Origin of the sequence: Pseudomonas syringae pv. coryli str. NCPPB 4273 (assembly GCF_000972175.1) — a bacterium.
GTDB lineage: Bacteria > Pseudomonadota > Gammaproteobacteria > Pseudomonadales > Pseudomonadaceae > Aquipseudomonas > Aquipseudomonas syringae.
Map to the genome: position 1 here is coordinate 1 of NZ_AWQP01000026.1, position 57,671 is coordinate 57,671.

42 protein-coding genes and 3 pseudogenes (1 of these 45 running past the window's edge) are annotated in these 57,671 nt (G+C 59.0%); 29 read left to right on the forward strand and 16 right to left on the reverse strand.

What is annotated here, in order from left to right:
* Window positions 1-306: 306 nt before the first annotated feature.
* From P406_RS13330 to P406_RS13345, 4 genes are all read right to left on the reverse strand, one after another.
* The gene (locus P406_RS13330) at window positions 307-1,056 is read right to left on the reverse strand and encodes a FadR/GntR family transcriptional regulator (protein WP_003313750.1); all 750 of its coding nucleotides are present in this window, start codon (window positions 1,054-1,056) and stop codon (window positions 307-309) included.
* A gap of 113 nt (window positions 1,057-1,169) precedes the next feature.
* Complete coding sequence (locus tag P406_RS13335; protein ID WP_046236436.1) at window positions 1,170-2,888, reverse strand: ABC transporter ATP-binding protein/permease; 1,719 nt, start codon at window positions 2,886-2,888, stop codon at window positions 1,170-1,172.
* A gap of 89 nt (window positions 2,889-2,977) precedes the next feature.
* Window positions 2,978-3,541 (reverse strand): response regulator transcription factor, encoded by a 564-nt coding sequence (locus P406_RS13340; protein ID WP_003395104.1) that lies wholly within the window; start codon window positions 3,539-3,541, stop codon window positions 2,978-2,980.
* Entirely contained in the window at window positions 3,538-4,797 is a 1,260-nt protein-coding gene (locus P406_RS13345; RefSeq protein WP_003419018.1) for an ATP-binding protein, read from the reverse strand. The genes P406_RS13340 and P406_RS13345 overlap by 4 nt, the downstream gene beginning before the upstream one ends.
* Before the next feature lie 192 nt (window positions 4,798-4,989).
* Here P406_RS13345 and P406_RS13350 point away from each other — a divergent pair, with 192 nt between their 5' ends.
* The 11 genes and pseudogenes from P406_RS13350 (at window position 4,990) to P406_RS13400 (ending at window position 20,143) form a co-directional block, all read left to right on the forward strand.
* A complete protein-coding gene (locus P406_RS13350; RefSeq protein WP_003419020.1) occupies window positions 4,990-5,703 on the forward strand; it encodes an SIMPL domain-containing protein in 714 nt (237 codons plus the stop codon).
* Window positions 5,704-5,911: 208 nt separating this feature from the next.
* Window positions 5,912-7,467: pseudogene (locus tag P406_RS13355) on the forward strand (HET-C-related protein).
* A gap of 96 nt (window positions 7,468-7,563) precedes the next feature.
* The gene (locus tag P406_RS13360; protein ID WP_003419024.1) at window positions 7,564-9,171 is read left to right on the forward strand and encodes an ABC transporter substrate-binding protein; all 1,608 of its coding nucleotides are present in this window, start codon (window positions 7,564-7,566) and stop codon (window positions 9,169-9,171) included.
* A gap of 257 nt (window positions 9,172-9,428) precedes the next feature.
* Window positions 9,429-11,057 (forward strand): ABC transporter substrate-binding protein, encoded by a 1,629-nt coding sequence (locus P406_RS13365; RefSeq protein ID WP_046236437.1) that lies wholly within the window; start codon window positions 9,429-9,431, stop codon window positions 11,055-11,057.
* Between the two features lie 319 nt (window positions 11,058-11,376).
* On the forward strand, window positions 11,377-12,969 hold the full coding sequence (locus tag P406_RS13370; protein WP_046236438.1) for an ABC transporter substrate-binding protein: 1,593 nt from the start codon (window positions 11,377-11,379) through the stop codon (window positions 12,967-12,969).
* Window positions 12,970-13,125: 156 nt separating this feature from the next.
* Complete coding sequence (locus tag P406_RS13375) at window positions 13,126-14,505, forward strand: OprD family porin (RefSeq protein WP_003419028.1); 1,380 nt, start codon at window positions 13,126-13,128, stop codon at window positions 14,503-14,505.
* 82 nt (window positions 14,506-14,587) lie between these two features.
* A complete protein-coding gene (locus tag P406_RS13380) occupies window positions 14,588-16,183 on the forward strand; it encodes an ABC transporter substrate-binding protein (RefSeq protein ID WP_046236439.1) in 1,596 nt (531 codons plus the stop codon).
* A gap of 74 nt (window positions 16,184-16,257) precedes the next feature.
* Window positions 16,258-17,268, forward strand: coding sequence for an ABC transporter permease subunit (locus P406_RS13385; protein WP_003400038.1), 1,011 nt, complete (start codon window positions 16,258-16,260; stop codon window positions 17,266-17,268).
* 10 nt (window positions 17,269-17,278) lie between these two features.
* Window positions 17,279-18,190 (forward strand): ABC transporter permease subunit, encoded by a 912-nt coding sequence (locus P406_RS13390; RefSeq protein ID WP_003419030.1) that lies wholly within the window; start codon window positions 17,279-17,281, stop codon window positions 18,188-18,190.
* A 10-nt stretch (window positions 18,191-18,200) separates the two neighbouring features.
* The gene (locus P406_RS13395) at window positions 18,201-19,169 is read left to right on the forward strand and encodes an ABC transporter ATP-binding protein (RefSeq protein ID WP_046236440.1); all 969 of its coding nucleotides are present in this window, start codon (window positions 18,201-18,203) and stop codon (window positions 19,167-19,169) included.
* A complete protein-coding gene (locus tag P406_RS13400; protein ID WP_003313770.1) occupies window positions 19,169-20,143 on the forward strand; it encodes a peptide ABC transporter ATP-binding protein in 975 nt (324 codons plus the stop codon). Before P406_RS13395 ends, P406_RS13400 begins: the two co-directional genes overlap by 1 nt.
* 85 nt (window positions 20,144-20,228) lie before the next feature.
* On the opposite strand, the gene P406_RS13405 is transcribed toward P406_RS13400, so the two are convergent.
* A complete protein-coding gene (locus P406_RS13405; protein ID WP_046236441.1) occupies window positions 20,229-22,751 on the reverse strand; it encodes a PepSY domain-containing protein in 2,523 nt (840 codons plus the stop codon).
* A gap of 343 nt (window positions 22,752-23,094) precedes the next feature.
* Between P406_RS13405 and P406_RS13410 the strand changes: the two genes are divergently transcribed.
* The 3 genes from P406_RS13410 to P406_RS13420 all read left to right on the forward strand — a co-directional run bounded on the left by P406_RS13410 (window position 23,095) and on the right by P406_RS13420 (window position 26,262).
* Window positions 23,095-24,339, forward strand: coding sequence for an alpha-xenorhabdolysin family binary toxin subunit A (locus P406_RS13410; RefSeq protein ID WP_046236442.1), 1,245 nt, complete (start codon window positions 23,095-23,097; stop codon window positions 24,337-24,339).
* A gap of 7 nt (window positions 24,340-24,346) precedes the next feature.
* Window positions 24,347-25,339 carry an alpha-xenorhabdolysin family binary toxin subunit B gene (locus P406_RS13415; RefSeq protein WP_046236443.1) on the forward strand — a complete coding sequence of 331 codons (993 nt, stop codon included), beginning with the start codon at window positions 24,347-24,349 and terminating at the stop codon, window positions 25,337-25,339.
* 113 nt (window positions 25,340-25,452) lie between these two features.
* Window positions 25,453-26,262 carry a hypothetical protein gene (locus tag P406_RS13420; RefSeq protein WP_032699838.1) on the forward strand — a complete coding sequence of 270 codons (810 nt, stop codon included), beginning with the start codon at window positions 25,453-25,455 and terminating at the stop codon, window positions 26,260-26,262.
* A 61-nt stretch (window positions 26,263-26,323) separates the two neighbouring features.
* On the opposite strand, the gene P406_RS13425 is transcribed toward P406_RS13420, so the two are convergent.
* The gene (locus P406_RS13425; RefSeq protein ID WP_046236444.1) at window positions 26,324-27,487 is read right to left on the reverse strand and encodes a type III PLP-dependent enzyme; all 1,164 of its coding nucleotides are present in this window, start codon (window positions 27,485-27,487) and stop codon (window positions 26,324-26,326) included.
* 468 nt (window positions 27,488-27,955) lie between these two features.
* On the opposite strand from P406_RS13425, the gene P406_RS13430 reads away from it, so the two are divergent.
* Window positions 27,956-30,436, forward strand: coding sequence for a M60 family metallopeptidase (locus tag P406_RS13430; RefSeq protein WP_046236458.1), 2,481 nt, complete (start codon window positions 27,956-27,958; stop codon window positions 30,434-30,436).
* Window positions 30,437-30,476: 40 nt separating this feature from the next.
* Here the strand turns inward: P406_RS13430 and P406_RS13435 are convergent, their stop codons facing one another.
* From P406_RS13435 to P406_RS13450, 4 genes are read right to left on the reverse strand one after another with little or no spacing between them, the layout of a single operon-like run.
* Window positions 30,477-31,634 carry an osmoprotectant ABC transporter ATP-binding protein OsmV gene (locus P406_RS13435; RefSeq protein ID WP_003400013.1) on the reverse strand — a complete coding sequence of 386 codons (1,158 nt, stop codon included), beginning with the start codon at window positions 31,632-31,634 and terminating at the stop codon, window positions 30,477-30,479.
* Window positions 31,631-32,284 (reverse strand): ABC transporter permease, encoded by a 654-nt coding sequence (locus P406_RS13440; RefSeq protein ID WP_003396269.1) that lies wholly within the window; start codon window positions 32,282-32,284, stop codon window positions 31,631-31,633. Before P406_RS13440 ends, P406_RS13435 begins: the two co-directional genes overlap by 4 nt.
* Window positions 32,285-32,297: 13 nt before the next feature.
* Window positions 32,298-33,191, reverse strand: coding sequence for a glycine betaine ABC transporter substrate-binding protein (locus P406_RS13445; RefSeq protein WP_004411828.1), 894 nt, complete (start codon window positions 33,189-33,191; stop codon window positions 32,298-32,300).
* A gap of 14 nt (window positions 33,192-33,205) precedes the next feature.
* A complete protein-coding gene (locus P406_RS13450; RefSeq protein WP_004411830.1) occupies window positions 33,206-33,919 on the reverse strand; it encodes an ABC transporter permease in 714 nt (237 codons plus the stop codon).
* A 343-nt stretch (window positions 33,920-34,262) separates the two neighbouring features.
* On the opposite strand from P406_RS13450, the gene P406_RS13460 reads away from it, so the two are divergent.
* Together P406_RS13460 and P406_RS13465 are read left to right on the forward strand one after the other, a co-directional pair.
* Window positions 34,263-35,846 carry a peptide chain release factor 3 gene (locus P406_RS13460; protein ID WP_003396266.1) on the forward strand — a complete coding sequence of 528 codons (1,584 nt, stop codon included), beginning with the start codon at window positions 34,263-34,265 and terminating at the stop codon, window positions 35,844-35,846.
* A gap of 514 nt (window positions 35,847-36,360) precedes the next feature.
* The gene (locus P406_RS13465) at window positions 36,361-36,603 is read left to right on the forward strand and encodes a PA4570 family protein (RefSeq protein ID WP_002555214.1); all 243 of its coding nucleotides are present in this window, start codon (window positions 36,361-36,363) and stop codon (window positions 36,601-36,603) included.
* A 79-nt stretch (window positions 36,604-36,682) separates the two neighbouring features.
* Here the strand turns inward: P406_RS13465 and bamJ are convergent, their stop codons facing one another.
* The 5 genes from bamJ to P406_RS13490 all read right to left on the reverse strand — a co-directional run bounded on the left by bamJ (window position 36,683) and on the right by P406_RS13490 (window position 41,413).
* Window positions 36,683-37,300, reverse strand: coding sequence for a BamJ family beta-barrel-assembly machinery protein (bamJ, locus tag P406_RS13470; protein WP_003419060.1), 618 nt, complete (start codon window positions 37,298-37,300; stop codon window positions 36,683-36,685).
* Window positions 37,301-37,452: 152 nt separating this feature from the next.
* Entirely contained in the window at window positions 37,453-37,761 is a 309-nt protein-coding gene (locus P406_RS13475) for a DUF6482 family protein (RefSeq protein WP_004411837.1), read from the reverse strand.
* 108 nt (window positions 37,762-37,869) lie between these two features.
* Window positions 37,870-38,358, reverse strand: coding sequence for a TIGR00645 family protein (locus P406_RS13480; protein WP_046236446.1), 489 nt, complete (start codon window positions 38,356-38,358; stop codon window positions 37,870-37,872).
* A gap of 122 nt (window positions 38,359-38,480) precedes the next feature.
* A complete protein-coding gene (locus P406_RS13485; RefSeq protein ID WP_046236459.1) occupies window positions 38,481-38,810 on the reverse strand; it encodes a PA4575 family protein in 330 nt (109 codons plus the stop codon).
* Window positions 38,811-38,977: 167 nt separating this feature from the next.
* Entirely contained in the window at window positions 38,978-41,413 is a 2,436-nt protein-coding gene (locus P406_RS13490) for a Lon protease family protein (protein ID WP_004411841.1), read from the reverse strand.
* 276 nt (window positions 41,414-41,689) lie between these two features.
* Here P406_RS13490 and P406_RS13495 point away from each other — a divergent pair, with 276 nt between their 5' ends.
* From P406_RS13495 to P406_RS13510, 4 genes are all read left to right on the forward strand, one after another.
* Complete coding sequence (locus P406_RS13495; protein ID WP_046236447.1) at window positions 41,690-42,178, forward strand: DUF3015 domain-containing protein; 489 nt, start codon at window positions 41,690-41,692, stop codon at window positions 42,176-42,178.
* Between the two features lie 62 nt (window positions 42,179-42,240).
* On the forward strand, window positions 42,241-44,097 hold the full coding sequence (locus P406_RS13500) for an Lnb N-terminal periplasmic domain-containing protein (protein WP_046236448.1): 1,857 nt from the start codon (window positions 42,241-42,243) through the stop codon (window positions 44,095-44,097).
* Between the two features lie 134 nt (window positions 44,098-44,231).
* On the forward strand, window positions 44,232-44,585 hold the full coding sequence (locus P406_RS13505; RefSeq protein ID WP_003368687.1) for a lipoprotein: 354 nt from the start codon (window positions 44,232-44,234) through the stop codon (window positions 44,583-44,585).
* A 74-nt stretch (window positions 44,586-44,659) separates the two neighbouring features.
* Window positions 44,660-45,157, forward strand: a complete 498-nt coding sequence (locus P406_RS13510) for a GreA/GreB family elongation factor (protein WP_046236449.1) — start codon at window positions 44,660-44,662, stop codon at window positions 45,155-45,157.
* A gap of 60 nt (window positions 45,158-45,217) precedes the next feature.
* Here the strand turns inward: P406_RS13510 and ettA are convergent, their stop codons facing one another.
* A complete protein-coding gene (gene ettA / locus P406_RS13515) occupies window positions 45,218-46,882 on the reverse strand; it encodes an energy-dependent translational throttle protein EttA (RefSeq protein WP_003399986.1) in 1,665 nt (554 codons plus the stop codon).
* A gap of 1,234 nt (window positions 46,883-48,116) precedes the next feature.
* Between ettA and P406_RS13520 the strand changes: the two are divergent.
* From P406_RS13520 to P406_RS13550, 8 genes and pseudogenes are all read left to right on the forward strand, one after another.
* Window positions 48,117-51,101: pseudogene (locus tag P406_RS13520) on the forward strand (sensor domain-containing protein); the annotation flags it as partial.
* A gap of 139 nt (window positions 51,102-51,240) precedes the next feature.
* Window positions 51,241-52,233, forward strand: coding sequence for a helix-turn-helix transcriptional regulator (locus P406_RS13525; RefSeq protein WP_046236450.1), 993 nt, complete (start codon window positions 51,241-51,243; stop codon window positions 52,231-52,233).
* A gap of 96 nt (window positions 52,234-52,329) precedes the next feature.
* On the forward strand, window positions 52,330-53,265 hold the full coding sequence (locus tag P406_RS13530; RefSeq protein WP_046236451.1) for a SphA family protein: 936 nt from the start codon (window positions 52,330-52,332) through the stop codon (window positions 53,263-53,265).
* A gap of 47 nt (window positions 53,266-53,312) precedes the next feature.
* Window positions 53,313-54,764 (forward strand): amidase, encoded by a 1,452-nt coding sequence (locus P406_RS13535; protein ID WP_046236452.1) that lies wholly within the window; start codon window positions 53,313-53,315, stop codon window positions 54,762-54,764.
* Window positions 54,765-54,966: 202 nt separating this feature from the next.
* On the forward strand, window positions 54,967-56,220 hold the full coding sequence (gene glyA, locus P406_RS13540) for a serine hydroxymethyltransferase (RefSeq protein ID WP_003340745.1): 1,254 nt from the start codon (window positions 54,967-54,969) through the stop codon (window positions 56,218-56,220).
* A 374-nt stretch (window positions 56,221-56,594) separates the two neighbouring features.
* Window positions 56,595-57,011, forward strand: a pseudogene (locus tag P406_RS27715) (hypothetical protein); the annotation flags it as partial.
* Window positions 57,012-57,073: 62 nt separating this feature from the next.
* Window positions 57,074-57,577 carry a peptidoglycan recognition protein family protein gene (locus P406_RS13545; protein WP_082100801.1) on the forward strand — a complete coding sequence of 168 codons (504 nt, stop codon included), beginning with the start codon at window positions 57,074-57,076 and terminating at the stop codon, window positions 57,575-57,577.
* On the forward strand, window positions 57,574-57,671 hold the 5' end (the start) of the coding sequence (locus P406_RS13550) for a hypothetical protein (protein WP_046236453.1). The gene runs 190 nt beyond the window's last position; only the first 98 of its 288 coding nucleotides appear in the window; its start codon is at window positions 57,574-57,576; the stop codon falls past the right edge of the window. The genes P406_RS13545 and P406_RS13550 overlap by 4 nt, the downstream gene beginning before the upstream one ends.

Genomic DNA, 57,671 nt, shown 5'->3' on the forward strand with positions numbered 1-57,671 from the left:
GGGCTAGCCGCACCGCGCCATGGATGGCGCGTTGCGGCGACCCCCGGATCAGTGACAGGGCGAAGGAACCCGACGAAGTCGGGCCGGAAACGGAGCTGCGGGTTTTGCCTACTTTGGCCCCATCAAAGTAGGTCGCCGAGGGGCGAAAAGGTGACCTGAGTCGAACCTCGATCCACCTGACAACGAAAAACCGCCGTGTGACGCAGAGCGTCACGAACTGCATTCCCACGCGGAGCATGGGAACGATAGTCAACCGTCCAACTTTTCGGGGTCAGTTCAGGACGCTCTGCGTCCTCTTTTTAAGCATCAAGCCCGCTGCGATTCAGCCTCTTCATGCGCATGGCGCAGGCGTTCGCGGCTATTGGTCAGGTGCAGGCGCATCGCGGCGCGGGCCGCATCGGAATCCTGGCGGGCGATGGCGTCGAAGATTTCTTCGTGCTCGCGGCTCAGCCGATCCATGTAGTGCTGCTGGTCATCATGCGCCAGACGCGCCGAATTCAGCCGGGTACGCGGGATGATGCTGGTGCCCAGGTGGGTCATGATGTCGGTGAAGTAGCGATTGCCGGTCGACAAGGCAATCTGCAGATGGAACTGGAAGTCCGACGCCACGGCATCGGTGGCGTGTGCCGCGCTTTCATTGAGCGCGTCCAGCGCCGAACGCATGGCTGCCAGTTGTTCATCACTGCGCCGCTGGGCCGCCAGGCCCGCCGACTCGACTTCAAGGCTGATGCGCAGTTCGAGAATCGCCAGCACATCACGCAGGGTGACGATGGTCGCCGGGTCAATCCGGAAGCCACTGGGGCTCGGCGTGTCGAGCACGAAGGTGCCGATGCCATGACGGGTCTCGACCAGACCGGAGGCCTGCAGACGCGAAATCGCCTCACGCACGACCGTCCTGCTGACGCCCTGCTCTTCCATGATTGCGGATTCGGTGGGCAGTTTGTCGCCGCGCTTGAGCTGACCGCTGCGAATACGCTCGGACAGCTCTGTCACCAGCTCCTGCGCGAGGCTGCGGTGTTTTCTGCGGGCGCGGGGCAGAGCGCTTTGATTTTCCATCCAACATCGATCTCTGGACTGCTAAACATGGGCTAATCATAGCTCAGCGGTTGTATGATCACACCCTCAAAAGCGCCGTGTCCCCTATAGCATCAACCTCAAAACGTTGCTGATCACGCTTGCTCGATCAATTTGCCGCCCTCGACACGCACATGCCGGCCATGGAAGCTTTTCAGGCTGCTGCGGTGCCCGACACTGATCAGCGTCAGGCCCGGCAGCCCATCGATGACTGCCTGATGCATGGCCGCTTCGTCATCTTCGTCCATGGCCGAGGTGGCCTCATCCACATACAGCCAGCTCGGCGCGACCAGTAACGCGCGCGCAAACGCCACCCGCTGCTGCTCGCCCGGCGAGAGGAAACGCTGCCAGTGATTGCTTTCGTCCAGACGCGGTATCAGATGCTCCAGACGGCACTGCTCCAGTACCTCGGCAAAGCGCAGGGCCGGGTAATGTTCGGCGGGTTGTGGATAACTCATCGCCTCACGCAATGTGCCGATGGGCAGGTAAGGCCGTTGCGGCAGGAACAGCGCCGTGCCGGTGGGCAAGCGAATCTGTCCCGAACCCTCGGGCCAGAGACCGCCCAGCGCCCTCAATAACGAGCTTTTGCCACTGCCAGAACGACCGCTGAGCATCACCCGCTCTCCCGCGCCGACCTGCAGACTGGCGTCGCTCAGCAATTGACGACCGCCAGCAAGGCTCAAGCCCAGATTGCGCAGGTCCAGCGTGTCGTTGGCGTGAATTCTTTCGATGGCCGGCTGCCGATCTTCGTTGTCAGTCATGGCCTGGCGGAAGCTGAGCAGACGGTCGCTGGTAGCGCGCCATGACGCCAGCGTGCCATAGGCGCTGATGAACCAGCTGAAGTTCTCCTGCACGTTGCCGAAGGCCGAGTTGATCTGCATCAGATCGCCCAGCTCGATCTTGCCGGCGAAATACCGTGGCGCGGCCACGATGAACGGAAAGATCAGCGCAATCTGCGAATAGCCCGAGGTGAAAAACGTCAGCCGCTTCTGAACCTTCATCGAGGCCCGGAAGTTATTCCAGATCATCATGAAGCGCGCGCTCAGGCGCTGGTTTTCATTGCGTTCACCCTCGGACAAGGCAATGCTTTCGGCGTTTTCGCGCACCCGCACCAGCGCGAAACGCAGGTCTGCCTCGAATCGCTCCTGCTGGTTGTTCAACGGGATCAGCCGCTTGCCGATCCAGTGCGTCAGCAGGCTGCCCACCAGCGCATAAAGCATGGCTGCCCAGAACATGTAGCCGGGAATGGTCACGCCGAACAGCTCGATACTGCCCGACACGCCCCAGAGAATCACCGAAAACGACACCAGACTGACCACCGAGCTCATCAGCCCCAGCCCCAGGCTGAGCGTGCTGGTGGTGAACTCGTTAAGGTCTTCGGACAGACGCTGGTCAGGGTTATCGGTGTAACCGCCCTGCTCCAGCTGGTAGTAATTCTTGTCGGCGAGCCAGCGCGCGAAGTGTTGCTCCGTCAGCCAGCGACGCCAGCGGATGGTCAGCAACTGGGTCAGGTACAAGCGATAGACCGCAGCCAGAATGGCGATCGCGGCGATGCCGCTGAAGTACAGGATCAGGTGGGTGAACGCAGCCAGATCCTTGTTCTGCAGAGCGTTGTAAAAGTCTCGGTACCAACTGTTGAAGAACACCGAGACCTGCACGCTGAACAGCGACAGCGCGATCACCGAGACCAGCAGCAGCCAGGCAGTGGTTTTTTCCTCACTGCGCCAGTACGGCGTTATCAGCTTCCAGACCCGGGGTAGAAAGGCTCCTTGCACAGTATCGTTGACGGCAGAATATTCAGCATTGCGATTCATGTGGTTCAGGCTCGCTCTCTTTGAACGTACGATGCCTGAGCACAATGAAGCAAAAAAACGCCTACGCGATCACTATGAAAAAACCTTCATCAACGCCGCACGGGGCGCTTCTGCAACTTGCGCTGCAAGGTCCGGCGGTGCATGCCCAGCGCCCGCGCAGTCGCTGAAATATTGCCCTCGTGCTCGGTCAGTACGCGCTGGATATGCTCCCACTGCAAGCGATCCACCGACATCGGATTCTCGGGGACCAGCGTGTCGAGGTTGGCGTGCTCGGACAGCAGGGCCGCGAGTACGTCATCCGCGTCAGCCGGTTTGCACAGGTAGTTGCACGCGCCGCGCTTGATCGCTTCGACCGCCGTGGCAATGCTCGAATAACCGGTGAGAATCACCACGCGCATGTCCGGGTCCATTTCCAGCAGCTTGGGCAGCAGCACCAGACCGGAATCGCCGTCCATCTTCAGGTCCAGCGCGGCGTATTCGGGGATGTCCTGTTGCGCCAGGGCCAACCCTTCTTCAGCCGAGCCGGCGGTGCTCACGCGAAAACCACGACGGCTCATGGCCCTCGCCATCACACGGGTGAACGTCGCGTCGTCATCGACCAGCAACAGATGCGGCAGCTCTTCGCCTTCGACCTGGATGTCATCGTCACTCATGCTTCTTCTCCTCGCGTATCTCGGGGCAGGCGCAGCTCGGTGAGCGTACCGCCTTCTTCATGACTGTAGAGCTTCACCGAGCCACCCGCACGGGTGACGCTGGCCTTGCTCAGGAACAGACCCAGGCCGAAACCTTTGCCCTTGGTAGTAAAGAACGGTTTGCCGATCTGTTCGGCAATCGCCAGCGGCACACCCGCGCCATGGTCGCGAATGCTGATGCAGATTTCCGCACTGTCCCAGTCCAGATTGACTTCAAGGCCATCGGGGCAGGCATCGGCAGCGTTGTTGAGCAGGTTGAGCAGCGCCTGGGTCAGGTCCGGCGGCGGCGCCAGCATCGGCGCTTCGCCCTTGCCCAATTGATAGAAACGGTAACTCACTTCCGGGCGCATCAGATGCCAGCGGTTGAGGGACTCGTCCAGCCAGCGGGTGGCAGCCTGATATTCGACGGCCATGCGCCGATTGGCTTCGGCGGCGCGCACCAGTTGCTGCAGGGTCTGCTTGCACTGCTTGACCTGCTCCTGCAGCACGGACAGGTCATCCTGCAAGGCCGGGTCGCTGTGGTCCTGGCGCATTTCCTTGAGCAGCACGCTCATGGTTGCCAGCGGCGTTCCCAATTCATGGGCCGCCCCTGCGGCCTGGGTCGCGACGGCGAGCAACTGCTGATCACGCAGGCCTTCTTCGCGACGCTCGGCACGCAGTTGCTCCTGGCGACGCAGCTCTTCGGCCATCTTCGCAGCAAAAAAGGTAATCACCGCAGCGGCCAGCGCAAAACTCAGCCACATGCCGTAGATCTGCATGTTTTCCCGGGCGATGGAGTCGGTTTCCAGCGGATAGGAACGCACCATCAGCAAGGTGTACATACTCAGCGCAAAGCCGGACAGAATCAGCGAATAACGCCATGGCAGCGTGGCGGCGGCAATGGTCAGCGGCACCAGATAATAGGAAACGAACGGGTTGGCCGAGCCGCCCGAGTAATACAGCAGCGCGCTGTGAATCAGCAGGTCCAGCGCCAGTTGCAGCGCATATTCAAGCTCGGTGAGCGGCAGCGAGGTGCGCAGACGAATGACCGTCAGCCCGCAGAGCACCAGCGAGCAGCCCAGAGTGATCGACAGTTGCAGCCAGGGCAACGGCAGAAAGTCGAACAGCCAGGCCATACCGACCGAGCCGGCCTGCGCGGCCAGCACCAGAATACGGATGAATGTCAGGCGCCACAGGTTTTGCCGTGTGGCTGAAAGCATTTGAACGGGGGCGAGCATGAGCTCTCCTGATGAGTGCTCCAGGCGGATCGCAGCGAGTATAACCAAGCGGGAGGCAAAACTGAAAAAGTGCGTCAACGCACCGCACGCCAGAGTACTCGGTCATCGCAGGAACCGGACCAAAGCGCTACAGTCAGAACACTTTGCGCCGCCCGACCACCGTCGGAGGCCGTTTGATAACAAGGAGCTCTCATGTTCAACCTTCGCCCTGCCGCCACCCTCGTCGCGCTGGCTGCTGCTTTGTCCAGCCTGCCCGCCATGGCTGAAGAAGCCCGTTACAACCAGATTTCATTGCGCGCCGAGGTCAATCAGGAGGTGCAGCGCGACCTGATGCTCGTCACGCTGTACACCGAAGCGCAGGACAGCGATCCGGCCAAACTGGCTGCGCAGATCACCGAGACGCTGAACAAGGCGCTGGGGCAGGCGCGCCAGGTCAAGGACGTGAAGATTCGCCAGGGCAGCCGCAACAGCTACCCGGTCTACGACGATAAAGGCCAGAAGATCACCGGCTGGCGTGAACGCGCCGAACTGCGCCTGGAAAGCGCAGACTTTGCCGTGCTGTCCAAGCTGACCGGCGAGCTGCTGACCGACCTGAAAATGGGCGGCATGGACTTCTCGATTTCGCCATCAACGCGCAAGACCAGCGAAGACGCCCTGCTCAAGGACGCCGTGACGGCGTTCAAGGCTCGTGCGCAACTGGTCACCGAGGCGCTGGGCGGTACAGGCTACAAGCTGGTCAACCTGAACCTGAACACCTCGGGCTACCCGCAGCCGTATCTGCGCGCGCCGGTCATGATGATGGCCAAGTCCTCGCGTGAAGACGCAGCCCCGACGCCCGACGTCGAGGCTGGCACGAGCCAGGTCAGCGTCGCGGCGGATGGCGTGATCGAAGTCGCGATTCCTTGAATGACAGGGCGGTAGTGTCGACTACCGCCCTTTTCCACGCTCCCCTCCTCCTTTCTCCCCTTCTTCCTCGGCAATCTCCTACGTTTGTTGACGCGCTGCCTGATTGTCGGTGACCTCGCGGCTGGCGAAACTTGCCGTCTCACTTTCGAACACTATCGCCCTGGCTAAGCGACCCGGCCAACGCGCGCTTACCATCAAGGAATCAAGGATGAATCCCCCGCATAACGCCTCCCGCAACCCTGCTGCTGTCATTGATCAGAACATGGCTACCCACAGCGAGCCGCTTCCAACCCCCTTAGGATTCGAAGCCGGTGAAGGCGACAAACACAAACATACCCACGGTGCTATCGAGAGCGTTCTCGAGTCTGCCGGCTTCAGACCCGAGGAAATCCGCGCGATCTATTTCGGCAACTGGCTGCGCGACTATTCGCAATTGCTCGATCCGAAAATCGTCAGGGCGACAAGCATGCCGAAAAGCTTCCCGACCTGCTTTCCCGTGACGCACTGACGCGCATCGTGGACGTGCTGGCAGTCAAGGAATTCACCGATCTGATGAAGATAGACCGCTCGCGCTTCGTCGTGACCGCAGCGCGACTCGGCGTCTATCGCCCTGCCGAACACATCGACAACCCCAGAACCCTTGACCCCAAGCCGGCCAATCCAAAAGAGCGCGACGCCGACTTCGACGCCTGGGTGCTGCCTGACGATCCGCTATTGAAGGTCGACCCTGACACCTCGATGAAGCGCTACATTCAGCGCTCGGTGGAAGTGATGGCTGCGGGGCTGGAATCGGCGGTCAATGGCGGCCCAGGGTCTACCGACGGTCTGCGTGACATGGGCGCGGCGTTGCACATTCTCGAAGACTTCTTCGCCCACTCCAACTTCGCCGAACTCAGCCTGATCAAGCTCGGCCATGAGCGCATTCTGCCCTGGACGTCCGCAGCAGACTGCAAACACCGGCTGCCGCTGGTAACCGGTACGTTCGGCGGCAGCGATATCATCGCCAGCCTCGCCGAGCCGCTTGGCAGGATTCTGTTCTCGACAGACGAAAAGCCGTTCGAAGCGATCAAGGCTGGAGAACGTTACGAGCGCGACCAGATTATTCAGATCGTTCTGGGCGAGCACCCTGACCCGCGACTGCTCGCGGGTTACGAGGCCTTTCTCGAAGCGCGGGACCAATGGGCCAGCCAGCCTTACTCCGAACAGGTCGAACAGTTCTACGCTTTCATCGGTACGCCAGGGCGATTGCTTGGCAATGCATTCGGCGTCGTCATGCAAAGTCTGGCCATCTGGCTCGGCAACAGCGTCGACGACCTGCAAACCCTGCTCGATGAAGACCCCAATAGCAGCGGTTCGACCGATCCGTCACATTCGCAACTGGCCAAGGATCATGCGCAGCACCCGCTGCATGTGCTTGCCGCAACCCTCGCGCGAAAAGCCGTGCTGCAAGTAGGTCAGGCCGTGCTGGGCCAATGGCATGGCAAGGAAGGTGCCGAACATCCGGTCCAGGTAGCTACGCGGTTCTTCACTCACCCCATGGACTGCGACTGGCAGGACTCGATTGTCCGGGAATGGGCCGAGGCCAATCCCGAACAGGTCGAGCGGGCGACGCTCAAGAGTGAGCTGGACCAGTCCAGAATTCAATTGCAGCGCAGCGCGCAAAAGGACTTGCAGCGTTTCAGCCAGGACGGCAGCGATTTTCTGGACGTGTTTTTCGAAAGTGTTTCGCTGGCAGACCTTTGGGCGAGGATTACCGGCAAGTAAGCGTATTGTCCGACCCCGACCAAGTACGGCACTATCCGTTGTCTATCTGATTGTCGACTTTCAAGCACGGTTACTGCCGTACCACGCGAGGGATCCATGGGACACACACTTTTCAAACCGCTGCTGTTGACCACCGCGCTGCTGGCCTGCGCACCTTTGGCCCAAGCGGCAAGCACGCTGGTGTACTGCTCTGAAGCCAGCCCGGCCGGTTTCGACCCCAGCCAGTACACCAGCGGTACCGACTTCGATGCCTCGGCCGAAACCGTTTTCAACCGCCTGACTCAGTTCAAGCGTGGCGGTACGGAAGTGGAGCCAGGCCTGGCCACGCGCTGGGACGTTTCGCCGGATGGCCTGACCTACACCTTTCACCTGCGCGACGGCGTGAAATTCCATACCACGGATTATTTCACCCCGACTCGCACGTTCAACGCCGATGACGTGCTGTTCACGTTCAACCGCCTGCTCGATGCCAACCATCCATTCCGCAAGGCGTATCCGTCCGAGTCGCCCTATTTCACCGACATGGGCCTGAATACGACGATCAAGAGTGTCGAGAAAGTTGACCCGCTGACCGTCAAGTTCACCCTGAACAACATCGATGCGGCCTTCGTGCAGAACCTGGCCATGAGCTTCGCCTCCATCCAGTCTGCCGAGTACGCAGACAAACTGCTCAAGGAAGGCAAGGCCGAGGACTTGAACCAGAAGCCCATCGGCACTGGCCCGTTCGTCTTCAAGCGCTACCAGAAGGATTCGCAGATCCGTTACGTCGGCAATACCGAGTACTGGAAACCGGAGGATGTGAAGATCGACAACCTGATCTTCTCGATCAGCAGCGATGCCGCCGTGCGCCTGCAGAAGCTCAAGGCCAACGAATGCCAGGTCAGCGGCTATCCGCGTCCGCAGGACATCGAGGAGATGAAAAAGGACCCGAAAATCAAGGTTCTCAGTCAGCCGGGCTTCAACCTCGGCTTCCTGGCCTACAACGTCACGCATCCGCCGCTGGACCAGCTCAAGGTGCGTCAGGCGCTGGACATGGCCATCGACAAGCCGGCGATCATCAAGGCGGTTTATCAGAGCGCAGGCCAGTTGGCTGAAAATGCCCTGCCGCCGGGTCAATGGAGCTTCGATCCGACCATCAAGGACGCCCCGCACGACCTGACCAAAGCCAGACAACTGCTCAAGGAAGCAGGTGTGGCGCCGGGCACCAAAATCGATCTGTGGGCCATGACCGTCCAGCGCGCGTCGAACCCCAATGCACGCATGTCGGCACAGATGATCCAGTCCGACTGGGAGAAGATCGGTATCAAGGCCAACATCGTCAGTTATGAGTGGGGCGAATACATCAAGCGCGCCAAGGCCGGCGAGCATGACGCAATGATCTACGGCTGGACCGGTGACAACGGCGACCCCGACAACTGGCTCGGCGTGCTTTACAGCTGCGCGGCCGTCAAAGGCAGCAACTACGCCAAATGGTGCGACCCGGCTTACGACAAGCTGGTGCAGCAGGCCAAGCTGACCAGCAACCGCGATGAGCGCATCAAGCTCTACAAGCAGGCTCAGCACATTCTCAAGCAGCAGGTGCCGATCACCCCGATTGCCAACTCCAAGGTGTTTCAGCCAATGCGTCAGGGAGTGCAGGACTTCAAGATCAGTCCCTTCGGCCTGACACCCTTTTATGGTGTCAGCCTGGGAACAGTGAAGTAACAACACAGCGCCAACCGGGTGCATTTTTCTCACCCGGTTGCACCTCAATGGTGCGCGAAACAATCGAAAAAGCGTCGCGCAAACGATCAACTCTCAAGAAAGTTACACTTTCGCGACATTCCTGTACGATCGTGCCACTCTTTGTCGCTTCTTTCGCCTCACTGTCTTGCTTTGGGTATGGCCCCTGCATAAGTATCGGACGGATCGGCTCACGAGGTCGTTCCCTCTAATCAAAAATGACAACAACTGAGGCAACCATGCTCAAACACGCGGTCATTCCGTTTCTGGTCGGCGCCAGCTTGCTCGCCAGCGCACCTTTCGCTCACGCTGCATCGAATCTGGTGTTCTGTTCCGAAGGCAGCCCTGCCGGCTTCGATCCAGGTCAATACACCACAGGTACTGACTTCGACGCCTCGGCAGAGACCATCTTCAACCGCCTGAGCCAGTTTGAGCGCGGCGGCACCGCCGTAGTGCCGGGCCTGGCAACCAAATGGGACATCTCCGACGACGGCCTGACGTACACCTTCCACCTTCGCGAAGGCGTCAAGTTCCACACCACGCCGTACTTCAAGCCGACCCGTGAATTCAATGCCGATGACGTGCTGTTCACGTTCAATCGCATGATCGACAAGGACATGCCTTACCGCAAAGCGTATCCGACCGAATTCCCGTACTTCACCGATATGGCGATGGACACCAACATCACCAAAATCGAGAAGATCGACGACCACACCGTCAAGTTCATTCTGGGCAAGGTCGACGCCGCGTTCATCCAGAACATGGCGATGAGCTTCGCGTCCATACAGTCTGCAGAGTACGCCGCCAAGCTGCTCAAGGAAGGCAAGCCGGAGCTGATCAACCAGCAGCCGATCGGCACTGGCCCGTTCGTGTTCAAGAGCTATCAGAAAGATTCCAACATTCGCTACACCGGCAACAAGGACTACTGGAAGCCTGAGGACGTCAAGGTCGACAACCTGATCTTCGCCATCACCACCGACCCCTCGGTACGCATACAGAAGCTCAAGAAAAACGAATGCCAGATCACCGCTTACCCGCGTCCTGCCGACCTCGAACCGCTCAAGGCCGACAAAAACCTGAAGATGCCTGATCAGGCGGGCTTCAACCTGGGTTACATCGCCTACAACGTGATGCCTGAGATCAAGGGCGAAGACCATCCAAACCCGTTGGCTCAATTGAAAGTGCGTCAGGCACTGGACATGGCGGTCAACAAGCAGCAGATCATCGACTCGGTTTATCAGGGTGCAGGTCAATTGGCGGTCAACGCCATGCCGCCGACCCAGTGGTCCTATGACACCACCATCAAGGACGCCAAGTACGATCCCGAGAAGGCTCGCCAGCTGCTCAAGGAAGTCGGCATCAAGGAAGGCACCGAAATCACCCTGTGGGCGATGCCGGTTCAGCGTCCTTACAACCCCAACGCCAAACTGCTGGCCGAGATGCTCCAGTCCGACTGGAAGAAGATCGGTATCAACGCCAAGATCGTCAGCTATGAATGGGGCGAGTACATCAAGCGCGCCAAGAATGGCGAAAACGGCGCCATGCTGATTGGCTGGAGCGGTGACAATGGTGACCCGGACAACTGGCTCGGCACCCTGTTCGGCTGCGACGCCCTGAATGGCAACAACTTTGCCAAATGGTGCGACAAGCCGTTCGACACGCTGATCCATCAGGCCAAGGAAACGTCCGATCAGGCCAAGCGCACCGAGCTGTACAAACAGGCGCAACACCTCCTGAAAGACGCCGTGCCAATGACGCCTATTGCGCACTCGACGGTCTATCAACCCATGAGCTCCAAAGTACAGGACTTCAAGATCAGCCCGTTTGGCTTGAACTCCTTTTACGGTGTGAGCGTGAGCGCCAAGTAAAAGTGACAGCTTGCTGCGCCGCTCACCCGGCGCAGCAAACCGCTCTACTTGAATATAAGCCCCGAGCGATGGGTTGAAAACGTGCCGATAACGGCACTCTTCTACTATCACTAAGATATTTCCTACGAGCTTTGCAGCCTTCGAGCCTATATACCGCGGACCTCTGACGACTTACCGTCGAAGGGCAGCGGCAATGGCAGGAAGCCAGTCGCTTCGTGTCCAGGTGCACCGGGCATGTCGTGCGAAGTTGCGTGGGGCGACGCCTTTGGGCCAGTTAGACATTCGAGCCTCGGCTCATCCTTCGAGGATAGGGATCATCATGCGTAAAACTCTTGCGATGACGTCGTGCCTGGGACTGTTGGCACTGGCCCCGTTTGCCCAGGCGGCAAGCAATCTGGTGTTTTGCTCCGAAGCGAGCCCGGCCGGCTTCGACGGTGCGCAATACACCTCCTCCACCGATAACGATGCATCCGAGCCGATCTACAATCGACTCACCGAATTCAAGCAAGGCGATACCACCGTGGTTCCAGCACTGGCGACTTCCTGGGACATCTCGGAAGACGGTCTGGTCTACACGTTTCATCTGCGCGAGGGTGTGAAGTTCCACAGCAACAAGAACTTCAAGCCCAGCCGTAACTTCAACGCCGACGACGTGCTGTTCACCTTCAATCGCATGCTCAAGCCCGATCATCCGTTCCGGGTCGCTTACCCGACCGAGTTCCCCTACTTCACCAGTATGGGCCTGAACAAGAAGATCAAGTCCGTCGAGAAGACCGACCCGCTGACCGTCGTATTCACCCTCAATACCGTCGATGCGGCATTCATCCAGAACATCGCGATGAACTTCGCCGGCATTCTCTCCGCCGAGTACGCCGAACAGCTGATGGCCAAGGGTGACGTTCGCGACATCAACCAGCAGCCTATCGGCACAGGGCCGTTCGTGTTTCAGCGCTATCAGAAGGATTCGCAGATTCGCTACAAGGGCAACAAGGAGTTCTGGGACCCGAGCCGGGTAAAAATCGACCAGTTGATCTTCGCCATCGTGACCGACGCCTCTGCGCGCATGCAAAAGCTCAAGGCCAACGAATGCCAGGTCTCGGTCAACCCGCGTCCGGCGGACCTCGCCAGCCTCAAGGCAGACAAAAGCCTGCAGATCATCGAGAAGCCTGGCTTCAACCTCGGCTACATTTCCTACAACGTGCGCCACGAACCGTTGGGCAAGCTGGAAGTCCGTCAGGCGCTGGACATGGCCGTCAACAAGAAGGCGATCATCAACGCGGTTTACCAGGGCGCGGGGCAACTGGCAGTCAACGCCATGCCACCGACCCAGTGGTCCTACGACGACAGCATCAAGGACGCGCCCTACGACCCGGAAAAAGCCAAGACCCTGTTGCGTGCCGCAGGCGTCAAGGAAGGCACCGAATTGACCCTGTGGGCCATGCCGGTTCAGCGTCCTTACAACCCCAACGCCAAGCTGATGGCCGAAATGCTTCAGGCTGACTGGGCCAAGGGCGGCATCAAGGTCAAGATCGTCAGTTACGAATGGGGCGAATACCTCAAACGCACCAAAAATGGCGAGCACGATATCTCGCTGATCGGCTGGACCGGTGACAACGGTGACCCGGACAACTGGCTGGGCACGCTTTACAGCTGCGCGGCGATTGGCGGCAACAACTACTCGATGTGGTGCGACGAAAAATACGACCAACTGGTCAAGGCCGCCGTTGCGACCACTGACCGCGCGAAGCGTACCGACCTGTACCAACAGGCGCAGCGCTACCTCAAGGAGCAGGTGCCGATCACACCGATTGCCCACTCGACCGTCAATCAGCCATTGCGCGCCGAGGTCAGGGACTTCCACGTCAGCCCGTTCGGTCGCAACAACTTCTCAGGCGTCAGCATCGTCGATTGATCGAAAACCCCGCACGCCCTCGCCGTCTTGTGTCGCGGCGAGAGCGGGCACTTGCGCGTCGATACCTATAACAACGCAGGACCCAAAGTCCTGCACCACCAAAAGCCAGGCTCAAAGAACTGGCATATAAAAAAGTGATAAAGGGAGCTGCACATCGTGAAAACAACTAGCACTGCGTTATTGGCATTGTCTCTCTCGTCGTTCGGCGCACTGGTTCAGGCTGAACCGGCAAGCCAGACGTTCGTACCGACCGAGCTGAGTTCAAAGAATGCACAGGCCGACGCCAACGGCTTTATCGAAGACCAACACCTGACCGGCACGACCCGTAACTGGTACGCCAATGAACTCAAGCGTCGCGGCGAAGTATTCCGCTACAACGACAATGGCGTTGCCGAGCAGACCTCGCGTCGCATCAACTGGCAGCAGGGCACGATCGTCAACTACACCTCCGGTTATACGCAGGGCGTTGTAGGTTTCTCCACCGAACTGGCGCTGTACAACGCCATTGCGCTGGACCGTGACACCGACGACTTTGCCGGCAACTCCAACCGCACCCTGGCACACAGCGACGGCGATGCAGTCGGTCAGTGGAGCAAAATGGGCCTGGGCAACGTCAAGGCGCGGGTTTCCAACACCGTCCTGACCATGGGTCGCCAATCGGTGAACACCCCGGTCATCGCCTTCATCGGCAACCGCGCACTGCCGTCCAGCTTCCAGGGTTTTGCAATCCAGAGCGACGAGTTCAACAACCTGTCCCTGCAGGGCGGCAGCTTCGACCGCGTATCGCCACGTATGGAACAGAGCCTGGACAAGTTCCGCTCCGAGTACGGTGATCGCAGCAAGACCGCCGACCGTCTGGACATGTTTGGTGGTGACTACAAGCCGACCGACAGCCTGACCGCCAGCTTCTACGCATCCAATCTCGAAGACTTCTGGCACCAGTACTACTTCGGCTTCACCCACGAACTGGGTGACAGCAAGGTGTTCGCCCTCAGCACCAACCTGAACTACTACAAGACCAAGGATGCAGGTCAGAGCAAGCTGGGCGCGATCGATAACGATACCTACAGCCTGTCCTTCACCGGTACACATAACGCGCACAGCATCAGCGTTGCGTACCAGGAAGTTAACGGTAACGAGTATTTCGACTACGCCCACGACACCAACGCGATCTTCCTGGCCAACTCCCTGCTCTCGGACTTCAACGGCCCGAACGAGAAATCCCTGCAGGTCGCCTACGTACTGAACATGGCCGAATACGGCGTGCCGGGCCTGAAATTCAACATCTACCAGGCACGTGGCTGGGACATCGACGGTACGCACTACAAAGGCACCGGCTACACCGACGTACTGGCAATGGACGGCGAGACTCACTACGAATACGGCATTGGTTCGTCGTACTCCGTGCAGTCCGGCCCGCTCAAGGCCACTGCTATCCGCGCCACCTACACCACCCACCGCGCCAGCGAGAATCAGGCTGATGGCAACATCAACGAATTCCGCCTGGTGACCACCGTTCCTTTCAACATTCTTTGATTCGCTGAAAACCGTTCGGACGCAAGGCAGCAGCCTTGCGTCCGAACATCACCATCGGCGTCAACTCTATGGAGGGTTCACAATGAAACTGTTATCGCTACGCAACTCGATTGCCCTGGCCCTGCTCAGCGTCGCCGTCAGTGTTTCGGCAAAACCCCTGGTGGTCTGCACCGAAGCCAGCCCCGAAGGCTTCGACATGGTGCAATACACGACAGCAGTGACGGCCGATGCCGTTGCTGAAACCGTGTTCAACCGCCTGGCGGATTTCAAACCCGGCACCACGGAAGTGATTCCTGCGCTGGCTGACTCCTGGGAGATCAGCGACGACGGCCTGACGTACACCTTCCACCTGCGTAAAGGCGTCAAGTTCCACACCACCGACTACTTCAAACCGACCCGCGACATGAACGCCGACGATGTGCTCTGGAGTTTTCAGCGTCAGCTGGACCCGAAGCACCCTTGGCATGACAAATCGAGCGTCGGCTTCCCCTACTTTGAAAGCATGGGCTTCAAAGAGCTGCTGAAAAGCGTCGAGAAAACTGACGACTATACCGTCAAGTTCACCCTGACCCGCCGCGAAGCGCCATTCCTGGCCGACCTCGCGATGGCCTTCGCCTCGATCTACCCGGCTGAATACGCCGACCAGCTGTTGAAAGCCAACAAGACCGGCGACCTCAACAGCAAGCCAATCGGCACCGGCCCGTTCATCTTTCAGCGTTATGCCAAGGATGCACAGGTACGCTTCAAGGCCAACCCGGACTATTTCCGCGGCAAGCCGCCTGCCGATGCCCTGATTCTGGCCATCGCCACCGACAACAACGTGCGCCTGCAGAAGCTCAAGGCCAACGAATGTCAGATCGCGCTGTATCCGAAGCCGGACGACGTACCGAGCATCAAGAACGACAGGAAACTGAAAATCGATGAGCTGGAGGCCATGACCACCGGCTACATCGCTATCAACACCACGCACAAGTACCTGAGCGACGTGCGCGTCCGTAAAGCCATTGACATGACGTTCGACAAGAACGCTTATGTCAACGCGGTGTTCGGCAAGGGCAATGCGCTGGTAGCGGTCAACCCGTATCCGCCGACCCTTCTGGGTTATAACAAAGACCTGAAGAACCCACCGATCGACCTCGACAAGGCACGCGCCTTGCTGAAGGAAGCTGGCGTGCCGGAAGGCACCACGTTTACCCTGTTCACCCGCAACGGCGGTGGTCCGACCAACCCCAACCCGATGCTCGGCGCGCAAATGATGCAATCCGACTTGGCGAAGATCGGCATCAAGATCGACATTCGCGTCATGGAATGGGGTGAAATGCTCAAACGTGCCAAGAATGGCGAACATGACATGGTGTCTGCCGGCTGGGCAGGCGACAATGGCGACCCTGATAACTTCCTGACTCCGATGCTGAGCTGTGAAGCGGCGAAAAACGGCGAGAACTACGCCCGCTGGTGCAACGCCGATTTCCAGAAGCTGATCGATAAGGCGCGTGAAACAGTGAACCCCGAGGAACGCGCTGGGCTCTATGAACAGGCCCAGGCAATATTCAACAAGGATCAGCCGTGGATCAGCATGGCTCACACCAGAATGTTCACGGCTATGCGTGAAAATGTGGAGGGCTACCAAATCAGCCCGCTCACAACCAACAACTTCGCCACTACCCAGGTGAAGTAGAAAAATAATCCGGCGAGCTCATAACCCGAGACTCGCCGGAGCACGCCTAACAGGCTGATGAGGTACACACCAAGATGTTTAGTTTTATCGCCCGCCGAGTGGGGTTGCTGATACCCACTTTCTTCGGCATCACCTTATTGACCTTCGCCCTGATTCGTCTGATTCCGGGCGACCCGGTCGAAGTCATGATGGGTGAGCGCCGTGTCGATCCGGAAATGCACGCTCAGGCCATGGAACGTCTGGGTCTGAACAAACCCCTCTACGCCCAGTACATCGATTACATCGGCAAGCTCGCCCAGGGCGACCTCGGTGAATCACTGCGTACGCGCACCAGTGTCTGGTCCGAATTCACTTCGCTGTTCCCGGCAACCCTGGAGTTGTCGCTGGCGGCGCTGATTTTCGCGGGTATTCTCGGCCTGCTGGCCGGGGTGATCGCCGCCCTCAAGCGAGGGTCCCTGTTCGACCATGGGGTCATGGGGATTTCCCTCGCCGGTTATTCCATGCCGATCTTCTGGTGGGGCCTGATCCTCATCATGTTCTTCTCGGTAACGCTGGGCTGGACCCCGGTTTCCGGGCGGATCGACCTGCTGTACGACATCCCGCCAGTCACCGGCTTCATGCTGATCGACACGCTGCTCAGTGACGAACAGGGTTCGTTCCTCGATGCCCTGCACCACATGATTCTGCCGGCCATCGTGCTGGGCACCATCCCGCTGGCGGTGATCGCCCGGATGACCCGCTCGTCGATGCTCGAAGTGCTGCGTGAAGACTACGTGCGTACCGCTCGTGCCAAAGGCCTGTCGCCTGCCCGTGTGGTCTTCGTTCACGGCCTGCGCAACGCGCTGATTCCGGTACTGACCGTGTTCGGTCTGCAAATCGGTACGCTGCTGGCCGGTGCGGTACTGACCGAAACGATCTTCTCCTGGCCGGGTATCGGCAAGTGGTTGATCGAGGCCATTGGCGCCCGTGACTACCCGGTCGTGCAAAACGGCATTCTGCTGATCGCCTGTCTGGTGATCCTGGTCAATTTCGTGGTGGATATCCTCTACGGCTTTGCCAACCCACGCATTCGTCACCAGCGCTGAGATCATCGATATGAGCACCCCTACTCCTGCGGTAGCAGTCGATCAAAGCCTGCTTTACCCATCCCCGTACAAAGAATTCTGGCAAGCCTTCTCGAAAAACAAGGGCGCGGTTGCCGGTCTGATGTTCATGACCCTGATCGTGTTCTGCGCCCTGTTCGCGCCGTGGGTTGCCCCCCATGACCCGAGCGAGCAATACCGCGACTTCCTGCTGACGCCGCCGGTGTGGCTCGAAGGCGGTCAATGGCAATTCATCCTCGGCACCGATGAACTGGGCCGCGACCTGCTGTCACGCCTGATCCAGGGTTCGCGCCTGTCGCTGCTGATCGGTCTGGCATCGGTGGTCATGTCGCTGATACCCGGCATTCTGCTGGGTCTGCTGGCGGGCTTCTTCCCTCGCGTGCTCGGCCCTTCGGTCATGCGCCTGATGGACATCATGCTGGCCCTGCCCTCGCTGCTGCTGGCTGTGGCCATCGTGGCGATTCTCGGCCCTGGCCTGATCAACACCGTGATCGCCATCGCCATCGTGTCGCTGCCTTCCTATGTTCGTCTGACCCGCGCTGCGGTAATGGGCGAGCTGAACCGCGACTACGTGACGGCTGCCCGTCTGGCCGGTGCCACCCTGCCGCGCCTGATGTTCATCACCGTGCTGCCCAACTGCATGGCACCGCTGATCGTTCAGGCCACCCTGAGCTTCTCGTCGGCGATTCTCGACGCCGCTGCGCTGGGCTTCCTGGGTCTGGGCGTACAGCCACCGACGCCTGAGTGGGGCACCATGCTCGCCTCGGCGCGCGACTACATCGAACGTGCCTGGTGGGTCGTGAGCCTGCCCGGTCTGACCATTTTGCTCAGCGTGCTGGCAATCAACCTGATGGGCGACGGTCTGCGCGATGCGCTGGACCCGAAACTCAAGAACGCCGCCTGAGGAGATTCGCATGTCACTTCTTGAAATCAAGAATCTCAACGTCCGCTTCGGCGACACCAAGGCCGTACCTGTTGTGGACGGCCTGTCCCTGAGCGTAGACCGGGGTGAAGTACTGGCCATCGTCGGCGAATCGGGTTCCGGTAAATCGGTGACCATGATGGCGCTGATGGGGCTGATCGATTCCCCCGGCATCATCACCGCCGACGCACTCAATTTCGACGGCAACGACCTGCTCAAGCTCAACTCGCGGCAGCGTCGACGCATCATCGGCAAAGACCTGGCGATGGTCTTTCAGGACCCGATGACCGCTCTGAACCCCAGCTACACCGTGGGTTTCCAGATCGAGGAAGTGCTGCGCCAGCACCTGAACATGTCGGGCAAGGCCGCACGCCAGCGTGCACTGGAACTGCTGGAAAAGGTCGAGATCCCTGGCGCCGCCGCGCGCCTGAATGCTTACCCGCACCAATTGTCCGGCGGCATGAGCCAGCGTGTGGCGATTGCCATGGCGATTGCCGGCGAACCGAAATTGCTGATCGCCGACGAACCAACCACCGCCCTGGACGTGACCATTCAGGCGCAGATCATGGAACTGCTGCTGAGCCTGCAAAAAGAGCAGGACATGGCACTGGTGCTGATCACTCACGACCTGGCTGTGGTGGCTGAAACCGCCCAGCGTGTCTGCGTGATGTACGCCGGTCAGGCTGTCGAAGTCGGTCAGGTGCCGGGGCTGTTCGATGTCCCTGCCCACCCGTACAGCGAAGCCTTGCTGGCCGCCATTCCCGAGCACAGCATGGGCGCAGAGCGCCTCGCCACGCTGCCGGGCATGGTCCCTGGCCGCTATGACCGTCCACAGGGTTGCCTGCTGTCACCGCGCTGCCCGTACGTGCGCGAAAACTGCCGAACCGAACGCCCTGCCCTTGATCCCAAGGCGCACAGCCTGGCGCGCTGCTTCTATCCCTTGAATCAGGAGGTGGCGTAATGAGCGTCGTACTGACCGCCCGCGACCTTACCCGTCACTACGAAGTCTCCCGCGGCCTGTTCAAGGGCACAGCGCTGGTGCGTGCGCTTAACGGCGTGTCCTTCGAACTGGAAGCCGGCAAGACCCTGGCTGTGGTCGGCGAGTCCGGCTGTGGCAAATCGACACTGGCGCGCGCGCTGACGCTGATCGAAGAGCCGTCATCGGGCTCGCTGAAAATCGCCGGCCAGGAAGTTGCCGGGGCCAGCAAGGCCGAGCGCAAGCAGTTGCGCAAGGACGTGCAGATGGTCTTCCAGAGCCCTTATGCCTCGCTCAACCCAAGGCAGAAAGTCGGGGATCAGCTCGGCGAGCCGCTGCTGATCAACACCAGCCTGTCAGCCGCCGAACGCCGCGAGAAAGTGCAGGCAATGATGGCCCAGGTCGGTTTGCGCCCTGAGCACTATCAGCGCTACCCGCACATGTTCTCCGGCGGTCAGCGTCAGCGTATCGCGCTGGCCCGTGCAATGATGCTGCAGCCCAAAGTGCTGGTAGCGGACGAGCCGACTTCAGCGCTGGACGTGTCGATTCAGGCGCAGGTACTGAACCTGTTCATGGACCTGCAGCAGGAATTCAACACCGCCTACGTGTTCATCTCCCACAACCTGTCGGTGGTGCGCCATGTCGCCGATACGGTATTGGTGATGTACCTGGGCCGGCCTGCGGAAATGGGTCCCAAGGAAGAGATCTACAACCGTCCACTGCACCCGTACACCCAGGCGCTGCTGTCGGCAACCCCGACCATCCACCCGGACCCGCTCAAGCCGAAGATCAAGATCGTCGGCGAGCTGCCCAACCCGCTCAACCCGCCAAGCGGCTGCGCTTTTCATAAGCGCTGTCCGTATGCGACCGAGCGTTGTGCAGCCGAAGTGCCAGAGCTGCGTCTGGTGGATAACCGCCAGGTGGCTTGCCATTACGCCGAGCAATTTGTTGCGGCGTAGCTGGAAGCTACAAGCTACAAGACTATCGTGCCCACGCTCTGCGTGGGCACGCAGTTCTGGACGCTCTGCGTCCGATCTTCGCTAGTCAATACACGTCCCGCCGATACCGCCCTTCCTCGATCAGTTCGCTGACTGCCTGCTCGCCCAGCACTTCGTTCAACACCTGATCCACGCCCGCCGCCATACCCAGCAAGCTGCCACAGATGTAAATCGCTGCACCCTCATCGAGCCATAGACGCAGCTCATCGGCCGCTTCGCGCAAGCGATCCTGCACGTAGATTTTTTCCGCCTGATCACGGGAAAAAGCCAGATCCAGGCGCGTCAGATGACCAGCCTGTAACCAGCCCTGCAATTCGGCGCCGCAATGAAAGTCATGCGCACGGTTGCGTTCGCCGAACAACAACCAGTTGCGCACCTGCCCTTGAGCGATACGCGCCTTGAGCAGGCTGCGCAAACCGGCCAGCCCCGTGCCATTACCCAACAGGATCAGCGGGATGGGTTCGACAGGCAGATGAAAGCTGCTGTTGCGGCGCAAACGCAGGCTGACGGCACCGCCAACGGCACAATGTTCGGTAAGCCACCCCGAGCCCAGCCCCAGGCTGCCGTCGGCATGCACTTCCTGACGCACGATAAGCTGCAGGCAGCCGTCCTGCGCAATCGAGGCAATCGAGTATTCGCGTACGGAGACCGGCACCAGCGCCTCGATCAACGCCTGCGCATGCAGCCCGACCAGATGCGAACGGTTCTGCGGTAACTGACGGCTTTCCAGCGCCTGTGCGAGCGGCTCCTGCAAGCCATCCACGCTGACCGATACGCCCGGATCGACACCCAACCCGGCGAGAAACGGCTCAATGACCCGCAGCGTGTGGCGCGGCATCACCTCGACCAGATCCCCCGCCTGCCAGTGCGCAGAGGTTGGCGGCGTCAGGTCCAGCAGGTAAACCTTCGAACCACTGCTGCCAGCGTTCAATAGCACACGCCGGGCCAGCGTCCAGTTCTCGAAAACCGGTATCTGCCAGTGCGCTGTCGGCACGGAGCCGGTCAACGTCCCCAATTGCTGCTGCCAGTGTTGCAGGGCCGCAGGATCGGCGCTGTCCACTTCAACGGACGGGAACACGCTGCGAGCGCCCCGCTCGGTCAACCAGTCATGCAAACGATGGGCAAAGCCGCAAAAGTGCGGGTACTGCCGGTCGCCCAGCGCCAGAACGGCATAATCGAGCTGGTTCAGTGAAAGCGGACTACCCAGCAGCTTGCGCTCGAAACGTCGGGCACTGTCTGGCGCCTCTCCGTCACCAAAAGTACTGACGACGAACAAGGCATTGCGGCTTTGGCACAGCTCCTCTTCGCTCAGATCGCCCAGCCGCTTCACGCGCACCGACAATCCTGAGGCCTGCAACTGGCCAGCGGTCTGCCAGGCCAATTGTTCCGCGAAGCCGCTTTGACTGGCGAAACAGACCAGCCAGGATGCGTCATCGTCGTGGTCATCACCCTGAACCTCACCGCGAGCACGCTGGATATCACGCTGCTTGCGACGTCGATCCAGGTACAGCAACCAGCCAGTAATGAAGAACAGCGGCATCAGCAACGATGCGCCGGTCATTATGATTCGCCCGACGAGCCCGAAGTAGCTGCCGACGTGCAGCGCGTAATTGCTGGCCAGCAATTGCGCACCGAAACTGCGTTCGGCATAACGTACGACCGAGCTGACCTGACCATTGGCCGGATCAAGGGTGATGGTGTTCAGCGCACGCGGGTGCGGAGAATCCTTGAGCAGGTAAAACACCGTGGCAGGCTGAGCGCCCGCAGCAGGCAGGCGCAGATTGTAAGCGCGCAAGTCCGGCCCCGCGGTCTTCTGGACACTGTCCCAGACCGCCACGTAATCGACCACCAGCGGCAATCTTTCAGCAGCCTTGGCTGGCGCAGCGACGCCTTCCTCGAGGGGCGAATCACCGATGAGTTTATTCAGGCCGTTGCTCACCCAGTCATACGACCAGGTGAGTCCCGTGATGGCGAACAACAGGTAGAACAACAGGCACCAGGTGCCGAAGACCGAATGCAGGTCCCAGTTGAAACTGCGGCCTTTCTTCGCCCAGTCAACCGTCAGCCAGACCCGCCAGTTCCGCGCTGCGCGAGGCCAGCGCAGGTACAGCCCGGACAGGCAAAAGAACACCAGAATCAGCGTACACGCCGCCGTAACCTGCTTGCCCGCCTCGCCCATGGCCAGATAACGGTGCAGCTTCAGGACAAAGTCGAAAAACCCCTCCCCCACCGCATCGCCTTTCAGCTCACCCGTGTAGGGGTCGAAATTGCGTTTGGGACCTCGACGCTCGCCCGCTTTGGGCGTGAAGAAGACCTGGGCGACACGATTGCCGGTGGTTTCGACACGCAGGATAGCGACCGTCAGGCCGGTCGCGGCCTCCAGCCTGCGCACCAGTTCAACAGGTGGCAGCGTGGCACCACGCGACTCGACCAACAGTACATTCGGATTCAGCGCATCGAGAATTTCGTCCTCGAACGAATACAACGCACCGGTCATCCCCATGAGGGTCAACACCAGACCTGCCGTGATCCCGAAGAACCAGTGCAGTTGAAACAGGACTTTCTTCAACGCCGACGCTCCCCCCCTCTGCGGGCTGCGGCGCGCATTATGCTCCAACCGCGACACATTCTCATCTTTAAATCGAGGCAACGCGGGTTTCCCTGTTCATCCGCGCCGCTGACGAGTACAAAACTTCCTTATCAAGAACATTAAATCTACACATATACCACCTTCATTTAAAAAGGCAGTTGCCCACGACAGACTGACTGTAAAGAGTCATTTATCTTACATCTTTAAACCATGTTTCTGCTTTGACGCCCTCGCCCCTGAAACTCTAATCTTTTCAGCACGAGAACATCAACTCGTGGAGGGGACCAATTTCTGTTCTCCCAGTGGAAATAAGGACATATCCATGAACCCAATGTTTTATGACGTCATGAAGGCAGAACCTATATCCGGTGACCTCAAGGCGGACGAGGCGATAAAAACGGCCGAACTGTTCGGTACGATGTCGTCTGCCAATAACAAGCAGGTCACCCGTGCACCCGGTTTGATTCTGACCAAAGAGCAGATTATCAACCTCAAGAAATATGAATTAGCGGGCCTCGCCCTGCCCGTTGAACTGGAAGACGTCATTGTTTATCTCGGCTATTCAAAAGGCGCCGGTGCCGGGCTTGAGCCTGAAGACTTCCTGAAAAGCTTCAACCTTATTCACCGGCATGCGCGTCGCTGGAGTCCTCTGCGCACCGACCTCCTGGGCATAGGCAGCAAACTGAAAGTTTTCGCAGGCAAGATGCTGGTGTACGGCCAAAGCATGGAAGAAATCAACGACGACATCAGGGCCGGAAAAATCGTTGATCATTATCAGATCAAGACACTGGAGGATGTTAAACGCTTGACCCTTGAACTGGGCAAGGACTTCCCGGGCATCGCGCTGGATGAAAACGATAAGGAGATCACCAAGGAAATCGGCTACCACCTCACCGATATACTGGACCTGATCATCGCCAATCTGGCCGATGCCCAAACCATCAAGAAGGAACTGGATCAGTTTGGCCTGGACCTGTCGCTGTATGTCGGGCCTGAGATACAGCGCAAGATGGTTGCCATCGACAACAGCTCACTGCCGGCCGACGTGGCGAAGCTGACCCTGGATATCGAACAGCGCGCAAAGGACATTGATGAAAAAAACAAGGAATACAAGGCGACGGTACAACAATCGTTGAATTCTGTCAGTGGCTTGAACATTGCTGGCCTGGCACTGGGCATTTACTTTGGCGTCGAGGCTGAAAATGTCAGGCACGCACGCAATGAATTAATGGCGCAACAAGCCACCGACATAGACACCTTGCAAGGCAAGAACAATATTCTGGGTTCATTGAGCAGGGTAAAGTTTAATTTGCAGAACCTGGCGACGATTGTGGTCGATGCCGACGTGGCCACTAAAAACCTGATTACCGTATGGAACAAACTGTTTCTGTTCATTGAGGCGTCTGCGGGGTCGGCGTCCGAAATAAACGACGCCTTGTCTTTAAGGCAATTTATGAATCACTTCAGACAAGTCGTTCAACCCTGGAAGACCATCGAAGACGACTCGGACGCATTGCTTAATGTGTTCAAGGAAGCCGATGAAGAATATAAACGGATTTATGGATAACTCGACAATGAAAAATACGCTCACGCTCAATGACACCGCCTTCTCGGCTCAAGTACCTGACCGCGCTGTCATGACTCGCAGTCTGCAACTCATGCGTAACAGTCTGGTAAAGGCAGACCTGCTGTTTGCCAAGACCCAGTACCTGCCCAACCTTTATGAAAAGCTCACGCGCCTGAACATCCTGGCCGTCACTGAACAGCAGCGCCTCGGAGAACACGCTGAACGCCTGCTCATCGATATCGAGTCGAAGACCGCCCTGCTGAGGCAGTACGCTCAATCCTCCGCTACTCCCATGGATGCTGAGGATCTGGAAGATATTGAAGCTCAGTGTCAGCGCCTTGTAAGCAATGTCACTGCAACGGCCGACCAACTGGCCAGTGCTGTGAGTGGCATGACCCAAGGTATCGATCGACAGCAGACTGCCGAGTTTGTACAGAGTCTGGAAGGTGACATAGCAAAAACCGGCATCGAACTTGATGCTTCTCACACCAGCCTGGCGACGTTGAAAGACGAGCGTCAAGTGCTGAGCAGCGCTATTGACGCTCTGGAAAGCAAAGGGCTGGCGAGTATTGCCAAGGACACCTTGATCACTGCGGAGAAGGTGCTCAGCCTGGGAATGCAGCCTCCGCAACTCGCCGTGATCATGCTGGCGCTCGAGCAAATGAAGGCGACCCTGGAAAAGGGTGCTGCGGGGATCAACCTCATCGCGATGATCAAACGCCGTGATGGCTTTCGCGAGCGCATCAATACCCTGTCCCAGCAATTAGCAAGCCTGGACAAGGACAAAATGGGGTTCGCGCAGCGCATTGAACTGCTTGAATGCTTCAACGCTTTTGACGAGCAGCGTGCCGCTTATGTCGAGCAATACCAGAAGATCAAAAACACGCTGGACAGCTTTCTGGACATCAACACCACGGGCACATCCGATGACAGCCAACGCAGCATGCGCCTGATCGAATCGGGCCGACAGTTGATCGGCTACTTGAACCGCATTCGCTGATAGCACCCAAACCCGGGTTGCAAGGGGAATGGCCTGTACGCCCCTTGCAACCCGCGTTTATGCACCTGCCGTTCGGCAGCAGCGAAAAAGTCATCAATTCTCGAGGGTCCAGCATGACAGGACAACTCTTGTACCAAAGCGATTTCAAAGACCTCACCACTTACCTGCAGGTCTTGCAGAGGCTTCCGGCATTGACCCGCTCTTTCAAGGTCCATCTTGATCAGGTGCCGTTGGCCAGACGCAGCGCCTACCCCGTTCCCGAACTACGCCATGTGCTTGAAAGGGCCGACAAGGACTTGTCTGTCTGGTCGACGCTTTTACCCAGGCTGATGGCGATGCACCGACGACTCGACGCCCTGACGGCAGAACTCACGCAGTTTTCCGCAAGTGCAACGCAGCACCAGGAGCTGGCCGTGCACCTGAGGGGCTCAGCAGGCGGGCGGCTGATGGCGTTCGAGAAAGAGTTCGATAACGAGGAACAGACAGTACAGAAACTGACCCAGGGTATCTGCACCATCCTGCCGCGACTTATCGACTTCCTGAACGACGCCATCTCTCGCTATAGCCGCACGTTCGGCCTGACGCCGGGCAACCCTCTCCGGGAAAATCTGGCAAACGCCCCGCCGCTGTCATTCGGTACGCCAGAAGCGATCGATGCGCAAGAACGACTGTTTCGTGCACAAGGTTATGTGTACCGCGCGTCCGGGTGGTACACCCGCGCCTACACGGCCGCCAGTAATCTGGGTGCCTACCTGTCGCGAATGTGGGAACTGCTCTGGGCCTGTGTAAGCCGTATTATCGGCGTGCGTAAAGCTGACAAACCTTCGCGTTACCGCCTGGAATCAGGACTGCTACTGGTCAACGTGCGGGAAATCCAGCGTCTTTCCAAAGGGTTCGACACTGGGCAGGACCTGACTGCCTGACCCCGGATGAAGCGCAAAAAAAACCCGCGATCACTCGCGGGTTTTCATATCGGGACAGTGCTTACAGGTAGAACGACTTCAGCGGCGGGAAGCCATTGAATTCCACTGCGCTGTAGCTGGTGGTGTAGGCGCCGGTGGACAACCAGAACATACGATCACCGATGGCCAGGTTGAGTGGCAGGCCGTACTTGTAGTTTTCGTACATGATGTCGGCGCTGTCGCAGGTAGGACCGGCGATGACCACTTCTTCCATTTCGCCTTTCTTCTCGGTCCAGATCGGAAACTTGATGGCTTCGTCCATGGTTTCGATCAGACCGGAGAACTTGCCCACGTCGGTGTATACCCAACGCTCGACCGCGGTACGCGACTTGCGGGCAACCAGTACCACTTCGCTGACCAGGATGCCGGCGTTGGAGATCAACGAACGGCCTGGCTCGAGAATGATTTCCGGCAGGTCATCACCGAAGTCTTCCTTGAGGAAGCGGATGATCTCTTCAGCGTAGGTTTCCAGGCTGTTGGTGCGGGTGATGTAGTTGGCCGGGAAGCCGCCACCCATGTTGATCAGCTTGAGAACGATGCCGTCTTCTTCTTTCAGACGCTCGAAGATCACTTTGACCTTGGCGATGGCAGCATCCCAGACGCTGATGTCGCGCTGCTGCGAGCCGACGTGGAACGAGATGCCGTAAGGCACCAGACCCAGGTCGCGGGCAAGAATCAGCAGGTCCATGGCCATGTCGGTCTGGCAGCCGAATTTGCGCGACAGAGGCCAGTCGGCAGTGGTCGAACCTTCGGTCAGGATGCGCACATAGACTTTCGCGCCCGGTGCAGCCTTGGCAATGTTGCGCAGGTCGGCTTCGGAGTCGGTGGCGAACAGACGCACGCCCTTCTCGTAGAAGTAGCGAATGTCCTTGGATTTCTTGATGGTGTTGCCGTAGCTCATGCGCTCCGGGCCGACACCACAGCTCAGGACCTTGTCCAGCTCGTAGATCGACGCGATGTCGAAGCTCGAACCCTTTTCCTTGAGCAGATTGATGACTTCAACGGCAGGGTTGGCCTTGACCGCATAATAAACCTTGGCGAATTCGAAGCCCGCACGCAGGTCGTCATATGCCTTGCTGATGATGTCAGTATCAATGACCACGAACGGAGTTTCTTGCTTGTCAGCGAACGCCTTCATTTTCTTGAAGGTTTCGGCTGAGTAGTAGTCTTCGACATTGATCGGCATGCTGCTGGAACTCCTATTGGCAAACGGTATTGGTCAATGGGTACAAATGAACGCCCTCCGTATCCCCACTTTGGTTCGCCTACTTCCCAAGGCATGTCGCCGAAAGCAAAAAGGCCCTGAAGGGCTGCCTTCCTGGCCTTGCTGTCTCGTCGTCAGTACTTGAGCCGGATGGATCGTTTCCAGCATGGACGTTCGGCGCGAACTTTAGGACCTGAGGGGCCGGATATCAACAAAAAATGTCGCGTTTTTGCACAGGGCTCTTGAGTTGCCTTCCCAAGGACCTGTTTAACCGACCTGCATGACAGGCAGATGTTCCCCACCGCCGTCGCCAATGCCTTTTCGCAGCACGCTGGGCATCACCTTATTCACCGGCACGCAAAGCCAATCAGCCTGTCAGTTCTGTCAGTAGACGGATGCAGAGGTTGCGCGCTCAATAAACAGCTCAGACCGCCCTTTCAGGTAACGATCATGGATGACCGACACCCTCACGCCGCAAGCTCCGTTGCGCCCAGTGCAGTTCAAGCCCAAACCCGGTGGCAAGCCTTGGGCTTCGGCTCTGCCGAAAGTCATCGCCAACGGCAGGCCCGGGCCAGAGGGCACACCGACTTTCAGCCGACTAACATTTATGTAACGAAAGGCGATCGGCTGGAAATAACAGCAACCAGTCTGTACATGAATCTGGTGTCTGCAGTGATCGGGGTGCCGGAACTGGATACCCCCACGTCCTACCCGCTGAAACGTGGCCTGAACGTTCTTGTCGCTACCAACACAGGCCTGCTGGGCTTTACCAATCTGGACCCGCTTGGTCACGTGGTTCTGGACATAACAGGACAGTACAACCATGTGCCGTTTTTCATGATGGATATGACCAATCTGGAATGGGAACAGCAAATGGCGCACTACAGCCAAGCGCCTGTCGTGCTGCTTACTAGCCCGAGGGCTATTGTCGTGGTGCGCTATCAGAGCGCACAGCTCTACCTGACCAATCCCGTGAAGCTGATGGGCAATTTCGATAATGCCATAAGAGCGCAGGATGGTATTTCAGGCCTGATCGATTACGGCACGACGGAATGGGCGCTCGATCCCAGTAAACATTTCTACGTGGAAGCGGACCGGCTTTATATGTTTGCTACAGACGGTCATATGGGGTTTAACGGATCGGCTGCGCTGGCGCGTTTGCTGTCAACCGCCCCTGAAGATGGTTGGGGCCCTTGGCACGAAAGCGGCCATCAACGACAACTCAGCCCCATGACATGGGGCACCGGCACCGGAATGACAGAGGTCACGGTCAATCTCTATTCGATGGCCGCCCAAGAGTTTTTCCTTGACCGTGCTACAGGCGCCGACTCCAGTTACGCCCCTATGAAAGAGTACCTGGCCAGTAGCCTGCGAGAGTACGACAACATCAAGGACGCCGGGCACAAGCTTGTCATGCTCTGGCAATTGCGCCTTAGCTTCGGTACGTCGTTCTACCCGCAATTGCACCAGCGCTATCGGCTCATGCACAACCCGCCCACCGTCAGCGACGATAAAGCGCAGCGCTTCATCGTCGAAACTTCGCTGCTGAGCCACCTCAACCTGGCGGAATTCTTCGATCGCTGGGGGTTGTACTCAACCCCTGAAACCCTCAACCAGATCGCAGACCTGCCCGCATTGACACAGGCCATTTGGAAGAATGACGCTGAGATGACGATTCCAATCGCTCTGCCGCTGACCACTTATATCCCGGAGCTCGCCCATATCCTGTCCAGCGTTCACGCCACCTTTCAAGACCGGATAAAGTTTACGGTTGCCGAGCAATGGTACACGCCATACCGCTACGAAATAATGCTCAACGGAACGTTAGTGGCATGGACAGACAATGGCGAATGCGTGGGTTGTGAAGCCCGTATCGAAGAAGGCGTCGCCTACGTTGAAGCCGACACCCCCATCTCCGAAGGGGATGAGGCGTCGGTCAAAGTGTTTGCTGGAAGCAAGCTATATACCGCGGCCAGCACCGCATCACGTCCCATCCTGCTGTTCAATATCAAGGCATTGTTTACCGATGACCGTTGCGCTGAACTCAGGCCCGGCATTACCCAGCCAAGGCTGGACGTTCTTTTCTTCAATCTGGAGGAAGCAAAGACCGATGAACTGCACGGCCGACTATTGAACCGTGCACAACGGTTGCTCCTGCAAAAAACCATAAGTAGCGTGATCGTCAGCGCAGGACTTGTTCAGGTCACGTTCGAGGATGAGGCTTTCAAGAGTCATGATTACACGATCATCTTTGGAGCCCCTCCTTATGCAACGCTTGAGAAGGGCTACCCCAACGGCTCAGAACTTGTTGAAAACACCTGGATACGCCCCGGCGGCGTAGGCCATCAAGAGGTGACCATCACGGCAGCTGGAGGCATCGGGAAAACCTATACCCTGTTCTCCGGCAACGTCGAACAGGCAAAAATCGCCCTGCCTGTCCGCCAGCTCTTCACCGACTCCACGATGACCCGACTGGTAGCAGGTGTCGATCAGGCAAGCGTTGATGCCCTGTACATGACCGTCAACGGCAACCCGCTCATCAGCGTGACAAACCGGGCGGCATACCGTTCTTATCTGGCCATTGCCCAGAGCATGTTGTTGCGACTGACAGTTGCGAAGGTCGTCAGAACAGATGACCTGCTGGAGGTGTATTTCGAGGGCGACACGTTTAAAAAGCATAACTACAAGCTTTTCGTCAACGACCTCTATGCCTCCGAGATCACCCAAGGCACAGCCTACTATTCAAGTGTGTCCAACCGGGTCTGGACCAGCAGCGAGAAGTTCGAGGGTAATGACCACTGTAAAGTGAACGTCGAGTATCAGGGGGTCGTGACAACGCTGTATGAGAGCGACGCTGCAGACGCCATGACTGCGTCTGCATTGCAGGAAAACGACGCCACTCAATGTGGCCTGGAGAAATTCCAGGTGTGAACATTGCCGCCAGCCATGACGCTGGCGGCAATGCAGCCGGTCAGGAAGCCACTTGCTCGGCTGGCGAGACGATACTGGTCTTCATGCCACGCGAACGGCCCGAGCTCAGATAAGCCGCAATGGACTCTTGCGTCACTTCACCCAGGAATACGTTCTCGGCATCCAGCACCGGCAGCCAGGCGCGGTTGAACTCGTACATGCGCGACAGCAGGATGCGCAAGTGCTCGTCGTAAGCGGCAGTGGCGTTGAATTCACGCAGGAACTGCGCGCAGGTGCCCTGCTGGCGGTGCAGGTCACGACGACGCACATAACCCATCGCCTTGTTCTCGCTGTCGGTGACAACGATGTAGCGACGGTCGTTTTCGTCCATCACTTCCAGTGCGTCGGCGACCGGGGTTTCCGGGCTGACCGACGGCGCGTTGTCGGCGGCGTCTTCGGCCTTGACCAACAGCAGACGCTTGAGGGTGCTGTCCTGGCCGACGAAGCTGCTGACGAAGTCGTCAGCCGGATGCGCGAGCAAGGTGTCCGGGTGATCGATCTGCAGCAGTTTGCCGCCACGGAAAATCGCGATCTTGTCGCCCAGCTTGATGGCTTCGTCGATGTCGTGGCTGACCATGATCACGGTCTTGTTCAGCGCGCGCTGCATCTCGAAGAACTCGTTCTGGATCATCTCGCGGTTGATCGGGTCGACCGCACCGAACGGTTCGTCCATCAACAGCAAAGGTGCGTCGGCTGCCAGGGCACGGATCACGCCGATACGCTGTTGCTGGCCGCCGGACAGTTCACGCGGGTAACGATGCAGGTACTGTTTGGGCTCCAGCTTGATCATGCTCATCAGTTCGCGAGCACGATCATGGCAACGCTGCTTGTCCCAACCGAGCAGCTTGGGCACGACCACGATGTTCTCTTCGATGGTCATGTTCGGGAACAGACCGATCTGCTGAATCACGTAGCCGATGTTGCGACGCAGGGTCACTTCGTCCAGACCAGTGGTGTCTTCGCCATTGATCAGCACTTTGCCGGAGGTCGGCATGATCAGGCGGTTGATCATTTTCAGCGTGGTGCTCTTGCCGCAGCCCGACGGGCCGAGAAAGACGCAGATTTCGCCTTCGTTGACCGTGAGGCTGACCGAATCGACAGCCTTCACTTCTTTGCCGTTGCTCTGGAAAGTCTTGGAGAGGTTCTGGAGTTCGATCATTTCAGTAATCCTTTTGGAGTCAGCGTGCGTTGCAGCCATTGCAGGAGAAGGTCGGCGATGATGGCCAGAATGCTGACCAGTACCGCGCCGACGATCAGCATCGACATATCGCTGCGGCTGATAGAAGCAAGAATGAGTACACCCAGACCACCGGCACCGATGGTCGCGGCGATGGTCATGACACCGATATTCATCACCACGGCGGTGCGCACACCGGCGAGGATCACAGGCACTGCGATGGGCAGCTCGACCATGCGCAGACGCTGGCCGAAGGTCATGCCGATGCCTTTGGCGGCTTCGCGGATACCCGGTTCTACGCCTGTGAGGGCCAGATAGGTGTTACGCATGATCGGCAGCAGCGAGTAAAGGAACACCGCGGTAATCGCCGGCATCGGGCCAAGGCCCTGGCCGAACTTGGAGTAGAACGGCAGCAGCAGACCGAACAGGGCGATCGACGGCACGGTCAGCAACACCGTGGCGCTGGCCTGCAAAGGGCCCGCCAGCACTGGAAAACGCGTCATCAACACGCCCAACGGCACACCGACGACAATCGCCAGGGTCACGGCGATGCCCACCAGCGTAATGTGCTGCCAGGTCAGGTGCAGGACCTGTGCCCAGTCCAGATGGGAGAAGGCGCTCAAGAAACTCATATCGTCTCCTTCCTTAATTCAATGGGTGCTGGCGCAGAAAATCTGCAGCAACCGTGGTTGGGCTTTCATGGCCGACGTCCACGCGAGCGTTGAGGTCGATCATGGTCTGGTTGTCCAGCAGGTCAGCCAGCGGCTTGAGCAGCGTGGCGATGTCCGGATGCTTATCCAGATATTCCTGACGGATCACCGGCGCCGCGGTATAGTCCGGGAAGTAGTGCTTGTCGTCTTCCAGCACTTTCAGTTTGAACGCATTCAGACGACCGTCGGTGGTGTACACCAGACCGGCGAAAACCTGGCCGTTGCGCAAGGCGGTGTAGACCAGCCCGGCGTCCATCTGCCGGGTATTTTCCCGACCGAGATTCATGTCGTAGTGCTTGACCATGCCGATCAGGCCGTCGGAACGGTTGGCAAACTCGGTGTCCAGCGCTACGACATGACCCTCTTTGGCTTCGTCCTTGAGCACTTTGGTCAGGTCGGTCATGGTGTTGACCTGCGGGTACTTGTCAGCCACTTTTTGCGGCAGTGCCAGCGCGTAGGTATTGTTGAACTTCGACGGCGAAAGCCAGACCAGGCCTTTCTTCGCATCGACTTCTTTCACCCGCGCATAGGTCTGGGCGCTGTCGAGTTTTTCGTCGATGTGGTTATAGGCCACCAGCGACACACCGGTGTATTCCCATAACAGATCCAGCTGACCGCTTTCCTGAGCGCTGCGCGCCAGGTTGCTGCCGAGACCGCCGGTAATCTGCACGTCGTAGTTCTTGGTCCGCAGGTATTGCGCAGTCAGTTCGGCAAGCATGGTCTGTTCGGTGAACACCCGTGCGCCGACACGTAACAGCGGCTTTTCCGCAGCCTGGGCCAATGCCGGAAACAGCAAGGCAAAGCCTAAAAACAAGCATATTCTTTTCATGAGATTTCCTTCGCTCAGCGAGCCAGTCCGCGTTCCAGCCAAAGACGACTGACCAGTATCACCAGACCATCGAGCAGCAGCGCCAGCAGAGCGGTACACGCCGCACCCAGCACCAGTTGCGGCTGGTTGTTCAACGCAATGCCCGGGAAAATCAGACTGCCAAGGCTGTTGGCACCGATGAGAAACGCCAGCGGCGCAGTCCCGACATTGATCGCCAGCGCGACCCGCACGCCACCGATAATGATCGGTACAGCGTTGGGCAGCTCGACACGCCACAGCACCTGGCGCGGAGTCATGCCAATACCGACGGCAGCTTCCTTGAGTGAACCCTGAACGTTTTTCAAGCCCTCGTAGGTGTTGCGCACGATCGGCAACAGCGAGGCGAGGAACAGCGCGAAGATCGCCGGCCCACTGCCGATCCCGAGAATCCCGAGGGCAATGGCCAGAACGGCAAGAGGAGGAACGGTGTTACCAATGTTGAATATCTGCATGAAGCGTTCGGCGCGTCCAACCATACTCGGTCGGCTGAGGGCAATGCCCGCAGGGATGCCGACCACCAGGGCCGCCAACATTGAAACCACAACCAGAATCAGGTGAGCCTGAAGATAGAACAGCAGGTCATCCTGGTATTGCTTGATAGTACTGATGCCGATCCAGTGGATCAGCAGGGCCAGGAGTGCGATCGCAACCGCACCTCCCAATAGCCCCTTGCCATAGCGATTTGCCACAGGCGGACTCCTTATTTCAGTCGGCGAACGCGTTGACCTGGACGTCCGAGAGGACGCCGGCAATAACGTTCGCGAAGAGCAGCGGGTGGGTCGCCGGTAAGGGTTTAACCTCGGCGAAAACACAAGCCATAAGCGCAGCTTCGTCAAGCCAACATGCTGATGAATCAGCCCCTTGCGTTGGCTTCGTTGCGAGCTTTGACGGGGGAGTGGACGTCTCCACGACCTGAAAGGTTCCCACACGAGACATTATCTGGCCATCGTTTATTGTCTGAACGGTTCGGTTATTGCCGCGAGTTGAGCTATAATCTGCGCCCTTTTTCAATCCCATCCCAGGCGATTTCCCATGACCCAACAGGCCGCCGAAGTCGCGAAACGCCGCACTTTCGCCATTATTTCCCACCCGGATGCGGGTAAAACCACCATCACGGAAAAACTCCTGCTGATGGGCAAGGCCATTTCCGTCGCCGGTACGGTCAAGTCGCGTAAATCCGACCGTCACGCCACCTCCGACTGGATGGAAATGGAGAAACAGCGTGGTATTTCCATTACCACGTCCGTGATGCAGTTTCCGTATCGCGACCACATGATCAACCTGCTCGACACCCCGGGCCACGAAGACTTCTCCGAAGACACCTACCGCACCCTGACGGCGGTCGACTCGGCCTTGATGGTCCTCGACGGCGGTAAAGGCGTCGAGCCGCGCACCATCGCGCTGATGGATGTCTGCCGTCTGCGTGACACGCCTATCGTCAGTTTCATCAACAAGCTCGACCGCGATATCCGCGACCCGATCGAGCTGCTCGATGAAATCGAAGCGGTCCTCAAGATCAAGGCGGCACCGATCACCTGGCCGATCGGTTGCTACCGGGACTTCAAGGGTGTCTATCACCTGGCCGATGACTACATCATTGTCTACACCGCGGGTCACGGCCACGAGCGCACCGAAACCAAAATCATCGAGAAGCTCGATTCGGACGAAGCCCGCGCCCACCTGGGCGATGAATACGAGCGCTTCGTCGAGCAGCTGGAGCTGGTGCAGGGTGCCTGCCACGAATTCAACCAGCAGGAATTCATCGACGGTCAGCTGACCCCGGTGTTCTTCGGCACCGCGCTGGGCAACTTCGGCGTCGATCATGTACTCGATGCCGTGGTGAACTGGGCGCCCAAGCCGCTGGCACGTGTGGCCAACGAGCGCACCGTCGAGCCGGCGGAAGAGAAATTCAGCGGTTTCGTGTTCAAGATCCAGGCGAACATGGATCCCAAGCACCGCGACCGCATCGCCTTCATGCGTATCTGCTCGGGCCGTTACGACAAGGGCATGAAAATGCGCCATGTGCGCCTGGGCAAGGACGTACGGATCGGCGACGCGCTGACGTTCTTCTCGTCGGAACGCGAGCAGCTGGAAGAAGCCTACGCCGGCGACATCATCGGCTTGCACAACCACGGCACCATCCAGATCGGCGATACCTTCACCGAGGGCGAAGCCCTGGGGTTCACCGGTATCCCGCACTTCGCCCCGGAGCTGTTCCGTCGCGTACGCCTGAAGGACCCGCTCAAGTCCAAGCAACTGCGTCAGGGTCTGCAACAGCTGGCCGAAGAAGGCGCCACGCAGGTGTTCTTCCCGCAGCGCAGCAACGACATCATCCTCGGCGCCGTCGGTGTGCTGCAGTTCGATGTGGTCGCCAGCCGTCTCAAGGAAGAATACAAGGTCGAATGCGCCTACGAGCCGATCACTGTGTGGTCAGCCCGCTGGATCGACTGCGACGACAAGAAGAAGCTCGAAGAGTTTGAGAACAAGGCGGTGGAAAACCTGGCAGTGGACGGCGGCGGTCACCTGACCTACCTCGCCCCTACCCGCGTGAACCTGGCGCTGATGGAAGAACGCTGGCCCGACGTGAAATTCCGCGCTACCCGCGAGCACCACTGACCGGCCGATGGCGTCGCTGTGTGACGCAGAGCGTCACGAACGGCATTCCCACGCTGGAGCGTGAGGAACGATAGTTCTGTAACTATCGTGCCGATGCTCCGCGTCGAGCGTGAGGAATGATAAGCGTCCGGGAGAACACCTATCGTGCCGATGCTCCGCGTCGGCATGCAGTTCTGGACGCTCCGCGTCCTGTCCTAGACTTGCGACGTGGCGCAGATTTGTGACGCAGAGCGTCACGAACGGCATTCCCACGCTGGAGCGTGAGGAACGATAGTTCTCCAACTATCGTGCCGATGCCCTGCGTCGGGCGTGAGGAATGATAAGCGTCCGCGAGAACACCTATCGTGCCGATGCTCCGCGTCGGCATGCAGTTCTGGACGCTCCGCGTCCTCTCTCGACCGGCATTCGCTGATCTGGATCAACCATTCAGCGCAAAATGAGAATTAATCTCAATAGAGCCTTGCTATTATCCCAATAAGAATTATTCTCATCTGACTTGCACAGGAGATGAGACATGACCTATTTGATCGATGCATGGCTGGACAGACCCCACCCTTACCTGAGAATTCTCCATCGCGAGACGGGGGAAGTGTGTGCCGTACTGGAAGAGGAAGCGCTGGAGGAATTACGCGATCAGGGCGATCTGGATGTGTGCAGCTTGAGCTCCAGCGAGCCATTGGTGCTCAAGGAACTGGTGAGAAACCTGTTTCTGTTCTGCTACGCGCGGGCGTTGCGCCCCATGGGTGAGTTGCACTGAGCATGAAGCATCAGCACAACTGCGTCGCTGAACGAATCGGCGCGATCCGTTCAGCGACTATCTGCATCGACCGGGTCGCTTACAGAACGTCCAGCAGTTCCACGTCAAACACCAGCACGCTGTGCGGTGCGATGCTGCCTACGCCCTGAGCGCCGTAAGCCAGCTCGCTCGGCACGTGCAGACGCCATTTGCTGCCGGCGTTCATCAGTTGCAGCGCCTCGGTCCAGCCGGCAATTACGCCGCTGACCGGAAATTCGGCCGGCTCGCCACGATCGTAGGAGCTGTCGAAGACATTACCGTCGATCAACGTGCCGTGGTAGTGAACGCGTACCTGATCTTCACGGGTTGGCTTGGCGCCGGTGCCAGCGGTCACGACTTCGAATTGCAGACCCGAGGCCAGCGTGGTCACGCCTTCGCGCTTGGCGTTTTCAGCCAGGTAGGCCTTGCCGGCGCCCGCAGCCTGTTCAGCCTTGGCGGCTGCTTCAGCCTGCATGATTTCGCGGATGACCTTGAAGCTGGCGGACATTTCTTCCTGACCGACACGGCTTGGCTGACCGCCAAACGCATCGCGCAGGCCTGCGACGATGGCTTCCAGATCGACGCCCGGTGGCGGGTTGTCGCGCAACTGATCGCCCAACTGACGGCCAATGCCGTAGCTGACGCGGGTTTCGTCGGTGGACAGATTGACTTCGGACATGACACTGCTCCGTAGAGGGGCACGCAGTCGGTATCGCGCAAAACCTGAACGGCAATCACGCTATACGCTGATGCGCCCCGAACCAAAAGGCCGAGCAGCCTAGCACAATTGCCGCTGCAGCCCCTACCGCAGCCGCAATCCACGGCTGGCGATCAGGACCATGAAGAATGAAACGAGATCGGCAGGCGCATTTCAGAGCGGTCATTGACCGGCATGCCGCACAGCTCGTCATGGACCACGCAATGGACCAGGTAAAAAGGCACCACCGGTATGTCCTTGAGCAAATCCCGGGCATGCTCTACCGAGCGAAGATGCAGGGTCTTGCCCGCCGGGTCCTTGAGCATCACCGAAGTGCCATTCATGCGCACATCCAGCAGGTAGATGCCGCCTTCGATGGAGATCAGGTTCAGCTCATCGACCCGCCCGGCCTGGGCGTGGCCGATAAATTCCTGATAATTCATGATCGAACCTCCTGCGCAAACGCCTGATGCATCGGAACGGACGTTTTACAACACACAGCGCCGACATGCCAGAAACGATAACGCCCGCCCCTGTCATTCAGCGTTGTCTCAGTGCTTGGTGACCTTGTCCAGATAGCCCATCGCAAACGCCGATATCACGAACGTCATGTGGATAATCACGTACCACATCAGGTATTCGGGCTTGATGTTGGTGGCGTCCATGAACACCCGCAACAGGTGGATGGAAGAAATCGCGACAATCGATGCTGCGACTTTCATCTTCAATGAAGACGAATCCATAGTGCCCAGCCAGTTGAGCTTTTCCTTGTCCTCGTCGATGTCCAGCTGCGACACGAAGTTCTCGTAGCCGGAGATCATCACCATCACCAGCAAGCCACCTACCAGCGCCATGTCGACCAGCGACAGCAGCACCAGAATCAGGTCAGCTTCGGCCAGCGAGAAGATGTTGGGGATGACGTGAAAGATTTCCTGGAAAAACTTCAGACACAACGCCAGCAGGCCAAGGGAGAGGCCGAAATAGATCGGCGCCAGCAGCCAGCGCGATGCGTACATGGCATTTTCAAAAAAACGTTCCATTGATACTCGCAAGGTGTTTTAAAGGAGCGGGCGAGTATATCAGCGGTAATGCGCCGCTCTGACCATGCGACAAAATATCGCACAGCGGCCGTTAGCGCGCTGCTGAGGAAGCTGATTCAAGGCTAGAACAGCGACGAGCTCTGACAAACCATCCTGTCGCTATCAATACGGCGCAGTTCAGCCTGGATGTGCAGCGTCCAGATAGGAACGTCATCGGCACATTGATAACCATGCAACGACAGGCTTTCGATAACGCTGGTGAGCACCGATTGCGCTTCGGGCAGGCCTCTGAAAGGCCCTTGGGACTTGATTGCGGAAGGCTGTTCTGCAGCCATTCCGGCCGCGAAGAGCACCATCCACTGTCCGCTGTCACTGCGCAGAGGCCGGATGACACACTCGATACGGGTCATCAGCCCCATGCATTCTCGGGTAAGGCAAAGGCTACGCTGCATGATGCGCTCCTGATCAGCAACAGTATTCATCCTTCTCGTTTAGCAGGATGCACGCCAATCTCCTTGGCCACTGCGATCACCTCAAGACTAGAAGAAAACCATCCTGCGAGAAACTATCCCTGATGAACGGAGCACCGGGCGGCCCTCACCGCCCGGCTCCTGCGCTGTCAGACCTTGAGTTCAGGCTGCAACTGCGCAGGCTCCTTTTCCAGCTCTTCCTTGAGGTCTTCGTCGCTGAGCATCTCTGCGATATCGCGCAAACGCTCCACCACGCGCGCATTGACGCTGCCCTCAGGGAACTCGCCGTGCTCGTCAGGCGCACCGGCAGGTTCGCCCACCAGCAGGCTCAGCGCCTCATCGGCCTGACGTACGGCATAGATGTGGAATTGCCCGGCACGAACAGCCTGCACCACACGCTCATCCAGCATCAGCGTGGTGACGTTGGCATGCGGAATGATCGCGCCCTGCTCGCCGGTCAGTCCACGGGCTTCGCAGAGGCGGAAGAAGCCCTCGATCTTTTCATTGACCCCGCCCACCGCCTGAACCTCACCAAACTGGTTGATGGAGCCGGTAATCGCGAAGCACTGCTTGAGTGGCGTGCGTGACAGCGCAGAGATCAGCGTGCAGACCTCGCCCAGCGACGCACTGTCGCCGTCCACGTAACCATAGGACTGCTCGAGCGCGATGCTCGCGGAAATCGCCAGCGGGAATTCCTGGGCATAACGGCTACCGAGGTAGCCGGTGAGGATCATCACGCCCTTGGAGTGAATCGGCTGGCCAAGGTTGACCTCACGCTCGATGTCGACGATCCCGCTGCCACCCGGGTAAACCGTGGCGGAAATGCGCGCGGGGACGCCGAAGGCCGAGTCGCCGACCTCCAGTACCGTCAGGCCGTTGCATTTGCCGACCGCCGCACCGTCAGTGTCGATCAGGATCACGCCAGCCATCATGTCATCGAGAATCCGTGCCGAAACCCGCCCGGTACGGGTGGCCTTGGCCTTGAGCGCACGCTCGATATGCCCGGCGTCGGTCTTGTCGTCGTTGGCCAGCTGGCGGATGAAATCGGCCTCGCTGACCAGCTGGAACAGGTCACCGATACGCGCCGACAAACGCCCCTGATGCTCGGCCAAACGGGCGCTGTAAGTCGCCAGTCGTGCCACCGCGTCGGCGGTCAGCGGCGCCATGCCCTCTTCCGAGGTCCGGGTCTTGAGTAGCTGAGCGAATTGCTCGAGCGTCTCGTCGACCATCGGAATCTCTTCATCGAAGTCGACCAGCACCCGGAACATCTCCTGGAAGTCAGGATCGAGGTCTTGCAGGGTGTAGTACAGCGAACGCGAACCGATGATGATGATTTTGACGTTCCACGGGATCACCTGCGGCGTCAGGCTCACGGTGGCAACGCGGCCGAGCTCGCCCAGCGGCGACTCCATCTTCAGCTTGCGCGATTGCAGGGTACGCTTGAGCGCATCCCAGACGAACGGCTCGCCCAGCATCTTCTCGGCTTCCAGAATCAGGAAACCGCCGTTGGCGCGATGCAGAGCGCCAGGGCGCAGTTGCCGATACGTGGTGTACAGCGCGCCCTGATCGGTGCTGTATTCGATGCGCCCGAACAGGTTGTCGTAGGTGGGGTGCTGTTCGAAAACCACCGGCGCACCGCCGTCACGGGTATTCCCGACCACCAGACTCGGGCTGTACTGCTCTTCCAGCAGCTTGCGCGCCTGGGCGTCGGTCTTCGCGTCATCGACCAACTGCTCGACCAGCGTCTTGAGCAGGTACACCTGCATGGCCTGCAGGTAGGCGCAGACCGCAGCGTTCTCGGCGTACTTTTCCGAGAGTGGTGCCAGCAAGGGTTGCAGGGTCAGGGTGATGGTTTCTTCATTCAACTGACGCAACTGATTGTTGGACTCGCGCTTCCACTGCGGCAGGCTGGCCAGCTCTTCGTTGAGACGCTCCTCGAGCGCGGAGATATCTTCGTGGAAGCGCTCGCGATCCGCTTCGGGCAGTTGCGAAAACTCGGCCTCGTCCAGCGCCTTGCCGTCGGCCATCGGCGTGAACGCGATGTTGGAGCTGTCGCGATACAGCGCGATGTCCTTTTCCAGCGACAGGCGCTCGATGACATCAAGTGCACGGTCGTAGCGCTGATTGAACGCGCGGTCGATCGAGCTTTTCTTCTGCTGGTACGACGGGTGCTCGAAAACCGCCGGGAAGGTCACCAGCAGGTTGTCGATCAGGCCGCCGATGTCGGCGGTGAATTCATGAGCAGAGCCCGGTGGCAGCTCCAGCGCCTTGGGCTCGCGGGGCTCGTCGAAGTTATTGACGTAGACCCAGTCCGACGGCGTCTGCATCCGTTTGCCTTCGGCCTTGAGGTAGCGTTTGACGAACGAAAAGCGCCCGGTGCCGGGCTCGCCCATGACAAATACGTTGTAACCGGGGCGCGGCATAGCAACGCCGAACTGCAGGGCCTCTACGGCTCTCTCCTGGCCAAGGACACCGCGAAAGGGTTCGAGCTCGTGGGTGGTCGCAAAGCTGAACTGCTCAGCGGAAAACGGACGGGTCAGCGCGTTGGGCGCCAGGCGTAGGTTGGCTGCGACAGAATCGGGCATCAGTAATCCTTACATCAGGCGGGGCAGATGTCGGCATTCTGGCGCTCGCTGTACACGACTTGCAAGGCAGGAAAGAGCCGAAAAGCATTTGCGTGTGCAGCGCCACGAGCCGCGTCCTGAAAAAAGCCGTTTTCAGGTAATAATCTGTAATCACTCACGGAACCCTTGGAACGTGCCTAAACTCCAAACTGAACAGGTGGTTGCTGGCTGGCCGTCTGTCTTGATGTAACGACTCAAGAAACTCGACCCTTGGCTGAACTAAAAAGAGAAAAAGCTATGAAACGGATTCTTCTTGGAACGCTCTTCGCCGCTGTATCGATCAACGCTATGGCTCAAGCACCAGGCGGCCCTGACTGCGGTTGGGGCAACCTGCTGTTTGAAGGTCAACGCGGTACTCCAGCTCACTTCCTGGCTTCGACCACCAACGGTACTTCGGGTAACGCCACCTTCGGCATGACCTCCGGGACCAACGGCTGCTCCACCAACGGCGCACTGACCTACGGCGGTAAATCCTGGCTTGCCATGAACGGCATGATGGATGAACTCTCCAAGGACATGGCCATGGGTCAGGGCGAAGCACTGACAACCTACGCTGTGGTACTGGGCGTTGCACCAGAAGACCGCGAGCACTTCGCCGCCGTCACCCACGAGCACTTCTCGCAAATCTTCAGCAAGGCCGACGCCACTGCCGAAGACGTCCACACCAACACCGTCAATGTTCTGAAAAACGATCCGACTCTGGCCAAGTACGCTACCCAGGCTTAAAGTCGTTCGCCCGCCCTTTGTTCGTAAAGGGCGGGATCCCCTTTTCTGACTAGTTGCCCTCTATGCTCAAACGTCTTGTATCGCTGGCGCTGTTCGTCTGTGCCCCTTTTTTGTCCGCGGCACCTCATGCCAGCGCTGACCGTTTGCAGCAATTGGCCAATGAGCCGTTCTGGATTTCCCTGGGTCACTACGAAGCCGGCAAGCTCGGTGGCTGGCGCAGCTATGTCACAGACCCGAAATTCTTTCTCGCCGCCAACGGTGCACACGACCCGCAGGCGGAGCTGAGCGCAACACTCGACGCTATTTACGCACCCGTCAGTAACGAACAGACCCACGCCCAGTGCGTGTACCCGGCACGCACCCGCTGGCTGCGTGACCAGTTGCACCTGACTGACCTGCCGACGCCGGACTGCAAGGAATTCAAGGCCTGGTACAAGGATGTGGCGCCGGACAGCACCGTGCTGATTTTCCCGGCCGCGTACCTCAACAGTCCCTCGTCGATGTTTGGCCATACGCTGCTGCGCATCGATCCGGCCAGCGCGAAAACCAACAACACCACCTTACTGAGCTACGCGATCAACTTCGGTGCCTACATCGAAGGCATGGACAACAGCATTCTGTACGCATGGAAAGGTCTGGCAGGCGGCTACCCCGGGTTGTTCGCGCTGGTGCCGTATCAGGAAAAACTGTCGGAATACCGCAGCCTGGAAAACCGTGACCTGTGGGAATACCGGCTGAACCTGACTGCGGAAGAAACCGGGCGCATGGTCGAGCACGTCTGGGAGCTGAAACAGATCCGTTTCAGTTATTTCTTCTTCGACGAAAACTGCTCGTACCGGCTGCTGGAATTGCTGCAGGTCGCCCGCCCGGGCCTGAAGCTTACCGATCAGTTCGGCCTGACCGCGATCCCGACCGATACGGTCAAGGCAATCAAGGCCGCCGGGCTGGTGGAGAAGATCGACTATCGCCCGTCACGCGAACGCGAACTGCTGAGCCGCGCCGAACCGCTCGATGCAGATGAGCAACAGTGGGTATTGAAGGTCAGCGCCGATCAGAAACAGCTGCAGAATAGCGAGTACCTTGCGCAGCCCAAAGAACGCCGTGCATTGATTCAGGACGCCGCCTATCGTCTGGAACGCTACCGCGCCAACGGCCTTGAGCGCGATACACAACGCTCGCAACGCAGCTTCGAACTGTTGCAGGCGATCAATCAGAACCCGCCGCCACAACTGGACATCCCGCGCCCCGGCCTGCCGGAAGAAGGCCATGAATCACGCACCTGGCAGTTGGGAGCGGGCACACGCGGTGACAAGGCGTTTGCCGAATATGGCCTGCGCATGGCCTATCACGACCTGAACGACAACGCCTATGGCTTCCCGCTGGGTGCGCAGATCGAGATTCTTCAGCTCAAGGTGCGTCAATACGAAGGCAATGACTGGCAGTTGCAACAACTGGACCTGGCGACCATTCGCTCACTGACCCCGCGTACCGAGCTGCTGAAACCCTGGTCATGGCAAGTCACCGGGGGTCTGGAGCGGGTTCTCGGCAAGCACGGCGACGAAAACCTCGTCAGCCATGTCAACGGTGGTGGCGGCGGCACCTGGCAACTGACCGACGACATGCTCGGCTTTGCACTGGGCACCGTGCGGGTCGAGCACAACAACGATTTCGCCGAATTCATCTCCCCCGCTGCGGGCTTCAACACGGGCGTGCTGTGGCGCAACCCGCTGGGCAACCTGAGCCTGGAAGCCAAGGGCGACTACTTCACCAATGGCGAAGTGCGCCGCAGCGTCAGCCTCAACCAGCAATGGGAGCTGTCCCGCAACCTCGGCCTGCGCCTGAGTGCCCAGCGCGAATTCAGCCAGATGAGCTCGCCGCAGAACGAGGTGATGCTTGAGGTGAAGTGGTATCACTACTGACCGGGTCAGTAGTGAATCGCCGGCAGTGTGCGTCGAAAATAGAAGCACACTGCCATCACGCGTTCCCTACATCGCTTTTACGAATAACTCACAAATTACCTTCTAGACTCCTCTCATAAGCAGAGGGAATCACCATGAAGCGGTATTGGCTGTTGTTGTCGCTGGCCATCGTGCTGGCGGGTTGTCAGTCCACCCGTGACCAGATGCTGGCCGAGGGTTATCCGCCGGGTTTTGCAGACGGCTATCAGGACGGTTGCAGCAGCGGCAGGGACGCAGCAGGCGCCACGACCGGCCAATTCCGCAAAAACGTGCCCCGTTACCTGAAAGACAAGCTCTACGCCCAGGGCTGGACCGATGGCTTTCGTCAGTGCGAGACCTCGCAGGACAATCGCGACCGGCTCGATCCCGGCCAGGTCTTCAATGAGCGTGACCGTGCCTGGGAGCAGGAAAAGACCCGCAGTGCCGCCAAGGCCTATCGTCCGAACTGACCCGCAAAGCGTGGAAAATCGACGAAACCAATGATGTCCTGCCGTGGCCTAAAGCCTATTAGGGAGGACTCTTCATGAGCCGCGCATTCGTAAACGAAGACAACGCTGCCGCCGAGGCCGAGCAACCGGTCGAGCGGCTGGTCAGCACACAGATCAACTACGTCACGGCCGAAGGCCTGACCTTGTTGAAGAAACACGTCAGCAGCCTGCAGGCGCAGCACAGCACGCAAACCGCGTTGGGCGAAGCGGCGGACAAGCAGCGACTGGCCGACCTGGAACGCGACCTGCGCTACTTCAACCAGCGCCTGCAAAGCGCGCAGGTCGTCGCCCCGGCCGTGTCGACCGAAAAAGTGCAGATCGGCAGTTGGGTGACGTTCGCGGATGAACAGGACAACCAGCAGCGCGTGCATCTGGTCGGAGAAGATCAGGCCGATGCAGCCAATGGACAGATCAATTGGGGGTCGCCACTGGGCCGCGCCCTGATCGGCGCGCAGAAAGGCGATGAAGTGTTGTGGCAGCGCCCGGCGGGCGATCAGTCGATTGAAGTGCTGTTGATCGAACCTGACGCGTGAGCTTGGCCAGCCAACGGCAGCGCCGCTCCTTGCAGGGAGCGGCGTGTGCCTGAACGCTGATCAGGCCAGCTTTTTGTGACGCACACGGTGCGGCTGGGCAGCCGCTTCGCCCAGACGCTTCTTGCGATCGGCTTCATACTCGGTGTAGTTGCCTTCGAAGAAGATCGCCTGCGAATCGTCTTCATACGCCAGGATGTGCGTGGCTACACGGTCAAGGAACCACCGATCGTGAGAGATCACAATGGCAGCGCCCGGGAAGTCCAGCAGCGCTTCCTCCAGTGAACGCAGGGTTTCCACGTCGAGGTCGTTGGACGGTTCGTCGAGCAGCAGCACGTTGCCGCCCTCTTTCAGGGTCAGCGCCAGGTGCAGACGACCACGCTCACCACCGGACAGGTCCTTGACGAACTTCTGCTGATCGCCGCCCTTGAAGTTGAAGCGACCGACGTAGGTACGCGACGGAATCTCATAGTTACCGATACGGATCACATCGGAACCGTCGGACACGGCCTGGAACACCGATTTGCTGCCGTCCAGGTCATCACGGCTCTGGTCCACGCAGGCCAGCTGCACGGTTTCACCGACCTCGATGCTGCCCGAATCCGGCTGTTCCTTGCCCATCAGCATGCGGAACAATGTCGACTTACCGGCACCGTTACCGCCGATCACGCCAACGATGGCGCCTTTGGGCATGGAGAACGACAGGTTGTCGATCAGCACGCGGTCGCCATAGCCCTTGGTGACGTTCTTGAACTCGATAACCTTGTCACCCAGACGCGGACCGGCCGGGATGTAGATCTCGTTGGTCTCGCTGCGCTTCTGGAATTCCTGCGACTGCATCTCTTCGAAGCGTTGCAGACGCGCCTTGGATTTGGACTGGCGCGCCTTGGCACCCTTGCGGACCCATTCCAGCTCGTCTTTCATGGCTTTTTCGTGAGCGGTCTGCTGCTTGGATTCCTGCGCCAGGCGGTCCGACTTGGCTTCGAGCCAGCCGGAATAGTTGCCCTCGTAAGGAATGCCCGCGCCGCGGTCGAGTTCCAGAATCCAGCCAGCCACGTTGTCCAGGAAGTAACGGTCGTGCGTGATCGCGACCACAGTTCCCGGGAAGTCGTGGAGGAAATGCTCCAGCCAGGCGACCGAGTCGGCATCCAGGTGGTTGGTCGGTTCGTCGAGGAGCAGCATGTCCGGTGCGGAGAGCAGCAGGCGGCACAGCGCGACACGGCGCTTTTCGCCACCGGAAAGGACCGAAACCTTCGCATCCCAGGCGGGCAGGCGCAGCGCATCGGCGGCGACTTCCAGCTGACGCTCCAGGTTATGGCCATCGCTGGCCTGCAGGATGGATTCGAGCTTGGCCTGCTCGGCCGCCAGCTTGTCGAAATCAGCGTCCGGCTCGGCGTACTCGGCGTAGACCTGATCGAGACGCGCCTGGGCGTCCTTGATCACGCTGACCGCCTCTTCCACGACCTCACGGACCGTCTTGTTCGGGTCAAGTTGTGGCTCCTGCGGCAGATAACCCACATTGAGCTCCGGCATCGGACGCGCTTCACCATCAAACTCGGTGTCGACACCCGCCATGATTTTCAACAGCGTGGATTTACCCGAACCGTTGAGGCCCAGCACGCCGATCTTGGCACCGGGAAAGAAAGACAGAGAGATGTTTTTCAGGATTTCACGCTTCGGCGGCACAACTTTGCTCAGCCGATGCATGGTGTAGACGTATTGAGCCATGAAATGAAAACCTAGCGTCTGTAATGAGGACCGATTTGGGTAACGAGCTTAAAGCTCCGGCCGGAAAAAAGCTTTTATTTGTCCTTGAGACTTGCCGCGAGACCATTCCGAGCCTTGAATAAACTCAGTTGGAAACCTGTCGGGCAGTGTTGGCAAATATAAAGCCTGATCGATATTGCAAAAAGTGGAGTCACTCATGCAGGAGTCGGTGGATACCACGCGTTGCGCAAAGCTACCCGAATGCTGCGTGCAGGGCAAACGATACGGCCCAACGGGACTGGCACTTTGCCACAACTAAAGGCATGCTAGCCGCCCTCTTTGGGCGACCCGCCTATTTTACCTAAAGCACCACTGCTTCAGTCCAGCAGTCAGGAACAGCGATTTGCCCATTTCAACGCCTCTGTCGTCATCCAGTGTCGCTACAGACAGTGCGACCAGGCCTCTGCGTGGGTCAGTGAAAGGCATACTGGCAGGCCTGGTTCTGGTGGTGCTTGCCCTGTTGCTCTGGCAATTGATCGAGCAATTTCATCAGACTCAGGAGCGCCAGCGTCAGCGCAGTCTGGAGTACAGCGTGCAGTTGTCAGACCGGATGAGTCTGAACATGGCGCTCAAGGCGCAGATCGCCATGAACCTGCTGGACGAAGCGCTATCCTCCGGGGAGAGGCTGGAGCAGCCGACGACGCTGGTGAACCTGCGCACTGCCCTGCCCGCACTGCGCAGCGTCGCTCGCCTGAATCGGGAGGGTGAAATTGTCAGTGACAGTGCCGAGGCCTCGCGCGACGGTGAGTTTCTCGAACAAGCCATGAAGCAGGCGCGCGGTCGCCCCTACTTTTATACCGGCTCGGAAGACGGCAACCAGATTTATATACTGATTCGCCTGGGCAACGGCGTGAGCGGCGACTACTGGGCAGTGCGTGTAGCGCCCGACGCCTTGAAGGAACTGGCCAGCCAGCCGGCGCAGAACTTTCAGCACCTGTGGCGTCTTGAACAGCGCAAGACGCAGCGGGTCATTCTCCATGAACCGGTCCCTGCCAACGAAGCGGAAAGTGGCCTGTCCGACACCATTCTGCTTCAGCCGCTGAGCAACAGTGACTGGCAACTGCGGGGGCTGTTCGACACCTACAAGGCCCGCAGCGAACTGCTTGCGCCACTGATCGGCAAGTGCCTGATCGGCCTGCTGATTTCGATCCTGCCGCTGATCGCACTGATGAGCCTGCGCAGACGCCAGCGTCAACTGCTGCAGAGCCGGCGCCGCTACCGGGATATCTTCGAGGGCGCGGGCGTCGCAATCTGTGTCATGGACATGTCCGGCCTTCAGGAGCAACTGGAAGCACTCGAGGTCAGGACCGGCGAGGACTTCGAGCGGCTGGTCAAAAGCCAGCCAGCCTCGCTGAAACGCCTGTTGCAGCAATTGCGCATCAGCGAACTCAACGAAGTCGCTCTGGGCCTGCTGGACATCGAGCACCGCGAACAGGCATGGCAACCGTTGATCGAGGGCGAATCGCGCTCGCGTCCGGGCGTCGGCATTCCGATCATTCAGGCGGTGCTCGCCGGACAGCCGCGACTGGAACTGGAAATCTGCCTGAGCCGCGCAGACGGTGAGGATCAGCACCTGTGGCTGGTCATGCGCCTGCCCGAGACACGCAGCGACTTCGATGCAGTGATTCTCAGCATTGGCGACATCACCAGCCGTAAACAGGTCGAGCTGTCGTTGCTGGACCGCGAGAGTTTCTGGTCCGACGTGGTACGCACCGTACCGGACCATTTGTACGTTCAGGACGTACTCAGCCAGCGGGTGATCTACAGCAACCACCATTTCGGCTATACGCTGGGTTACAGCAAGTCAGAACTGCACGCCATGGGCGAGTTTTTCTGGGAAGTCCTGCTGCACCCCGACGACGCCCGGAACTATCAGGACATGCGCCTGCGCCAGCGTCACCACGGGCACAATGAATTACTGCAACGCGTGCTGCGCTTTCGGGACCGCGAGAGCAACTGGCGGAGCTTCGACATTCGCGAACAGGCGCTGGCCTGGGATGCAGAGGACCGGGTCACCCGTATCATCGGCATTGCCAAGGACATTACCGAGCAGGTCGCGTCCAGCCAGTCGCTGCGTGACAGCGAGCAGCGTTACCGCATGCTCGCCGAAAGCATCAGTGATGTGATTTTCTCCACCGATGGCCGGCTGGCAGTCAACTACGTCAGCCCTTCGGTAGAACGTGCGCTGGGCTACAGCGCCGAGTGGATCCTGCAGAACGGCTGGTCCGCCGCCATTGCCAACCCTCAGCAAACAGTCGGTTTTGATGCGCTCATGGGCCGCATCGACAAGGTCCTCGACAAACCTCAGGAACTCGCCCGGCTGCGCGAAGAAGTCACCACCCGAATGTTTCTGTTCGACTGCCTGCGTGCCGACGGTCGCAAGATCCCGGTGGAACTGCGCGTGGTCCTGGTGTGGGGCGAAAACGGCAACTTTGAAGGCATCTTCGGCGTGGGCCGGGACATCAGCCAGCAGCGTCGGGCCGAGAAAGACCTGCGCATGGCTGCCACGGTATTCGAGCATTCGACATCCGCCATCCTGATTACCGACCCGGCCGGCTATATCGTGCAGGCCAACGAGGCCTTTACCCGCGTCAGTGGCTATGAAGTGGCCCAGGTCCTCGATCAGCTGCCGGGCATGCTCACCGTGGAATCCGAACAGGAAACCCGCCTGCGCCACATCCTCAGGCAGTTGAACGGACAAGGCACGTGGGAAGGTGAAATCCGGCTCAAGCGCCGTAACGGCGAACACTACCCAGCCTGGGTCGGCATTACCGCCGTCCTCGACGATGAAGGCGATCTGGCCAGCTACGTGTGCTTCTTCAGCGACATCAGCGAACGCAAGGCCAGCGAGGACCGTATCCACCGTCTGGCCTACTACGATGCGCTGACTCATCTGCCCAACCGCACCCTGTTCCAGGATCGCCTGCATTCGGCGCTGCAGCACGCCGAGCGCCAGCAGGCCTGGGTCGTGCTGATGTTCCTCGACCTCGACCGTTTCAAACCGATCAATGACTCCCTGGGCCATGCCGCTGGCGACCGGATGCTGCAGGAAATGGCCACGCGCCTGCTCGCCTGTGTGTCGGTGGATGACACCGTGGCCCGCATGGGTGGTGATGAGTTCACCCTGCTGCTGGAGCCGGATGAAACCCGCGAAGCCGCGTTGAATCGTGCGATTCACGTTGCCGAACGCATTCTGACCAGCCTGATTACGCCGTTCGTGCTCGAAGGCCGCGAGTTCTTTGTGACCGCCAGTATCGGCATCGCCCTCAGCCCGCAGGACGGCAAGGAACTGAGTCAGTTGATGAAGAACGCCGACACGGCGATGTATCACGCCAAAGAGCGCGGCAAGAACAACTTCCAGTTCTATCAGGCGGACATGAACGCCACCGCTCTGGAGCGTCTGGAGCTGGAAAGCGACTTGCGCCACGCCCTGGAGCAGAAGGAGTTCACCCTCTTCTACCAACCGCAGTTCAGCGGCGACGGCAAACGCCTGACGGGCGCAGAAGCCCTGCTGCGCTGGCGCCATCCACGTCGCGGGCTAGTACCGCCCAACGACTTCATCCCGGTGCTCGAAGAGCTCGGGCTGGTCGTGGAAGTCGGCGATTGGGTTCTGGCCGAGGCCTGCCGCCAACTCAAACACTGGCATCAGGCCAGGGTTCGCGTGCCCAAGGTGTCGGTCAACATCTCGGCACGGCAGTTCTCGGACGGTCAGCTCGGCAAGCGTATCGCCCGCATACTCGAACAGACCGGCCTGTCACCGGCCTGCCTGGAGCTGGAACTGACCGAAAGCATCCTGATGCGCGAGGTCAACGAGGCCATGCAGATACTCGATGGTCTCAAGAACCTTGGCCTGAGCATCGCCGTCGATGACTTCGGCACCGGCTACTCGTCGCTGAACTACCTCAAACAGTTCCCCATCGACGTGCTGAAGATCGACCGCACCTTCGTCGACGGCCTGCCATCCGGCGAGCAGGACGCCCAGATCGCCCGCGCCATCATCGCCATGGCCCACAGCCTCAATCTGTCGGTGATCGCCGAGGGCGTGGAGACTCATGAGCAACTGGAGTTTCTTCGCGAACACGACTGCGACGAAGTCCAGGGCTACCTGTTCGGCCGCCCGATGCCCCCCGCGCAGTTCGAAGCGCAATTCAGTAATGACGCATTGTTCATGCTGGATTAAGGGCCAGTTCTCGCAACGTCGCCATCGTCCATTTGAACGATAGCCGAACCCTTGAATATGAGTAGACTTGAGCCACTGCCTCGCACCGCGTCAATGACAGCGAGCGCTCTACCCATAACAAAGAACACAAGGGGGTAGCATGATCAGCGATACCACATCCCTGGACAGTGTTTCCTGTCAGGTCGTTGAAGCCTTGAACAAGGTGATTCTCGAGCTTCAGACCGAGGTCAGCAGCGCGTCGATCGCTACGTTTCATCAACAGGCGCTTGAGCGGGTGCGCGTGCTGGTGCAGTTCGACAAGGCCTGGTGGGGAAGATCCACCTGGCGTGACAACTGGCCCGTCGAGCACAGTTCCTTTTTGCTCGGCCTGCCCACTGGTTACGCCGCCGAGTGGGAGCAACTCAAGACCTCGGATGCCAGTGTCGGCAAAATGCATCAGACCCAGGGCGTCTGTCAGGTCATTCACTGCACGGCAGCAGATGCCCCACCCGCGCTTGCCGAACTCGGACGCCAGTACGACCTGTGCTTCGCGCTGGGCATTGTCCTGACCGACCCGCACACCCAGCAGGGCGTGCATTTGACGCTGTTTCGCTCGGCCGACCACACGCCCTTTTCGCCCTTGGACAAACGCCTGATCGAGTGGCTGATGCCGCATCTGATCGCCGCTGAACAGGCCAGTTATCTGCGCACGCTCACGACCCTGCGCGAGACTCAGGGCGCCTACGATGAGACCGCCATGGCAGTGAGCGATCGTTACGGCGTGCTGCTTTCCATGGAGCCTGCGTTCTCGTCGATGCTCGGCTCGGAATGGCCTGACAGGCCGTCCAATCGTCTGCCCCGACAGTGCAACCCTCAAGAGGGCTATTCGAGTCATAACCTGCACATCACGTCGCAGCCGGTGGGCGACCTGGTTCTATTGACGGCGCGCCGACGCAGCAGTCTGGAACTGTTGAGCACGCGCGAACTTCAGGTCGCCCGAGGCTTTGCGGTCGGACAGACGTACAAGGAAGTCGCACGCAATATCGGTATGTCCCCCTGCACCGTCCGGCACCACTTGAGAAAGATCTACAACAAGCTCGGTGTCACCCGTAAAGCGCAGATCGCTCAGTTGCTGCATTTGACTGACGGCTGACGCCAACGCGTTCCAGCCCATTTCCGGTTTTTCCAATAACTGCCACCCCGCAAGGGAGGGCCGTGCTCGCCCATAAAAATAACAAGGCACTTACCGATGTCATTAAAAAACCACTTCCTTAGCGCTTCAGGGCTCGCCATGGCGATCCTGTGGTTATCGTCCACAGCGTGCGCCACCGAGAATGCGGCGCCCACGACAGCCGCTGGCGTTTTTGACTTTGGCGCAGGTTTCATGCCGCCCAACACCCCCAATGGCACCGTCGGCATGCGCATCAGTAACTACCACGCGGATGTCATCAAGGACAGCCACGGCAATGACAGCCCCAACGACTTCCAGATCAACGTCCTGGCGATCGGCCTCGCCTACTTGCGAATGACCGAGCAGGAGTTTTTGGGGGCCCGCTATGGTTTCGCGGTGGTGCCGATCTTCTTCAAGATGGATGCAGACCTGGGCGTGAACGCCGGGGGGCAACGGGTCTTCAGCGACAGTGCATCGCTGTTTCGTCAGGCGGACCTGCAAGTGGTGCCGATCATCCTGGACTGGAAGCTCGGACCGGGGCTGGGCATCAATGCCCAACTGATGTTTCAGGCGCCCACCGGGGACTATGACAAAAACCGTCTGGTCAGCCCTGGCACCCATCACTGGACGGTTTCTCCGCTGCTGAATGCGACCTACATTTCACCCGGCGGCTTCGAGGTTTCCTCGAGTTTCCAGATCGATATAAACGCGCGCAACCCCGACACCGATTACCGCAGTGGCGTTGAATACCGACATGAGTTTGCAGTGGGCCAGCATGTGGGCGACTGGACCGTCGGCATTGGCGGCTACTACTACCGGCAGCTGTCGGACGACGACGCGCCGGGACTGACCCGCGGCAACCGCGCCCGGGTAATCGCAGCAGGCCCTGCAGTGAGTTACTTCAAACCCGGCTCAGGTCTGCCGCCCATCTGGTTGCACGCCTACAAGGAGTTCGACGCCCACAACCGTGCCGAGGGCTACACCGTAGCGCTGCGTACCGGCATCAGCTTTTAAGTGGCGTGCGCAACGCGACGACACGCTTTCAATCCTGGAGACGATCGATGAAAGACCTGCACGAATTATTCAATACGCTGGACGGCCGAGGCCTGGCAACACTGGTACGCAATGGCGAGGTGACCCCCGGCGAGCTGCTGGAAACCGCTATTGAGCGGGTCGAACAGGTCGAGCCCGGCCTGAACGCCGTCAGCGAAAGGCTTTACGATCAGGCGCGCAGCCAGGCGAGCGGGAGCAGCGTCAGACAGGGCGTCATGGCAGGCGTACCGACCCTGGTGAAAGACATGTTCACCCCGATGACCGGGGCTCGCATGACCAGTGGCTCGCATGCGCTGGGCGAGTTTCGCTCAGACATCGACTGTGAAATCGTCAGCCGGCTGCGTCAGGCAGGCTGCCAACTGATCGGAACGACCACCGCGCCTGAATTCGGCGTGTCCTACAACACCGAATCGCAACGCTTCGGCGCGACCCGCAATCCCTGGAATCCGCAGCACAGCGCGGGCGGTTCCAGCGGGGGTGCAGCAGCGCTGGTTGCGGCGCGCGCCATCCCTTTCGCCCATGGCAACGATGGCGGCGGCTCGCTTCGCGTACCGGCCTCCTGCTGCGGCGTATTCGGCTTCAAGCCATCGCGCGGTCTGCTGCCGTCCGGCCCGATGGTCGGCGAGGGCTGGGCAGGCCTGAGCACGGCCCATGCGATCACCCTGTCGGTAGGCGACAGCGCCGCCCTGCTCGACGCCACTGCAGGGAGTGACCTGGGGGCTCCCTATGCGGCGCCCGTGCCGGCGACGCCGTTTGCACACGCCGCAGGACGCGATCCCAGGCGCCTGAAAATCGCTCTGATCTCGGCAATATCACCCTGGCCCGCCGAACCGGAAGCCCTGGCGGCACTGCAGCACACGGCGGCCTTGCTGGAGACGCTCGGCCATTACGTGGTGCCGGCGACGTTGCCGGTCCGGCTGCCTGAATTCCTCGATGCGACGTTCGACATCATCGGCTCACACACCCAGGGCTACCTCGATCTGCTGGGCAAAATGCGCGGTTTCCCGATCTCTATGGACGAACTGGAGCCGCGCACCCGCGTCATTCTGCGCGAACGCGGGCAACTACCGGCGACACGCTACATTTCCGCGGTCGAAGCGATGCATGCACTGGGCCGGGCGATGGCCGGTTTCTTCGAAGAGTACGACATTGTCCTCACCCCGACGCTCAACCGCGCGCCGCCGCGCCTGGGAGAACTGGCCTTCGACGACGACAGCCGGTCCCTGCAGGACTTCATCGCGCTTTCGCACAGCTACTCGCCCTACACGGCGATCTTCAACGCAACAGGCCAGCCGGCCATGTCCGTGCCCCTCTACTGGACAGCCGATTCGCTACCGCTGGGCTCTCACTTCGCCGCGCGGTTTGGCGACGAGCTGACCTTGCTGAGCCTCGCCGGGCAACTGGAGCGCGCCCAGCCGTGGGCCGCACGCAGGCCGCCTTTGAGCGCTTATGCGGGTTGATGCGAAGGGATTTTTGCCAGCGACGCAGGCAAGGTCACCGGCGTGGTCTTGCCTGCAGAAGCCCATAGAACCGAGGATGCAGCGCATTTTACTGTGCTGCGTGAACCCCTTCACTGTTCAAGATGACTGCCTTTCATATGCCAGATAAAACCCGATGGGGTAGAATAGCCGCCTTTTCCGCCATGCCCCCTTGAGGACTGCCATGTTCAGCCGTGATTTGACTATCGCCAAGTACGACGCCGATCTGTTTGCCGCCATGGAGCAAGAAGCTCTGCGTCAGGAAGAACACATCGAGCTGATTGCCTCGGAAAACTACACCAGTCCGGCCGTCATGGAAGCTCAAGGCTCGGCCCTGACCAACAAGTACGCCGAAGGCTACCCAGGCAAGCGCTACTACGGTGGTTGCGAGTACGTCGACGTTATCGAGCAACTGGCCATCGACCGCGCCAAGGAGCTGTTCGGCGCTGATTACGCCAACGTTCAGCCGCACGCCGGTTCGCAAGCCAACTCGGCGGTCTACCTGGCCCTGCTGCAAGGCGGCGACACCATTCTGGGCATGAGCCTGGCCCACGGTGGTCACCTGACCCACGGCGCCAGCGTTTCGTCCTCGGGCAAACTGTACAATGCCGTTCAGTACGGCATTGATGCCAACGGCATGATCGACTACGACGAAGTCGAGCGCCTGGCTGTCGAGCACAAGCCAAAAATGATCGTCGCCGGTTTTTCTGCCTACTCGCAGATCCTCGACTTCCCGCGCTTCCGTGCAATCGCTGACAAGGTCGGTGCCTACCTGTTCGTCGACATGGCTCACGTAGCCGGTCTGGTCGCCGCAGGCGTCTACCCGAACCCGGTACCATTCGCCGACGTCGTGACCACCACCACGCACAAGACCCTGCGCGGTCCACGTGGCGGCCTGATCCTGGCGCGCGCCAACGCCGAGATCGAGAAGAAGCTGAACTCTGCAGTATTCCCTGGCTCCCAGGGCGGTCCGCTGGAGCACGTCATCGCAGCCAAGGCCGTGTGCTTCAAGGAAGCGCTGCAGCCTGAGTTCAAGACCTACCAGCAGCAAGTGGTGAAGAACGCCAAGGCCATGGCCGGCGTGTTCATCGAGCGTGGCTTCGACGTCGTGTCCGGCGGTACCGAGAACCACCTGTTCCTGCTGTCGCTGATCAAACAGGACATCTCCGGTAAAGACGCCGACGCCGCTCTGGGTCGCGCCTTCATCACCGTCAACAAGAACTCCGTACCAAACGACCCACGCTCCCCGTTCGTCACCTCCGGCCTGCGCTTCGGCACCCCGGCAGTGACCACTCGCGGCTTCAAGGAAGCAGAGTGCAAGGAGCTGGCCGGCTGGATCTGCGACATCCTGGCTGACCTGAACAACGAAGCCGTGATCGACGCGGTTCGTGAGAAGGTCAAAGCCATCTGCGCCAAGCTGCCGGTTTACGGCGCTTGATAAGCCTGGTTTAAACGCAGTACCAAAAGCCCCGACTCGTGAGAGCCGGGGCTTTTTGCTTTATATCCGATCATCAGCTAACGGAGATAAGGAGCTCAGGCTATGTGCTCTTTCAGTGACGTAAGGAAGCTTGATCAGCGGTGGCCTGCCTGATGAGAGATTCCTTGGTTTTTTGTTATGGGAACAGTTTGGAAGTGAGAACCATACACTTGCGATAAACCTAGCCCGCCCTGCTATTTCACGGACGGCACACCGAGAATACACAAACACCTCTCGAAAGAAGAGTTGGCGCTGTCCGAAATCCTGACCCAGCCAGTACCTGAGCCTGCAGAAAAGGAAGTTCACAGCATGTCTGGTATAGTCTGAATTGGGCGGGTAAAAATGCCGCGCTGATCGGGACTGTTGGGACCCACGGAGACATCGTGATTGGTGGCTCGGGCACCGTGATAATCGGTGATTCGCACACTCCGGCACCGTTTATACCCCCACTCCCACTTTTACTGAAAAAGACCTATGGACATGCTTTCAGTATAGTTGATAGTGAAACAGATCAGCCCCTAGCCGGAAGAAACTTCACCGCCACCGTTGATGGCCAAAAGATTACCGGCGTCACCGATAGCGAAGGAATAGCGAGCGTTAAAACCTCAAGCAAAGATGCCACTATTTCTATCAGTATTGATTTTATCTCCCCGGCGCGTTTAAATCACCCACCACTGTCACTGTCAATGATAGAGCCGCGACCAGAGAAGCGATCATCAGGCTTCTCAGAAAAAACAAATGCGAATTCGTAGAACGATCGTCTTGGGGAGCGTATAAAGCAAAAGGTGAAAGGGTTGATGATTGGGACTACACGATGATCGCCCTTCACCATGCAGGCCGGAGTGTAGGCTGTGGTAGGGGCGCAGAACAAATGCTCGATATTCAAAAAGAGCACCAGGCTAAATTTTATGATATCGGTTACCACTACGGCATCGACTGCACGGGAAAAGTCTTCGAAGGACGGGACATAAGATTCAAAGGCTCGAGTGTACATAACTACAACACAGGTGTCATTGGTATCGTTTTACTAGAAAACCTGACAACTGCCGAAGAAGGTGGCGATGTGGTAGCTCTGGCTCGTCAGGCTCTTGAAATCATCAACGGCAACATGGACCAGAAAATACCTGCCGTACAAATCGACGCCCTTCTGACTTTGACTCACGCCCTGACCAGTGTTTTCAGAGTCACAGTTTTAGGCGGGCATCGTGAATTTCCCATGCAAGCCGGTGAAGGAAAAATCTGCCCCGGTAACATCGGAATGGAATTGGTAAGAAACCTTCGAATCAAAACTAAACTTTTGCGGCCACCCTCTTCATGAAGTTATTGCTCATCACTGTTCTCATCACACTTGCCGCCGTTCTTTATATCGGTTACTACGAAAAGATGGAGGATACCTATCCAGAAAAAGTTTT

Coding starts and splice junctions, on each gene's coding strand:
- P406_RS13330 (WP_003313750.1), bottom strand. CDS start 1,056: ATGGAAAATCAAAGCGCTCTGCCCCGCGCCCGCAGAAAACACCGCAGC.
- P406_RS13335 (WP_046236436.1), bottom strand. CDS start 2,888: ATGAATCGCAATGCTGAATATTCTGCCGTCAACGATACTGTGCAAGGA.
- P406_RS13340 (WP_003395104.1), bottom strand. CDS start 3,541: ATGAGTGACGATGACATCCAGGTCGAAGGCGAAGAGCTGCCGCATCTG.
- P406_RS13345 (WP_003419018.1), bottom strand. CDS start 4,797: ATGCTCGCCCCCGTTCAAATGCTTTCAGCCACACGGCAAAACCTGTGG.
- P406_RS13350 (WP_003419020.1), top strand. CDS start 4,990: ATGTTCAACCTTCGCCCTGCCGCCACCCTCGTCGCGCTGGCTGCTGCT.
- P406_RS13360 (WP_003419024.1), top strand. CDS start 7,564: ATGGGACACACACTTTTCAAACCGCTGCTGTTGACCACCGCGCTGCTG.
- P406_RS13365 (WP_046236437.1), top strand. CDS start 9,429: ATGCTCAAACACGCGGTCATTCCGTTTCTGGTCGGCGCCAGCTTGCTC.
- P406_RS13370 (WP_046236438.1), top strand. CDS start 11,377: ATGCGTAAAACTCTTGCGATGACGTCGTGCCTGGGACTGTTGGCACTG.
- P406_RS13380 (WP_046236439.1), top strand. CDS start 14,588: ATGAAACTGTTATCGCTACGCAACTCGATTGCCCTGGCCCTGCTCAGC.
- P406_RS13385 (WP_003400038.1), top strand. CDS start 16,258: ATGTTTAGTTTTATCGCCCGCCGAGTGGGGTTGCTGATACCCACTTTC.
- P406_RS13390 (WP_003419030.1), top strand. CDS start 17,279: ATGAGCACCCCTACTCCTGCGGTAGCAGTCGATCAAAGCCTGCTTTAC.
- P406_RS13395 (WP_046236440.1), top strand. CDS start 18,201: ATGTCACTTCTTGAAATCAAGAATCTCAACGTCCGCTTCGGCGACACC.
- P406_RS13400 (WP_003313770.1), top strand. CDS start 19,169: ATGAGCGTCGTACTGACCGCCCGCGACCTTACCCGTCACTACGAAGTC.
- P406_RS13410 (WP_046236442.1), top strand. CDS start 23,095: ATGAACCCAATGTTTTATGACGTCATGAAGGCAGAACCTATATCCGGT.
- P406_RS13415 (WP_046236443.1), top strand. CDS start 24,347: ATGAAAAATACGCTCACGCTCAATGACACCGCCTTCTCGGCTCAAGTA.
- P406_RS13420 (WP_032699838.1), top strand. CDS start 25,453: ATGACAGGACAACTCTTGTACCAAAGCGATTTCAAAGACCTCACCACT.
- P406_RS13425 (WP_046236444.1), bottom strand. CDS start 27,487: ATGCCGATCAATGTCGAAGACTACTACTCAGCCGAAACCTTCAAGAAA.
- P406_RS13430 (WP_046236458.1), top strand. CDS start 27,956: ATGGATGACCGACACCCTCACGCCGCAAGCTCCGTTGCGCCCAGTGCA.
- P406_RS13435 (WP_003400013.1), bottom strand. CDS start 31,634: ATGATCGAACTCCAGAACCTCTCCAAGACTTTCCAGAGCAACGGCAAA.
- P406_RS13440 (WP_003396269.1), bottom strand. CDS start 32,284: ATGAGTTTCTTGAGCGCCTTCTCCCATCTGGACTGGGCACAGGTCCTG.
- P406_RS13445 (WP_004411828.1), bottom strand. CDS start 33,191: ATGAAAAGAATATGCTTGTTTTTAGGCTTTGCCTTGCTGTTTCCGGCA.
- P406_RS13460 (WP_003396266.1), top strand. CDS start 34,263: ATGACCCAACAGGCCGCCGAAGTCGCGAAACGCCGCACTTTCGCCATT.
- P406_RS13465 (WP_002555214.1), top strand. CDS start 36,361: ATGACCTATTTGATCGATGCATGGCTGGACAGACCCCACCCTTACCTG.
- bamJ (WP_003419060.1), bottom strand. CDS start 37,300: ATGTCCGAAGTCAATCTGTCCACCGACGAAACCCGCGTCAGCTACGGC.
- P406_RS13475 (WP_004411837.1), bottom strand. CDS start 37,761: ATGAATTATCAGGAATTTATCGGCCACGCCCAGGCCGGGCGGGTCGAT.
- P406_RS13480 (WP_046236446.1), bottom strand. CDS start 38,358: ATGGAACGTTTTTTTGAAAATGCCATGTACGCATCGCGCTGGCTGCTG.
- P406_RS13485 (WP_046236459.1), bottom strand. CDS start 38,810: ATGCAGCGTAGCCTTTGCCTTACCCGAGAATGCATGGGGCTGATGACC.
- P406_RS13490 (WP_004411841.1), bottom strand. CDS start 41,413: ATGCCCGATTCTGTCGCAGCCAACCTACGCCTGGCGCCCAACGCGCTG.
- P406_RS13495 (WP_046236447.1), top strand. CDS start 41,690: ATGAAACGGATTCTTCTTGGAACGCTCTTCGCCGCTGTATCGATCAAC.
- P406_RS13500 (WP_046236448.1), top strand. CDS start 42,241: ATGCTCAAACGTCTTGTATCGCTGGCGCTGTTCGTCTGTGCCCCTTTT.
- P406_RS13505 (WP_003368687.1), top strand. CDS start 44,232: ATGAAGCGGTATTGGCTGTTGTTGTCGCTGGCCATCGTGCTGGCGGGT.
- P406_RS13510 (WP_046236449.1), top strand. CDS start 44,660: ATGAGCCGCGCATTCGTAAACGAAGACAACGCTGCCGCCGAGGCCGAG.
- ettA (WP_003399986.1), bottom strand. CDS start 46,882: ATGGCTCAATACGTCTACACCATGCATCGGCTGAGCAAAGTTGTGCCG.
- P406_RS13525 (WP_046236450.1), top strand. CDS start 51,241: ATGATCAGCGATACCACATCCCTGGACAGTGTTTCCTGTCAGGTCGTT.
- P406_RS13530 (WP_046236451.1), top strand. CDS start 52,330: ATGTCATTAAAAAACCACTTCCTTAGCGCTTCAGGGCTCGCCATGGCG.
- P406_RS13535 (WP_046236452.1), top strand. CDS start 53,313: ATGAAAGACCTGCACGAATTATTCAATACGCTGGACGGCCGAGGCCTG.
- glyA (WP_003340745.1), top strand. CDS start 54,967: ATGTTCAGCCGTGATTTGACTATCGCCAAGTACGACGCCGATCTGTTT.
- P406_RS13545 (WP_082100801.1), top strand. CDS start 57,074: ATGATCGCCCTTCACCATGCAGGCCGGAGTGTAGGCTGTGGTAGGGGC.